Origin of the sequence: Microbacterium halophytorum (genome assembly GCF_002970975.1) — a bacterium.
Lineage (GTDB): Bacteria > Actinomycetota > Actinomycetes > Actinomycetales > Microbacteriaceae > Microbacterium > Microbacterium halophytorum.
Genome location: NZ_KZ672983.1, coordinates 228647 through 286317, shown reverse-complemented (window position 1 = coordinate 286317; position 57671 = coordinate 228647). Strand labels below are relative to the sequence as shown.

The window sequence follows — 57671 nt, the reverse complement described above, 5'->3', positions numbered from 1 at the left end:
GGCGACCTCGGCGCCGACGTGATCAAGGTGGAACCGACCGGAGGCGAGTGGCAGCGCTTCGCCGCGGCGGGCGGCGCGAAGGGGAACCGGATCAACGTCTCGTTCCTCTCGCTGAACCGCAACAAGCGCTCGCTCGCCGTCGACCTGAAGAGCGAGGGCGGCCGTGAGGTCGTGCGCGAGCTGATCGCGGGTGCCGACGTGTTCCTGCAGAACTACCGGCCGGGCGTCGCGGCGCGGCTCGGCCTCGACTACGAATCACTGCGCGAGATCAACCCTGCGATCGTCTACGTGTCGATCTCGGGCTACGGCGAGGACGGCCCGTACCGCGATCGTCCGGGGCAGGACATGCTGCTGCAGGCGATGACCGGCTCGATGCTGTCGGGCGGGCGCGACGGCGAGCCGCCGCGCGCCGCCGGCCTGTTCCTGGCGGACGGCATCACCGCATCGACCGCGTTCGAGGGCGTCCTCGCCGCGCTCCTGCACCGGGAGCGGACAGGTGAAGGGCAGCACGTGTCGGTGAACATGCTCGATGCGCTCACGACGCTGCAGATGCAGGAGCTCAGCGTCTTCACGGCCGGGCACGTGCCGCAGACCCGCGGTGCGGAGCCGAACGCGCACGTCTACATCCGGGCTCCCTACGGCGTCTTCGCGACGAGCGACCACTACATCGCGCTCGCGTTCGCCGACCTCGAGACACTGGGCCGCGTCTTCGACGAGCCCGAGCTGCTCGGCCTCGACCCCGAGGAGCATGGCTGGACGCATCGTGACGAGCTGTTCGCGCTCGTCGAGAAGCACCTGAAGAAGCGCACGACGAAGGAGTGGCTCGAGCTGCTGCTCGCCGAGGGCGTCTGGGTCGGGCCGGTCTACGGCTACGCCCAGTTGGTCGACGACCCTCAGGTGCGCCACAACGGCACCTTCGTCGACTACGACCACCCGACGGAGGGCAGGGTGAAGACCCCTGGCTTCCCGTACCGCTTCGGGCGAACGCCCGCGCGGATCGATCGGGGCGCCCCGCTCGTCGGCGAGCACAGCAGTGAGATCCTGGCCGAGCTCGGCGTCGACGCCGAGCGCACCGCCGAGCTGTTCGCGTCGGGCGCCGTCGCCGAGACGCGCGCATGAGCTGCGCATCCGAGGAGGACGTATGAGCGAGCTGATCGACGCAACACGCGACGGAGCCGTCGCGACCATCCGCCTGAACAGGCCCGAGAAGCTGAACGCCGTCACGCAGGCGATGAGCGACGAGCTCACGGCGGTCGTGCACGGCCTGAACGACGATTCCGCCGTGCGCGCCGTCGTCTACACGGGAACGGGGCGAGCGTTCAGCGCGGGCAGCGACATCGCGACGCTCGATCAGTATGCGAGCCCCTGGGAGTTCCGAAATCGCCGCGACTACTGCGATGCCCTGCGCGAGCTGCGAAAGCCCGTCGTCGCGGCGGTGAACGGCTATGCGTTCGGCGGCGGGCTCGAAGCGGCGCTGACGTGCGACATCCGGATCGCCGCATCGACTGCCGCCTTCGCGGCGCCCGAGATCAAGCTCGGGTGGGTCGGCGGCGGCGGGATGTCGGTGCTGCTGGCGAACTCGATCGGTGCGTCGAACGCCTCTCTGATGCTGATGACGGGCGACCCGATCGACGCCGACCGGGCGCTCGCGTGGGGCCTCATCAGCGAGATCGCCGAACCGGATGCGCTGCTCGCGCGGGCGCAGGCACTCGCGGCGACCATCGCTTCGCGGCCGCCGATCGCCGCCGAGACGGCGAAGGCCAACCTGCGGGCGGCGTGGAACCTGCCGCAGGACCAGGCGATCGCCTACGAGCGCGAGATGCAGGGCATCGCGTTCGCGACCGCGGACGCGGCGGAGGGGCGCGCGGCATTCGCCGAGAAGCGCCAGGGCGTGTTCCGGGGCCGCTGAGCCGATGACGGACGAGGAGAGAGCATGAGCACAGGGAACCGCGGCGCCGAGGGCATCCTCCCCGCCGATGCAGAAGGGGCGCTCCTCGTGGGGCGGGCGCAGACACCGGAAGGGCCGAGCGTCGTCACGCTGCGCGGCGGGCGCCTGATCGACGTGTCGCACACGTTCGCGACGACGCGCGCCGTGACGGAGCATCCGGACCCGGCCGCCGCCGTGCGGGCGGCCGACGGGCCGGACATCGGCGGTTTCGCAGAGGTCTGGGCGAACACCGATCCCGAGGTGCGCGACGTGGAGCGGCCCTGGTTGCTCGCACCGATCGACTTGCAGGTCGTGAAGGCGGCGGGCGTGACGTTCCCCGTGTCGATGCTCGAGCGCGTGATCGAGGAGCGGGCGCGCGGCGAGGCCGAGGCCGCCGCGGGCATCCGCACCGCGGTGCTCGACGCGATCGGCGGCGACATCGCCGACCTCGTGCCCGGTTCGCCGGAGGCCGCCCGGCTGAAGGACGTACTCGTGGAGCAGGGCATGTGGAGCCAGTACCTCGAGGTCGGTATCGGGCCCGACGCCGAGATCTTCTCGAAGGCTCCGGTCCTGGCGGCGGTCGGTGCCGGTGCGGACGTCGGCGTGCTCGCCGAGAGCGCTTGGAACAACCCGGAGCCCGAAGTCGTCATCGCGGTCTCGTCGGTCGGCGCGATCGTCGGGGCGGCGCTCGGCAACGACGTGAACCTCCGCGACATCGAGGGCCGCAGCGCCCTGCTGCTCGGGCGGGCGAAGGACAACAATGCGTCCGCGTCGATCGGGCCGTTCCTGAGGCTGTTCGACGGCGCTTTCTCGCTCGACGATGTGCGGACCGAGACGGTCTCACTGATCGTCGAGGGCGAGGACGGCTTCCGGATGAGCGCCGAGTCGCACATGAGCCGCATCAGCCGAGACCCGGTCGATCTGGCTCGCCAGGCGGCCGGTCGGCACCACCAGTACCCGGACGGATTCGTGCTCTACCTCGGCACGATGTTCGCGCCGACCGACGACCGAGGCGAGCCGGGGCGCGGCTTCACGCACCGCGAGGGCGACGTCGTCACGATCTCGTCGCCGCGGCTCGGTGCGCTCGTCAACCGGGTCAGGCACAGCGAAGACGTCGCGCCGTGGACCTTCGGCATCGCCGATCTGATGGCGAACCTCGCCTCGCGCGGCCTGATCCGAAAAACCTGACCGAGTACGGAAACCCCGCCGGATTTCCCGCGTGACCGCGGATTTCGTACGCCGACAGCGTACGGGGGATTTCCCGCCTGCGCGATGTCTGTGGTTCGTGCCACTCTAGTGAGGTCGGTCGCCGCCGGTGGCGGCCGTTGACTCCGGGGAACATCCGTGCTCATCAAGCTCTTCGCCCGCTACCTCGGGCGCTATTGGCCATTCATCGCAGGCGTGCTGATCTTCCAGTTCGCGTCCGCGCTCGCCGCGCTGTACCTGCCGACGCTCAACGCCGACATCATCGACAAAGGCGTCTCGACGGGCGACATCGGGTACATCATCCGCACGGGCGGCGTCATGCTCGTCGTCGCCCTCGGCCAGATCCTCGCGGCGATCGTCGCAACCTTCTGCGCCGCGCGCGCGGCGATGAGCCTCGGCCGCGACCTGCGCGGCGACATCTTCGAGCGCGTCGCGCAGTTCAGCGAGCGCGAGGTGACGCAGTTCGGCTCGGGCTCGCTCATCACGCGCAACACGAACGACGTGCAGCAGGTTCAGATGTTCGCCATGATGAGCGCGACGATGCTCGTCATGGCGCCGATGATGGCGATCGGCGGCATCATCATGGCGCTGCGGCAGGACGTCGGGCTGAGCTGGATCCTGGGGGTCTCGATCCCCGTCCTGCTGCTCCTCGCGAGCCTCGTCATCATCCGGATGGTGCCGCTGTTCCGCAAGTACCAGACGCGGCTCGACGCCGTGAACCGCGTCATGCGCGAGCAGCTGACCGGCGTGCGCGTCGTGCGCGCGTTCGTCCGTGAGGACATCGAGGAGGAGCGCTTCCGCAAGGCCAACACCGACATCTACGTCGTCGGCCGCAACGTCGGGTCGATGTTCGTGCTCATGTTCCCGATGGTGATGCTCGTGCTGAACCTCACGATCGTCGCGGTCGTCTGGTTCGGCGGCATCGAGGTCAACGAGGGCAACGCCCAGATCGGCACGATCTTCGCCTTCATGCAGTACGTCGGCCAGATCCTCGGCGGCGTCATGATGGCCAGCTTCATGGCGATCATGATCCCGCGCGCCGCCGTCTCGGCCGATCGCATCGGCGAGGTGCTCGACTCCGAGACGACGCTCGTGCCCGCCGAGAACCCGATCAGCGACATGTCGCGGCCGGGCGAGGTCGCCTTCGACCGCGTCGGCTTCACCTATCCGGGCGCCGACCAGCCCATCCTGAGCGACATCTCGTTCCGCGCCGCCCCCGGTGAGACGGTCGCCGTGATCGGGTCGACCGGTGCGGGCAAGACGACGCTCGTCTCGCTGATCCCTCGCCTGTTCGATGCGACGGACGGCACGGTGCGCGTGCAGGGCGTCGACGTGCGTGAGGCCGACCTCGACGCGCTGTGGCGCGGAATCGGCCTCGTGCCGCAGAAGCCGTTCCTGTTCTCCGGCACGATCCGATCGAACCTCGAGTTCGGCCGGGAGGGCGCCACGGACGACGAGATCTGGGCCGCGCTCGAGATCGCCCAGGCGGCCGACTTCGTGCGCGCCAAGCCCGAAGGGCTCGACGCGCCGATCTCGCAGGGCGGCACGAACGTCTCGGGCGGCCAGCGCCAGCGCCTCGCGATCGCGCGGGCGATCGTGAGGCGGCCCGACGTGCTCGTGTTCGACGACTCGTTCTCGGCGCTCGACCTCACGACGGACGCGAGGCTGAGGCAGGCGCTCTGGCGCGAACTCCCCGAGGTCACCAAGATCGTCGTTGCGCAGCGCGTCTCGACGATCACCGATGCCGACCGCATCATCGTGCTCGACGACGGCCGCGCCGTCGGTATCGGCACGCACGACGAGCTGCTCGCCACGTGCGACACGTATCGCGAGATCGTCGAATCCCAGCTGTCCGCGACGGAGGCCGGCGCATGAGCGACAACACGCAGAGCACGATCGCCCTGAGCGACGAGGAGCGCGAAGCGCAGGAGGCGATGATCGCCGCCGGCGCCGCGGAGCCCGGCGCGCTGGGTGGTAAGCCGCAGAACTTCTGGCCGAGCTTCAAGCGGTTCATCGGGCTGCTGAAGCCCCACGCGTGGGTGTTCGGCTTTGCGACTCTGCTCGGCGCCATCGGCGTCGTGCTCTCGGTCGCCGGCCCGAAGATCCTCGGTGAGGCGACCAACGTCGTCTTCGAGGGCGTGATGTCGCTCATGGCGGGCGAGCAGTTCGCCGGCATGAGCCAGGACGAGGTGGTCGCGGCCCTCGAGGCGGCGGGTGAGAACGACTTCGCCAACATGGTCGCCGCCATGGAGACCTTCACACCGGGCGCCGGCATCGACTTCGAGCAGCTGCGCACCGTCGTGATCTGGGCGATCCTCGTCTACGTCGTCGGCGCGCTGCTGCAGTGGGCGCAGGGTTACATCATCAACGTGGTCATGGTCCGCACCATGTGGCGCCTGCGCGAAGACATCGAGCACAAGATCAACCGCCTCCCGCTGAGCTACTTCGACAAGGTGCAGCGCGGCGAGCTGATCAGCCGCGTCACGAACGACGTCGACAACATGACGCAGACCCTGCAGCAGTCGCTCTCCGGGGCGATCACGTCGCTGCTCATGGTCGGCGGCGTCGTCGGCATGATGTTCTCGATCTCGTGGCAGCTCGCGCTCGTCGCGCTCGTGTCGCTGCCGCTGATCGGCATCATCATGGGCGTCATCGGCCCGAAGTCGCAGAAGGCGTTCCAGTCGCAGTGGAAGAAGGTCGGCCGCCTCAACTCGCGCGTCGAGGAGTCGTTCTCGGGCCACGCGCTCGTGAAGGTGTTCGGCCGCGAGAAGGCCGTCGCCGACGCGTTCCGCGAGGAGAACGAGGAGCTCTACCAGGCGTCGTTCAAGGCGCAGTTCCTCTCCGGCGTGATGATGCCGTCGATGCAGTTCGTCGGCTATCTCACCTACGCCGGCATCGCGGTGCTCGGCGGCGTCATGGTCGCCAGCGGCCAGATCCGGATCGGCGACGTGCAGGCCTTCGTGCAGTACTCGCAGCAGTTCACGCAACCCCTGACGGAGCTCGGCGGCATGCTGCCGGTCGTGCAGTCGGGAACGGCGTCGGCCGAGCGCGTCTTCGACCTGCTCGACCAGGATGAGCAGGACCCGGATGCTGAGGACGCCCCCACGGCGCCCGCCGACGGCAAGGGCGTCATCGAGTTCCAGAACGTCTCGTTCTCGTACGCGCCGGAGCAGCCGCTCATCCAGGACCTGTCCTTCCGCGTCGAACCGGGTCAGACGGTCGCGATCGTGGGGCCGACGGGCGCGGGCAAGACGACGCTCGTCAACCTGCTGATGCGGTTCTACGAGCTCGACGGCGGCGCTATCACGATCGACGGGCAGAGCGTCGGCGAGATGACGCGCGCCGACCTGCGCTCGCGCACCGGCATGGTGCTGCAGGACCCGTGGCTGTTCGCCGGGACGATCTTCGACAACATCCGGTACGGCAACGAGAGCGCGACGGACGACGAGGTGCGCGAGGCCGCGGAGGCCACGTACGTCGACCGCTTCGTGCACTCGCTGCCCGACGGCTACGAGACGCAGCTGGAGGAGGACGCGGCGAACGTCTCGGCGGGCGAGCGCCAGCTCATCACGATCGCGCGCGCGTTCCTGCGCCGGCCGCAGGTGCTGATCCTCGACGAGGCGACGAGTTCCGTCGACACCCGCACCGAGCTGCTGCTGCAGCACGCGATGGCGGCGCTGCGCACCGGCCGCACGTCGTTCGTGATCGCTCACCGCCTGTCGACCATCCGCGACGCCGACCTCATCCTCGTGATGGAGCAGGGTGCGATCGTCGAGCAGGGCGACCACGACGAGCTCATCTCGCGCCGCGGTGCGTACTGGCGCCTGTACCAGAGCCAGTTCGAGCACGCCGCCGTCGACATCGATGCCGAGGAGGCCCTCGAGACGGGCGAGATCCCGATCGTCCGGGAGCCGGAGGCGGCCGAGGGAGCGGGCACCGCCGAGGGTGCGGTTGCCGTAGCCGGCAGCGCGGACGCCGCTGTCGCGGCGGATGCCGCGGGCGCCGGAGACGCATCGGCGGAGTCGCCCGCTGACGACCGCGGCTAGCCGCTGATACCGGGCGTCCCGCAGAGCTCAGGCTCTGCGGGACGCCCGGCCAAGTGCCGGGAGCACAGCGCAGTCATCCTTCGCAGGGAGCGGGGCGGGAGCCCCGCGGCCGAGGGCCGCCGCGGCAGCCGCGGCGAGAGCCGACTGCGTTGTGTTCGCTCGAGCTCGAGTCGGATGCTCGGCGTCGTCGGGGGCTCAGTCGAGCCCGAGGAGCGCCAGCGGGTGGCTCAGGCGCCAGCCGAGCGAGGGGCCGGACACCTCGTCGGAGAGCTGCACGGTCGCCGTCGCCTCGGCGAACGAACCGCGCGCTCGCACCTCGCCGACCTCATCGCCTGCTTCGTGCCCGAGCACCTCGTCGAGGGTCGTGCTGATCTCGGCGGTCGCGCCGTCCCAGAGCACGAGCGAGACGTCGTCGGGCGTGATCAGCTCCGCCGTGTCGCCCCATTCCGTCGTGACGGAGCCGACGGTCGTCCCCGCGGGAACCACGACGGTGCTCTGCTGCGCGGCCTCGGCCACCTGGTCGAGGAGGTCGCGCGACACGATGTCGCGGCCCTCCTCATCCGGCTGCCCCGTGACGGAGGAGATGACCGTGATCGTCGCGCCGTCGGATTCGATCTCCTTGGCGGTCACGAGGTTGTAGTACCCGAACTGCGTGCCCGTCTTGACGCCGATCACGCCCTCGTCGCCGATGAGGGGGTTGGAGTTCTCGACTTCGCCCGCGCCGGGGATCTCGGCCGACTTCTGCGCGACGATCTCGGCGACGACGGGGTTCTCGAGCGCGAGCCGGCCGAGGCGCGCCATATCGGCGGCCGAGGCCGTGTTGCCCCAGTCGATGCCGCTCGCGTCGACGACCGAGACGGTCTCGAGGTTGTTCTCCTCCAGCCAGCCGGGAACGGCCGCGAGGAACTCCTCGCGGGAGCCGAACACCTCGTCGACGAGGCGGTCGATGTAGTTGTTCGCCGAACCGAGCAGCACGCCCTGCAGCATCTGGTACTCGGTGAGCGAGCCGTCGATGGGGAACTCGAGCCGCGACTGACCCGTGAAGACGTACGGGTCGTGGTAGACGGGAACGTCGTCGTAGGTCCAGTCGTAGGACGGACCGTCCTCGCCGACCTCGAGCGGCGCGCGTTCGAGCACCATCAGCACGGAGACGAGCTTCGTGATGCTCGCCATCACGACGGCGTCGTCGCCCGACGCGGTGATGTCACTGCCTGCCTCGACGACGCTGACGGCGGCGGTGCCGTCGTTCGGCCAGGCGAGCTCCAGCGCGGCCCCTTCGGGGCTCTCGATCGACGCCTGGTCGACCTGGGGCTCCAGCGCTCCGAGCGGCCAGAGGGCGCAGGCGCCGACGTACACGCCCGCGAGGACCGCGGCGGTGACGATCGGGGCGATGATCGGGAGCGGCGAGCGACGGTGGCGCGGCACGAGCGGCTCCGGGTCTTCATCGGTCTGGGGCTGCGGCGGGCGGTTCCGCAGCGCGATGTCGGCGGCGCTGACCCAGCCGAGTGCCGTCGCGCCCGGGGACTTCCTCGCGGGCTTCGCCGCCTGCTCCTTCTCGGGAACGGGCGCGTCGAGTGCGACGGTCTCCGCCCCCGCGGCGGGCAGGACGGCGGTCCTGTCGGCCGGCTCCTGGGCGTTCATCGCCACGGTCGCCTCGGAGGCGGCGGCCTGCCGCGTCGCGGCCTCGTCGGCACCGGATGCGGCCGCCGCCGCGGGCGCCGCGCCGGCCGCGCCGCGCCCGGTGGGCGTCCGCGTGCTCTGCGAGCCGGCGACGGGGATCTCGCTCGTGCCGTCGCTCAGGGAGTCGAGGGACGTCGTGTCCAGCCCGAGCGCCGCGAGCGGATTCTCGCGGGTGTCCACGCTCAGTTCGCTGGGGCGGCGCGCCTCGCCGGCGGGAGGATCGGCCTTCGCCGCCGAGGAGGCGCCGGCGGCCTGCGCGGGCGGTGTCGCTGCGGCAGGCTTCGTCGGTGCGGGCTCCGCCGTGGCCGCGGCCGAGGCCGCAGCGCCCGCCGCGGCGCGGCGGCCGCGCTTCTTGGCGGGTGCTTCTGCGGGGGCCTGGGCGTCCGGAGCCGCGGGCCCGCCCTGCGACGCCGACGAGCGGAACGCGCCGCCGACCGGGGTCGAGACCGGGAGCTTCGCCGCCTCGCCGCGGGGCGCGGCCTCCTGTTCCGCGCGGGCGGCCTCGCGGCGCGCACGCGCCTCGCGGCGGGAGACGCGGCGCGGGGCCGGTTCGTCTGCGGGTTCCGGCTCGAGGTCGCTCAGCGACATGGCGCGCAGCGGACCCTGCGCGCCCTCGTCGGGCGCGGAGCTGTCGCGCGGCGCGTCGCCGGCGGGAGTGACATCGTCGGTGGGCACGTGCAATACGCTACCGCCCCGCGCCGCGGGATCGCTGGCGGAACCCTGGAACCGCGGGGACAGTGATAGCCTCCCGCGATGGATCCCATCGAGCACAGGCGCAACCTCGACGGCGAGACCCTCGGCTGGATGCGACCCGAGGGCGAAGGCTTCGTCGTCGTCGACCTCCTCGGGCACGAGCGCACGGGCGTCGTGGACTGGTTCGAGGCGGAACGCACGCTCGACGAGCTCGGCCTGTCCTACCTCGCGGAGCCGTACGAGCTCCTGCACGACGACGGCACGTGGCTGCGCGTGCGCATCGCGGAGGTGCACGCGGGGCGCGTGCGGGTGAAGGAGGACGACGGCGGCGCCGTCGGCGCACCGCAGGTCTACTACGAGCTGCCCGTCCCCGTGCCCGCCGACAGGCTGCGCCGGGTGCGCTAGCCTTAGCGGATCACCACGGGAGTCCGGCACGCCGGACTGAGAGGAAGCGACAAGCGCTTCGACCGTCACACCTGATCTGGGTCATGCCAGCGAAGGAAGGAACACGATGAACAAGTCTGCCGTGCCCGCTCGCCGCACATGGCGGGTCGTCGATATCGTCGTCGCCGCGGTCGTCGGCGTCGCATCCGGCGTCGTCTTCTGGCTCTGGGGCCTCGCCTGGCCCGCGTTCGACGCCGCGCTCTCGTTCACGCCGGGCCTGTCGGGACTGACCGCCGGCGGCTGGCTGTTCGCCGGCGTCCTCGGCGGCCTGATCATCCGGAAGCCGGGCGCCGCCTTCTTCACCGAGATCGTCGCCGCAACTGTCTCGATGGCGCTCGGCACGCAGTGGGCTGCCGAGACGTTCCTGTGGGGCGTCGTCGAGGGCATCGGCGCCGAGATCGGGTTCGCGATCCTGCTCTACGGCAACTGGCGCCTGCTCGGCGCGCTCTCGTCGGGCCTGTTCGCCGGCCTGTCGGTCGCGATCCTCGACACGCAGTTCTCGTCGGTCGCCGCCCTCGACGTCGGCCCCCGCACGATCTACTTCTTCGCCGCCGTCGCGAGCGGCATCGTGATCGCCGGCATCGGCTCGTGGGCGCTGCAACGGGCGCTGGCGGCCACCGGCGTGCTCAGCCGCTTCGCGTCGGGCCGCGACCGCCGCCGCGCGGCCGCGTAGCTCCGGATGACCGGGGCGGCGCTCCGAGCCGCCGTCGCGACCGAGAAGGGCCGCGAGGGCGAGCCGGGTGCGAGCGGCGAGCGGCGCTCGGGCGGCCACGGCTCGGCCGCCGGCGTCTCCGCGCGCGGCTGGGGCTGGCGTCACGCGGGCCGCGACGACTGGGCAGCGCGCGGCCTCGACCTCGAGATCTCGCCCGGCGAGCGCGTGCTGCTGCTGGGCGCGAGCGGCTCGGGCAAGTCGACGCTGATGGCGGGCATGGCCGGCGTGCTCGGCGGCGACGAGGACGGCGAGGCCGAGGGCGAGCTGCTCGTCGGTGGCGAGCCGGCGGCGCTCGCGCGGGGCCGCGCGGGCCTGGTGCTTCAGGACCCGGACGCCCAGGTCGTGCTCTCGCGCGTCGGAGACGACGTCGCCTTCGGCTGCGAGAACCTCGGTGTCGAGCGCGATGAGATCTGGCGGAGGGTGCCCGAGGCGCTCACCGCCGTCGGGCTCGGCGCGACCGCGGGGGGCCATGGCCTCGCTCTCGACCGATCGACCTCCGAGCTCTCGGGCGGGCAGAAGCAGAGGCTCGCGCTCGCCGGTGCGATCGCGATGCGCCCCGGGCTCCTCCTGCTCGACGAGCCGACCGCCCAGCTCGACCCCGCCGGCGTCGTCGAGGTGCGCGATGCCGTGCTGTCGGCGGTCGCCGCCACGGGCGCGACGCTCGTCGTCGTCGAGCACCGCCTCGACGCGTGGGCAGACCACATCGACCGCGTGATCGTGCTCGGCGCCGCCGGGCTCATCGCTGACGGCACCCCTGATGCTGTCTTCCGCGGCTTCGCGGCCGAGCTGGCCGACGCCGGGGTGTGGGTGCCGACGGGGTACGCGGCGGGCTCAGAGCCCGCCGCCCGTTCGGAGGACCGGGCGACCCCCGACGCCCCCGACCTCCTGACGGCGACGGACCTCGCCGTCGCGCGCGGCGACCGCGTCGTCGCCGGGGGCCTCGACGTGCCCGTGCGGCCGGGGCGCGCGCTCGCGATCACGGGGCCGAACGGGGCGGGGAAGTCCACGCTCGCGCTCGCCCTCGCGGGTCTCGTGCCCCCGGCATCCGGAGCGTACGCCGCGTCGGAGGGGATCGTCGGCGCGATGCCGACCCGCACCCGGTGGTGGCGGAGACAGCGCAGCACGGCGAGCCCGGCGGAATGGACCTCGCGCGAGCTGCTGACCCGCATCGGCGCCGTGTTCCAGTCGCCCGAGCACCAGCTCATCGCCGCGACGGTGCGCGCCGAGCTCGAGGTCGGGCCGCGCGCGCTGAAGCTCACTGCGGCGGAGACCGCCGCGCGCGTCGACCCGCTGCTCGACCGGCTGCGTCTGCGGCACCTCGAGCACGCGAACCCGTTCACGCTGTCGGGGGGCGAGAAGCGGCGCCTCACGGTCGCGGCGGCGCTCGCCACGAGGCCCCGCGTGCTCGTGCTCGACGAGCCGACATTCGGGCAGGATGCGCGCACGTGGCGCGAACTCGTCGACATGCTCGCCGCGCTCCGCGACGATGGCACGGCCCTCGTGCTCGTCACGCACGACGAGCCCCTCGTCGCGGCACTCGCCGACGACGTGCTGCGGCTGCCCGCGCCGAGTGCCGCGGAATCGGACGGGGGCGGTGCGCGATGAGCCTCGTCACGATCGACGCGCGGCACTCGCCGCTGGCGCGCAACAACGCGCTCGCGAAGTTCGGAGCCGTGCTGCTCATGGGCATCGCGCTGATGCTCTCGATCGACCCCGTCTCGGCCGGCGTCTGCCTCGCGCTGACCCTGGTGCTGCTGCCGTTCGCGCGGCTGAACGCCCGGGAGCTGTGGCGGCGGTCGTGGCCGATCGGGGCGGCGGCGCTCGTCGCGGCGGTCGCGACGGTGCTCTACGGGCAGGAGGCCGGGCAGGTGTACGCCGAGTGGGGCCTGCTGCGCATCAGCGACGGCTCGATCTCGCTCGCCCTGGCCATCCTGCTGCGCGTGATGGCGATCGCGCTGCCCGCGGTCGTGCTGATGTCGACGACTGACCCGACCGACCTCGCCGACGCCTTCGCGCAGATCCTGCGGCTGCCCGCCCGCTTCGTGCTCGGCGCGCTCGCGGGCCTGCGCCTGGTCGGGCTGCTGATCGCCGACTGGCGCGAGCTCGCCCTCGCGCGGCGGGCGAGGGGCGTCGCCGACCGCGGGCGGATGCGGAGGTTCCTCGGCATGGCGTTCTCGCTGTTCGTGCTGGCGATCCGCCGCGGCACGCATCTCGCGACCGCCATGGAGGCCCGCGGCTTCGGCGCGGGCGGCCCCCGCACCTGGGCGCGCCCGTCGCGCCTGCACGGCCGCGATGCCGGCCTGCTCCTGCTGGCCGCGGCGATCGCGGGCGCCAGCATTGCGGCCGCCGTCGCGGCGGGCAGCTGGACGTTCATCCTCAGCCTCTGACGGGCGACCGCCGACACAACGCAGTCGATTCCGCCGTCCGCTGGTCGTCTGCCGCGGAACCGCCCCGCACCTCAGCCGCGGTGACTGCGTTCGGTGTCGCGTCGGCAGTCCGATCGTGCCGCGGAGAACACGCCCGAACCGTGCACAACGCAGTCAGATCTCGCGTGCGCGGGCCGTGAACCGCCGCGGAGCGGCTCACGGCCGATTTCGTGACTGTGTTGTGCGCGGCGTCAGCCGCGCGGCACGTCCACGACCCGCACCTCGCCGGTCTCGGGCGCGACGGATCCGGCCGACCACGCCGCGACGTCGTCCCGCAGCGCGTCGAGCGCGTCGTCGGGGGCCCACACGCTCAGCCGGGCGGTCGCGCCGTACTCCGGGTCGCCGAGCACGGCGTCGTTCGCGTCGGCCCAGGCGCGCAGCTGGTTGTCGAAGCGGCCGGCATCGGCGTGCGGAACGTCGAGCGAGATCCGGGTGAGCGCGCGGCGGTCGACGAGCGCTGCGGCGTCGAGCGCGTCGGAGACCGCCTGCCCGTACGCGCGCACGAGGCCGCCCGCGCCCAGCTTGACGCCCCCGAAGTAGCGCGTCACGACCGCGACGACGTCGGTCACGCCGCGCCGGCGGAGCACCTCGAGCATCGGCACGCCAGCGGTGCCCGACGGTTCGCCGTCATCGGACGAGCGCGCCTGGTCGCCCGTGAGCCCCGTCACCATCGCGACGCAGTTGTGCCGCGCGTCCCAGAACTCCTTGCGGACCGCGGCGATCGCCGTATCGGCGTCCGCGACCGACGCCACGGGGATCAGGTGCGCGATGAACCGCGACTTCTTGATCTCGAGCTCGACGTCGACGCGCGCCGCGATCGTTGCGGGGTACGTCGTACTCATCTCCCGAGCGTATCCGGCCGGTAGCGTGTCGATATGACCGCACCGGATGTCGACGTCGCCGCCCTCGCGCTGAACGTCGCGATCCCCGAGCACCTCCGCTGGACCGGCGAGCGCCGCGGCGAGGAGTTCGAACTGCAGTCGATCACGGTGCGCCTGCTGCCCGACGGTTCGCTCGCCGCCAAGGCCTACGGCCGCCCCGTCGGCGGCGGGCGCGGCGGCTACGTGTCATTCGCGGTGCGGCGCAGCCCCGAGATCGATGCGCTGATCGCCGCGGCCGCCGATGAGGCGGGCCGCCGCTGGGCGGCCCACGGAGGGCTGTAGGCGCGGCCGTCCCGTGCTCTCCCTGACTCCGGACATAGGAGTCGTCGTCCGCCGAGACGATCTGCGGTACAGGAACCGCGCTGCGCCGCTACCCTGGCGCCATGGACAACCTCACGCGCGAAGACGCGCTGCGGCTCCGCCGCGCCTCGCACCTGCTCGGCGGCTCGGAGCTGACGCCCGCCGAAGTCGTCGACAGGGCGATCGCGCTGCAGGGGCAGGACCTGCCGGCCGTGCTCCGCGCGATCGCGATGCGGTCGGCGCCCGGCACGACGGTCGCCGACGTGCGGGCCGCGTTCGACCGCGGCGAGCTCGTGCGCTCCTGGCCCGTGCGCGGCACGCTCTTCGCCACGACGCCCGCGCACCTGCGCGCGCTGCTGTCGCTGACGAGCGAGCGCCTCCACAGAGCGACGGTGAAGCGCCGCGCCGCACTCGAGCTCGACGACGCGACGATCACGGCGGCGCGCGACATCGGGCTCCGGATGATGGCGAGCCCCGGGGAAGGGCCGACGCGCGCCGAACTGCTCGAGGCGTGGGAGGACGCCGGCATCTCGGCGGCGGGCGGCCGCGGCTATCACCTGATCGTCCACAACGCGATCGGCGGGGCCTGGCACTGGGGCCGGTTCCGCGGCGAGGAGCAGGAGCTCGTCGCGACACCGAGCGGCGAGGTGCCGGATGACCCGCTGCCCGGCATCGTGCGCGGCCTCGTCGCGGCGCGCGGGCCCGTGACCGACGCCGATCTCGCGTGGTGGCTGAAGCTCCCGAAGGGCCAGGTGCGCGCCGCGCTCGCCGGGGCCGGCGTCACCGAGGTCGCGGTCGATGGCGCGAAGGCCTTCGTCGTCGCCGACGCGGTCGCCGGCGTGCGCGAACCGGATGGCCCTGACGCCCCCATCGACCTGGTGCCGGGCTTCGACGAGTGGATCCTCGGCTACGAGGACCGCTCGCTGGTCGCCTCACCCGAGATGCAGGCCGCCCTCGTGCCGGGGAACAACGGCGTCTTCAAGCCGGCCGTGCTCCTCGACGGCACGGTCGTCGGCACGTGGCAGGGCCTGTCGAAGACGCGGCGCGAGTCGAGCCACGAGCTGTTCGAGAAGGTTCGAGCGGCCGACCGCCGCCGCATCGACGCGGCGCTCGCCGCCTGGCCGCTGGCGTAGCACCGTTCGGCGTCTCCGAGCCCCCCGTTCCAGCGACGCGGGCCGCCCTCCCCGCATCCGGCGATCGACCTGCGCCAGCGGAGCGGCGCGGCGGCGACCGAGACAGCGCCTGCGTCAGCGCACGCGCGTCATGCGATCGCGGCGAGCTCTTCCTCGGTCGCGGGCGCGTTCACGCACACCGTCGTCGCGAGGCCGCCGAAGCGCTCCTCGAGCCGGTTCCGGATGTCCTCCGGACGGCCGGCAACGCTGAATGCGTCGAGCATGTCGTCCGTCACCTCGGCACCCATCTGCGCCCACTCGCCGCGGCGGCTCGCGGCGTGCAGGCGGTCGGCCGCCTCCTCCCAGCCGTGGTGCTCCATCACGGCGCGGTAGGAAGGTGTCGAGCCGTAGAACGCGATCTGCTCGCGCACGTGGCGCTCCTGCACCGCGCGGGAGGCCTCGTCGGCCGCCGCGATCACGAACGGCTGCAGGACGACATCCGGCCTCTCGCGCCCCGCGGATTCGGCGCCGGCGGCCAGGCGCGGCAGCGACACATCGGAGAGGTAGTCGCGCGTCGTGAACGCGTGCGCGACGAAGCCGTCGGCGGCCTCGCCGGCGAGCTTCGTCATGGCGGGGCCGACGGCCGCCAGCCAGATGTCGGGCGAGCCGAACGGGTTCGGGCCGGGGTCGAAGAACGGCGTCATGAGGGTGTGCGTGTAGTGCTCGCCGCGGAACGCGAGCCTCTCGCCCGTCTCCCATGAACGCCAGATCGCGCGGATGGCCGCGATGAACTCGCGCATGCGGGGCGCCGGCGCCGACCACGGCATCGAGAAGCGCTTCTCGATGTGCGCCTGCACCTGCGAGCCGAGCCCGAGCGCGAAGCGCCCGCGCGTCGCGAGCTGCACGTCGTTCGCGGCCTGCGCCAGCGACATCGGGCTGCGGGCGAAGGCGACCGCGATCGCGGTCGAGAGGCGCACGCGCTCGGTCGCCGCGCCGGCGACGGCACACCCGATGAGCGGGTCGTGCTTGGTCTCGGCGGCCTGCACGCCGTCGTACCCGTACTCCTCGGCGAAGCGGGCGGCGGCCGTCAGGCCCTCGGGAGAGGCGTCGCGGGCGCCGAGTTCGATCCGGAATGTGGTGGCATCTTCGCGCATGCTCACAATCCTTCCCCGGGCACCCCGGATGGCGGGGAATCGTTTGTAGGATCCCCACCGCGATCGCCCCGTTCGAGGGGCCGCGATGAGGAGCCATCGGGCGCGGGCTTGCCCCATGGGCCGGTGCGACTGGCATGCTGTTGCGCAGCGGTGGTTGGGGGACCACCGGACGGGCCGCACCCGAACGCGGCTCGCGGGAGGTGGGCGGCGACGCCCATCCCTTGAAGGATCTGGCGCCGCAGGGCGCGGATGGGGGAGAGATGAACGACATACGGGGCCGCACGACGGCCAGGCTCGCGGGAGCGGGCGACGAACTCAAGGCACGGGGGCCGCTGCAGGTGTCGGCACAGCGGCTCTCCGACGGGGTCTACCGACAACTGATCGACGACATCCGGACGGGGGAGCTGGGGCCGGGCGATGCCGTGCGCGATCGCGACATCGCCGAGCGCCTCGGCGTGTCCCGCACGCCCGTGCGGGAGGCGATCCTGCATCTTGAGCGCTCCGGCCTCCTCGATGTGTGGCCGGGTCGCCAGACGCGGGTGCGCCGCCTGGGCGACGACGAGAGCGAACGCCTGCGCCAGTACTTCGGCGAGGTGTGCGCCCTGCACATCCGCTTCGGCCTGGAGTACGCCCAGGCCGAGCAGGCCGATTTCTCGGCCGTCGATGAGGCCGCCGTCGAGCTCGCTCACGCGCTGAAGGCGGAGTGGCGCCAGCGCTTCGTCGCGCTCATGGACGCCGTCGCGGCGGGCGAGGACGTGGCCCGCGGTCGGCTTCTCGCCGACCAGCTGCCGCTCATGAGCATCGTGCTGCGCTCGCTGCCAGAGCCGGTGGGAGGGTGGACGGACCTGTCCGAACGGCTCAGCATCTCCGTGCAGCAGCGGCGCGGAGCCGAGGCCGCGGCACTCGTGCGCGCGCTGTTCGGGCTCGAGTAGCGGGCGGCGGTCCCGGTCGCCCCGAATGCGGGAATGCCCGGCGGAACCGATGTTCCGCCGGGCATTCCCCGTTGCCGTCCGCTCAGCCGCAGGTGTCGGCGAGCTGGCTCGACGCCGTGGTGAGGTCCTCGCTGGCCGAGGTCATCTTCTCGGTCAGCTCGCCCGCTGCCGTGGTGGCCGCCTCGGGATCCGACATGTCGAGCTCCCCGAACTCGGCGAGCACGTCGGCCAGGCCCTGGTAAGCGGTCGCGAAGTCGCCGAAGGCGCCGCTGACCTCTTCGTTGGTGATGTCCTCGCTGATCGCGGTGATCTCGTCGCTCGTGTCCTGGATCAGGCCGTTGAGCTCCTCGGCGTCGCCCGACACGGCGGCCGTGGTGGCCTCCGTGATGTCGGACTCGATCTGGGTCATGCCGTCCTGGGCGACCTGGCACGCGTCCGCGACGCTCTGGCCGCCGGCGCCGCCGGCGCCGCATGCGGTGAGGGCCGCGGGAACGAGTGCGAGTGCGCCGATCGCGAAGACGGCCCGGCTGCGGCGAAGGGTTGCCATGTGAACTCCTGGGAGTCAGGTGGGGAAGCAGGAAGGATCCGGCCGCGTCCCCCCGTGAACCGCCGCCGGATGCACTCAGCCTACTCATAACCGCACGGAAGACCCCAGGGGAGAACTGCCCGTTCGGCTGAGCGTGTCGGGATCCGGAGCCGCGGTATACCCGTAGGCCTCCCAGGGCCTGCCGCGTACCCTTTTCCTATGACTGATTCCGAGCGCTCCGCGCGCCCCGCCGCCGAGACCGCCGGTGCCGTGCGCCAGGTGCGCCCGAAGGCCGAGGGGTGGAAGCAGGCGAAGGACGCCGAGGGGCGCCCGCTGCTCCAGTTCGCGAGCCCCAAGCGGGGCAAGCCGCCCGTGCACCTCGCCGACCTGACGCCGGATGCGCGGGTCGAGAAGGTCAAGGAGCTCGGCATGCCGGGGTTCCGCGCCAAGCAGCTCGGCACGCACTACTTCCAGCACTGCACGTCCGACCCGGAGCGCATGACCGACCTCCCCGCGGAAGGTCGCGAGGAGCTCGTCGCCGGCCTGCTGCCGAACCTGCTCACCGAGGTCCGGCGCCTGCAGACCGATGACGGCGACACGATCAAGTTCCTGTGGAAGCTGCACGACGGCGCGCTCGTCGAGTCGGTGCTGATGCGCTACCCCGGTCGGATCACGCTGTGCGTGTCGAGCCAGGCCGGCTGCGGCATGAACTGCCCGTTCTGCGCCACTGGTCAGAACGGCCTCACCCGCAACATGTCGGCGGCCGAGATCGTCGAGCAGGTCGTGCGCGCGAACGCGCTCATCCGCGAAGGCCATCTCGGCGAGGCGGAGCACGACGACGAGCGCGTGACGAACATCGTCTTCATGGGAATGGGCGAGCCGCTGGCGAACTACGCCCGCGTCATGCACGCCATTCGGGTGATGACCGACAAGAAGGCGGGCATGGGCATGAGCGCCCGCGGCATCACGGTCTCGACGGTCGGCCTCGCGCCGGCCATCCGGAAGCTCACCGACGAGGAGATCCCCGTCACTTTCGCGCTGTCGCTGCATGCGCCGGACGACGAGCTGCGCGACGAGATGATCCCCGTCAACTCGCGGTGGAAGGTCGACGAGGTGCTCGACGCCGCGCGCGCCTACTTCGACCGCACGGGTCGCCGCGTCTCGATCGAGTACGCGCTGATCCGCGACATGAACGACCACCCGTGGCGCGCGAGCCTCCTGGCCGACAAGCTGAACGAGCGCGGACGCGGCTGGGTGCACGTCAACCCGATTCCGCTGAACCCGACGCCCGGTTCGGTGTGGGACGCCTCGCCGAAGAGCGCGCAGCTGGAGTTCGTGCGGATCCTGAACGACGCGGGCATCCCCACGACGATCCGGGACACGCGCGGCAAGGAGATCGACGGGGCGTGCGGCCAGCTGGTCGTCACGGAAGAGGACGAGCGCGCCGCGACCGCCGCGGCCTGACTCCCCTGCGGAACGCCGCCGCGGTGCCCGTTGACCGGAATGTCAGAGGCCCGTGGGAGCCTGCCGGCATGACGGATCAGGACCTTCGCCGGGCACAGGTCGAGTGGGCCCACGAGTACAACGGGTACGACAGGTTCGTGCACCTCGAGCGCTTCCGCGAGCTGCTCGCGCCCGCCGACGAGGAGTACAGCCGCACGGGCCGGGTGCCCGAGTGGTGCGGCGTCGACTACCTGAAGGCGTGGGCGTTCATCATCGTGCGCGCCGACCGGCACGCGGGCGGGCGCATGTTCGACAGCGAGAACGAAGACCTCGTGCTGTGGGACGCGATCCTGCACGCGATCCACGAGCACCCGGCGGCGACGCCCGCCGATCGTCCGCCGCTCGTGCCGGGCAGCCGCGACGACGCGCGCCTCGCCGACCAGCGCTGCGCGTTCTGAGCGGAGCCCCGTCGCGCGGAGCTGTCGACGCCTGCCCGGCGCACGCCGCGGCATCCCTCACCACGTTCTGCGCAGTCCGCTGACGCCGACCTCCCCCAGGTGGAAGCCGTCGCGACCGTCGGTTGCGGGGGCGTGAAGGGCCAGCGGGATCGGCCCGACGCCGACTCGGCGCAGCCCCACTTCGATCTCGGTGACGGCGTCGACGCCGCTCCAGCCGTCGAGATCCACCGCGACGCGGCTCCAGCTCGCCGGCCATGCCCGCGCGGTGCCGGTCCGCTCGCTGCCATCGGCCGACCGCACGATGAGCAGGAGGTGGCATGTCGTCTCCGGCCGCGCCAAGCACAGATCCAGAGACGCATACGCGAAGCGAGCCCCTCGCAGATCGAGCGGCTGCTCGGGGCGCAGCACGACCGTGGGGGAAGCGGCGGGGGTGCCCGCCCTGACCTCGACCACGGGGCCGGGCGGCTGCGCGTGCGGAACCGGCGTGCAGTCGAGGCGCTCCCGATCCGTGGCGGCGGGTTCGCCCGCGCCCGGCGACAGCGACGCCGCGCTCATGCGGAACGGCGGTCGATCCACGTCCGCGGCGACGGGCGCGAGCGGAGGCGCCTGCCATGGCACGGGCGCGGCGACGGGCGGAGGGCTGCCCGCGCGCTCCGCGGGGTCGGAACCCGCGGAGCGCAGGCGGCACTCGAATCGGTGGGCGCCCGCCGTGAGCCGAACGGAACGGCCGTCGGGGAGGCGGAGCCGCCCCGACGTTCCCCCGGGAACCGTTGTGGACACGGTCATGAGGTCACCGGCTCGGGCGACGGCGATGCTGAGGTCGCCGCGAGGGAGCGGCGTCGTGACGGCGAGCCGCTCCATTCCCCCGATGAGGACCGGTTCGAGGTCGAAGCTCCGGTATCCCGGCGACGTCGGCCGCAGGCCGAGCACGCCCTCCCACACCCAACCGGCGAACGGCCCGCCGAGCCCGACGTGGTCGAGGGAGCCGGTTCCGACGTTCTCCGGATCGATCCACCACGACTCCCAGAACGTGCCGGGGCCGGTCGCGAGCATGGCGCCCACCCCTGGTTCGGCTGGTTGGCTCACGACGTCCAGCAGTGTTCGGTGCTCGCCCGCTGCGCTCAGGGTGCGGACGATCGCCCGGACAGTGGCGAAGCCACCGCTCACGCGGGAGCCTCGGGCGCGAATGTCGCCGACGATGCGCCGCACGGCCAGCGGTGCCTCGGCCTCGGTGAGCACGCCCGCTTCGAGCGCGACCGCATACGAGCCCTGCGAGCCGTTGGCGACGACGCCCCTGTCGGAGTCGACGAACGCGGCTCGCGCCGCCGTGCGCAGCGCGGCCGCTTGGGAGACCCTGCGGCGCGCCTCGGAAGCCGTGCCGAGCGCCGTCTCCAGGGCGGCGAGGGTCTCGAGGCAGTCGATCACCGCCGCGGTGTGCAGCAGCTGCGCGGGGGTCTGCTCCAGTGCCAACCAGTCCTGCCCATGGCTGACGGGAGCCTCGCCGACGATCCCCTGCTCGTCGCGGCCCGACCACTGGAAATCGGCCCAGCGCCTCAGCGCCGGCAGGGCCGAGTCCACGAGCTCCGCGTCGCCGTAGTGCATCCAGTGCCCGTGCAGCAGGCGATGCAGCGCCGCACCCCACACCGGATCCGCGCGGAACTTGTCGGCGCGGACGTCCGGTGCCACCGAGGGGAGCTCCCCCGACGGTCGGATGCTGGTGACGAGGTCCTGGATCCACTTGCGCAGGAACGTCTCGCTGCGGAACGCCGCGAGCGCGTACTCGGCGACCGAAGCCGCGTCCCCCGTCCACGCCGCCTGCTCGCGGGTCGGGCAATCCTCCGGAACGCCGTGCACGTTGTTCAGGAAGGTGCGCTCCGCCCGGGCCAGGAGTTCCGTGATCACACGGGAGTCGGTGTCGATGCGTCCGGCGGCGCGCACGTCGCTGTGCATCAGGTCGGCCTCGGCCACCACCTCGAGGGTCGCGGGGAGCCCCGTCGCTTCGACGTACCGGAACCCGTAGTACGCGAACCACGGCTCGATCGTCGTGGCACGGCCGTCGCTGACCCACTCCAGCACCTGGCGGGGGCGGTCCCGATCCTGCGGCATGCTGAGGTTCGTCGTATCGAGCCGGCGCTCGCGATCGAGGTGCTCGCCGTGCGTCAGACGGACCGTCGTGCCCTCCGGGAGGGGATGAGGAAGGGCTATGCGCGCCCTCCCCGCGATATTCGTACCGGCGTCGAAGACCCGGACGCCGGGGCCGCGCGCGAGCTCGCGGAGCCCGCGCGTCGCGATGCGCCGGATCGGCGGCGCAGGGTCAGGGCCGATGCTGCTCGGCAGCGGGAACGAAGGATGCGGATCCTCGACGAGCCCTGGTGAGCCACCGGTCGCGGAACCGTCCACCCGGGGCTCGTGCCTCTCGAGGTAGAACGGCTCGTCGACCGTGATCGCGCTCCGCAGCAGCGGTGATGCCTCGTCAGGGGCGACGCGGACGAGGCCGTCGGCATCGTCGCGCACGACGAGCTCGACCAGTACGCGCGGCTGTTCCCCCGTGCGCGTCCACTCCCCGGTTCCGACGGTGATGTCGAGGGTCGTCGCCTCTCCGGCGACGAGGTCGGTCACGTCGTAGCAGCGGTACAGGGCGCGCACGGTGTCGGTGCGGCTGGGGTCGAGGTGCGACGCGTTCACCACGCGGCCCCCGATGCTCACGCGGACGAGCCCCTGAGCGGTCAGCATCAGCCAGGCGCGCCGCACTCCGTCGATGCGGGGGACCCGCCGCCTGATCGTCGACCCCGCGGGTGCCGTCAGCCACGACGCCGTCCAGTCCTCGCCGGTGAATGCGGCCGTGTCGAGAAGCGACGTCGTCCGGCGCGCGCCCGCGGTGAGGGGCTGCACGCTCCACTGGTAGCGGGAGAACGGGGCGAGCGGCCGTCGGACTGTCGCCTCGGGGGCGGCCCCGCGGGGCAGGCGGATCTCGTCGTGCAGGTCGCCGGACTCGTCGTGAACGCGCACGATCGTCGCCGGGGTGACGTCGAGCCCCGGTTCGACGGGCCAGGTCAGCCGCGGTGTCGGACTCAGCGCGACGGAGAGCGCTCGCGGCGCGCCGTCGGCGGCACGGGCCTCCGCAGTCTGTCTCGAGGGATGTGGCGACGGCTGCGTCGCCGTGCGTGCTTCGACAAGATCGGTCATGGTCGGTAAATGGTTTCACTTCTGGTGAGCCCGCGCAACTGGCGAGTGAGCTACGCCTCACCAAAGTCAACGGAAATTGCGTCTTGACAGGAGGGCTGGGTCTCGGTCAAGATCGGTAAATCGATTCATTCAACGGGTCGAGCATCATCGATGAGGAGGATGTATGTCCATGACGGACGAGAGGCCAGCGGTCGATCAGGCGGCGATCGTGCCTGGCGCGCCGGCGCCCCCGGTGCGCCGCCGGCGCGGCTCCCGCCGGCTGACCGGCGTCTACATCGCGCTCGTGCCCATCTTCCTGATCCTCGGCGCATTCCAGTACTACCCGGCGCTGAGCGGCATCTTCCACTCGTTCTTCGACTGGAGGCCCGCCGCGGAGTCGACGATGATCGGCTGGGACAACTACGCGAAGATGTTCGCCGACACGATCTGGTGGGACTCGTTCCGCAACCTCGGCCTGATCTTCGTCTTCCAGGTCGTCACCTGGGCGATCCCCCTCTTCGCCGCCGAGCTGCTCGTCTCGCTCCGCGGGCGTCGGGCCGCCTTCGTGTACCGCACACTGCTCATCGTGCCGATGGCGTTCCCCGGCGTGGTGACGGCCCTCGTGTGGCAGTTCTTCTACCACCCGAACAACGGCGTGATCAATCGCACTCTCGAAGCCATGGGGCTGGGTGCGCTCGCGCAGAACTGGGTGGGCGACCCCGACATCGCCATGCTCGCGCTGCTCTTCGTCGGCTTCCCGTTCATCGCGGGGCTCCCGTTCCTGATCTTCTACTCGACGCTGCAGAACATTCCGTCGGAGGTGCTCGAGGCGGCGGCGCTCGACGGCGTCGGTCGCTTCGCGCGGGTGTGGCGGATCGACCTGCCGATGATGGTCAGCCAGATCAAGATCCTGTTCTTCCTCGCGATCGTCGGCACGCTGCAGTACGGCTTCACGGCGTACGTGGTGACGGGCGGCGGGCCGGACAACGCCACCGTCGTCCCGATCCTCCGCATCATCAACGTGGCCTATCAGGGCCAGGACTGGGGCTACGCGGCCGCGCTGTCCACGACCCTCTTCGCGATCACGCTCGTCTTCAGCTGCATCGTCGTCTTCGCCCGCCGCCGCACGCCGGCCGAGGGCTGAGAAAGGACTCAGGATGACCACTCTCACGACTCCGACAGCGGCAGCCGTCCGTGCGGTGCGCAGGCGCCCCCGCCGGCAGTACGGCGTCCACGCCGGCCTGATCGCACTCGTCGCGGTGAGCCTTGCGCCGTACCTGTTCATGGTGGTGACCTCGTTCAAGGACAACGAGCAGTACTACGAGAACTTCTGGGCCCCGGCGCTTCCCTTCCACTGGGAGAACTACGCCACGGCGTGGCATCAGGTGCAGCCGTACCTGATCGCCTCTCTCATCGTGGCCGCGGCCTCCGTCGTGGGCATCGTCGCGGTCTCGCTCGTGGCAGCCTTCGTCTTCGCACGCTTCCGGTTCCCCGGCAGGAACACGCTGTTCGTGCTCATCGCGGCGCTGATGATGGTGCCGTCGATCGCGAGCCTCATCCCGCTGTTCGTGATGATGCGCAACATGGGCATGCTCAACACGTACTGGGTTCTGATCATCCCGCACATCGCGACGGGCGCCGTGCTCGGCACGATCCTGATGCGCACCTTCATCGCGGGGATCCCGCAGACGATGTTCGACGCGGCGCAGCTCGACGGGGCATCCACGCCCCGGATCTTCCTGTCGATCATGATGCCGCTGTCTCTGCCGGTCATCGGCACGGTGGCGCTGGTCACGGTGCAGAGCGTGTGGAACGACTTCTTCTGGCCGCTTCTGACGATCACGGACAACACGCTGCGCACCGTCTCGGTCGGCCTGCTGTTCTTCCAAGGGCAGAGCGGCACGGCGTACGGCCCGCTGTTCGCGGGGTATCTGGTGGCGAGCATTCCGCTGCTGGTGCTGTTCGTCGTCTTCTCCAAGTACTTCCTCGCCGGCATCCAGGGCGGGGTTGCGGGCGCGCACTGACGCGCACCAGGACCCAGAACCCATACCTCACCAGCACACACGACAAAGGAGACGATCGATGAGGACTCGTCACTACCGCTCAGCGGCGGCGATCGCGGCGGCAACGACCATCGCACTGGCCACGGCCGGATGCGGCGGAGGAGGAGGTGCGGGAGCGGAGGGGAAGACCACCATCACGCTCGCCGGACCGAACCAATGGAACAGTCAGGCGGATTCCTTCGGGCCCGCCTGGGAGAGCATGATCGAACGCTTCGAGGAGGCGGAGCCGGGCATCGACGTCGAGACCACGGTCCTTCCGATCTCGAGCTTCGCCGATACGCTGTCGACCCAGCTCGCCGCCGGCACCGCGCCGGAGCTGATCTTCGGCCAGACACCGCACAACCCCGATCAGGTCACGCCGCTCACGGAGTATCTCGAGGCGCCGAACCCGTACGTCGAAGGCAACGAGCGCTGGCTCGACATGTTCGACGAGAACTATTACGGCGACGCGCAGCGCAACGGCAGCGGCGATCTCGAATCGGTACCGCTCAACCTCGTCATCGCCGGAATCTTCTACAACGAGGATGCCTTCGCCGAGGCAGGAGTCGACGGCGACGTCGAGACCTTCGAGGACCTCATCGGCGCCTGCAACAAGCTCTCCGATGCCGGGTACACCCCGATGGCGATGGACAGCGGGTCTCTCGGCGCCGGATGGATCAGCGAGACCATCTACGCGATGCTGCTCGACAAGTACGTGGCCGAATGGGACCAGTACGCGGCCGACGGCACGGAGGGCACGGCCGGATCCGTGACGTGGAAGAGCCTGTCGAAGGCGATCCTCACGGGTGAGCTGGACGCGACCGAGACGCCGGAGGTCGCCGAGTCGCTGCGGCTGACGAAGGAGGTCTACGACGCGTGCGCGACTCCGAACTGGTCGGGCATCCCCCCGACGTCGACGTTCGTCGGCGGTGACGAGTTCCTGGCGGGCGACGCGGCCATGGCCTGGGGCACGAACTTCAACACCGGCACGCTCGCGGACGTGGACTGGGAGTGGTCGAGCTTCGGCTTCCCGACGATCACGACCGAGACCACCCCGCTGTCGAGCGGCGCGACGGCGAAGTTCGGTGCCGCGGCCGGCGGCACGAACTACATGATCCCCGCGACCGTGACGGGCGACCAGCTCGACGCCGCCGTGAAGTTCCTCCAGTTCGCCACGAGCCCGGACGGAGGGCAGGCGTGGCTCGACGAGACGGGCGGCATCCCGGCGACCGTCGACGCGAAGCCCGCCCCGGGTGTCGAGGACCTCATGGCGGGGGACTGGGCGCTTGCGAAGTCGATGAACCTGAGCGGGCGCTCGATGGCGAACGCCGGGAAGAACATCCTCGACGGATACCTCCTGGAGACGAAGACCCTCGACGAACAGCTCGACGCGCTCGAGGGCGAGTGGACGACGTGGGCGCAGGAGACGGCGGAGAAGTCCGGCTGGAGCGAGGACTGGGCCACGCAGTGACCACGGGGCGGGGCCGGCTCCCGCCGGCCCCGACCCTTCCGAACGACGCACGTTGACACTCGAAGAAGAGGACTACGACCATGTCGGAACGACGACGCCGCCTGCTCGGCGCTGCGACCGCGACCGTGACGATCGCGGCGCTCGCCGGCTTCGCCGGTGCGCCGGCGCAAGCGGACGACGGCAGGAACTACTACGTCTCGGGCGCCGGTGACCCGGCCTGCTCCGATGCGGGGCCGGGAACGGACCCTGACCTGCCCTGGTGCGGATTCGGCCCCGTCGCGGGGCTCGAGCTCGGCCCCGGCGACAGCCTGCTGCTGGCCCGCGGCGCCGCATTCGACGAGCAGCTCGTCGTGAATGCCCCACGGGGCGCGGAGGGCGATCCCGCCCGCATCGGGTCGTACGGCGAGGGCGCCGCCCCGACGTTCGTCGACAACGGCAGCAACGCCGCCGTCGTCGTGAAGAACGCCGATCACACCGTCATCTCCGATCTGGACATCGGCGGGACAGATCCTGGCCACGGCCGGGGCGTGTTCCACTACGGGATGCGCCTGGACTACTCGTCGACCGGTCACGAAGGGCTGACGGTCGAGAACGTATCGGTGAGCGACAGCCGCGTCGCCGGGATGTTCATCCGGAACACCGGTGAGCTGACCCTCGCCGACACCGCGGTGTCCGGCGTCACTCTGCGCGACATCGACACGTCCCACAACGCGCACGGGATCGTGTTCGCGAACCAGGGCAAGGTGACCGACGCCAGCGGCGGCGGGACGCTGGAGACCACGGCGAACCGCGTGTTCCGCGACGTGCTGGTCGAGGGCCTGCGGCAGAAGGACGACGACAACAACAACCCGCACCCCGACGACGTCCCTTCGCAGATCGATTCCGGATGCCCCGACAGCCTCGCCATCTCCTCCGCGTCGGATGTGATGGTGCGGGATTCGACGTTCGACGGCTCGGCGGGCTGCCGCACCGACTACGGCACGGCAGCGCTCTACCTGGGCAGCGTTCGCGACGTCGTGGTCGCCAACAACGTCTTCGTGAACACCCCGAACACGCAGAACCCCGACATGGTCGCGATCGACCATGAGGCCCGCACGCACAACGTGCGGATCGCGGGCAACTACTTCGCCGACAACTACGGCGGCGGGATCGAGTACCTCGCCATCCACGGCGCGAACGACTATTCGACGGACAACGAGATCCGGGCGAACACCTTCCTGCGCAACGGGTACCACAGCTACATCCCGTACCCGGGAGGCGGTTCGGTGTCGCAGGTCGGGAGCGGCCCCGCACCCGAGGCCGTGATCGCCGACAACTTCGCGTTCGAGCCGAACGGCTTCCTCACCGCTCACATCGGCGGCACGACGGCGGGCCTGACGAACGAGCGCAATCTCCAGCTCGAACAGGATTGGATCAGCCATTCCTCCGTCGACCTCGGAGCCGACGACAGCGCCTGGTCCCATCAGCGGAGGGTCGCCGGTTCCTGGCGCTCCCTCGCGAACGGTGCGGGCGCGGCATCCGGCGCGGCCACCCCATTCGAGCTCACCGCGGGCAGCGAGGCAGACGTCGCCCTCGGCTGGACGGCGCCGCGCGACGGCGTGATCTCGGTGCGCGGATACCCGATCGCGGCAGAGGGCACGGCGTCGGTGAGCGTCACGATCGACGGCAGGGCGGTCGCGGATGCGACGGTGGACGAGCTCGGGTCCGTGCTGACGGCCGACGACATCGCGGTCGCGGAGGGGGACGTCGTCCGCTTCGAGGTCGCCGCGGGAAGCCCCGAGGTGAGCTGGACGCCCGCGATCGCGTACCTCGGCGGGCCGTCGGAGGACGGGCAGGGGCAGTGGCGCTTCTCCGAAGCCGGCAACGCCCAGGGGTGGACCGCGTCGGCCGATGCGGAAGTGCGGGCGGGGACGCTCACGGCGCCGGTCACGGAGGACGGCCTGGCGCTGACCTCGCCCGACGACCTCGGCCTCGCCCCGGCCGACGTCGTGCGGCTGCAGCTGTGGAACGCCAGCGATGCGGTATCGGGAACGGTGCGATTGCGCGACGCGGGCGGAGAGTTCGACGAGGCCCACTCCGTGGCGTTCCAGGTCAATGCCCATGAGGTGCGCGGCTTGGCTCAGGGCTTCACCGACGTCGTCGTGCCGATCGACGGCATCGATCTCGACCGGATCGACCAGGTCAGGGTGGAGCTCGCTCCCGGGCAGGGCACGCTCACCGTCGGGTCGATCGAGGTCGCCGACACGGCCGGACCGCGCTGGGACTTCACCGACTCGGGGGAGGGGTGGACGATGAATCCGGACGTGTCCTGCCCGAGCCGGGGCGTGCCGGCGGAGGACACCGTCGTCGACGTCGACAACTCGACGGGAGCGTTCCGCCAGGTCGCGGACATCAACTGGAACTTCGAGCGCCGTCAGACCCTGCGCGTGACCACGGGGACGCTCGCCCAGCTCGACCTCTGGGCGTACAAGACGGGCGACCCGGGCGGTTGCCTCCGGGTCTCCATCTCCGACCCGGAGGGCGACGAGCTCTTCGTCGGAGGCGTGCCGGCCGACGAGGTGACGGCGTCGGGCGGGTTCGTCAGCGTGTACCCGGGGCTGAGCGGGCTCGACCCGGATGCCCTGTACTCGGTGGACATCTCGAACCCCTACACGACGCCGGGATCCGGAAGCTACGGCGTCGGCTACAACGACCAGGGGCTGTACCCGGAGGGCGGGGAGTACTACAGCGTCACCGCCGGCGGTCGCTGGCACGGGCCGGAGGCCTCGTCGAAGCGCAGCCTGCGCTTGCGGACGTTCTCGGCGCCGGAGGTCTCGCAGGTGCCGGCCGACGACGGCTACGAGCCCGTCACGGTCTCGCGCGGGAGCGTCAGCGGCACGACGGGGTACGAGCCGACGCTGCTCTCGCCGGCGGGGCTCGGCGTCGACGCGGACACCGTCGACACCGTGCACATCCGGATGTCGAACCCCGACAATCGGCAGACGGCGTACGTGCTGTTCGCCACGGCGGACGATCCGGAGTTCGACCGGCCGCGCAGCGGTACGCCGCCCGGCAACGAGCCGGGGCGTCGGGGCGTGGTCATTCCGCTCGTGCCCGGCGCGGATTTCCACGATTACGAGATCGACATGTCCGCAATCCCGGGCTGGTCGGGCACGATTGACCGGATCATGATCCAGCCGTCCTACCGTTGGAACTACCGGATCGGACCGATGAGCAACAGGTGGCATGGTGCCATCGGCTGGGTCTATCTGGACGAGGGCTCCGAGGCCGACGCGACGTCGGCGCCCGGCGCCGGAGGAGAAGAATGACGACGATGCAACAAGTGGCGCTGCGTGCGAGCGTCTCGCCCGCCACGGTGTCGAAGTTCCTGAACACGCCTCATCGGGTCGCGCCTCCCACGGGCAAGAGGATCGCGGAGGCGATCGAGGAGCTCGGCTACGTGCGCAACGACGCGGCCAGGCAGCTCCGCGCCGGGAGCAGCACCACGATCGGCCTGCTCGCCTTCGACGTGGGGAACCCGTTCTTCGTCGATCTCGCGCGCCGCATGGAGGGCTATGCGGCCGGGCAGGGTCTCTCGGTTCTGCTGGCCAACAGCGACGGGAGCAACGAACGGGAGCGCGGCTACCTCGAGCTGTTCGAACAGCAGCGCGTCGCCGGCGTGCTCGTGTCGCCCGTCGGCGACATCGAACAGCAGCTGGAGCGGCTGCACCGGCGGGACATCCCCGTCGTGATCGTCGACAAACAGGTGCGGCCCGACCTGAACGCCTCGGTGTCGATCGACGATGTCGAAGGCGGATACATGGCGGCGGCCCATCTCATCTCCCGGGGGTGCCAGAGGCTGGCGTTCGTCGGAGGGCCCGCCGGCCTGCGCCAGGCGGACGATCGGCTCGCGGGGGCGCATCGTGCGGCCGAGGCTCACCAGGGCGTCACGATCGAGACGATTCCGGTCAGCGATCGATCCGTCGACGAGGGCCGCTCGGTCGGCGAGCGGCTGCTGCTCCGCCCCGCGGCGGAGCGCCCGGACGGGGTGTTCGCGATGAACGACCGGCTGGCCTTCGGGCTCCTGCAGACTCTTGTCGTCTCCGGCAGGGTCAGGGTGCCGGACGAGATCGCGGTGATCGGCTACGACGACATCGAGTTCGCGTCGGCCGCCGTCGTGCCGCTCAGCACGATCCGCCAGCCGAGGGCCGAGTTCGCCAGGGCGGCGGTCGAACTGCTGTCGGGCGCGGGCGGGGCGCACCGGCAGGTCGTGCTCGAGCCGCAGCTGGTCGTGCGCGAGAGCACCAGGCAGCGATGACGGGCACGACGACGCAGGAGGCCTCGCGGATGGCGGGCTTCTCCGAAGCGGGCGACCCCGCGCGGTGGCGCGCGGCCCGCGGCAACCCCGCTTCGGCCGAGTCCGTCCGCGGCGTCCTCGAACGGGCGGACGACGCGGAGCGGCGGTCGCCGGGCGCGTTCTCCTATTCGGGCTTCGCGGCGTTCGCGCGGACCGGTGACCGCACGGCCTACGTCGAGCGGTATCGCAGTAGCCGCGGTCGGCTCGCGGATCTGGCCATCGCGTCTCTCGTGGATCCGGAGCGCGATACGACCGCGCTCGCCGACCTGATCTGGGCGATCTGCGACGAGTACCAATGGGCGATGCCCGCACATGTCGACGGCCTGCTCGATGCCGCCCCCGAGATCCCGCACGCCGAGCAGATCGACCTCAGCGCGGCCGAGACCGCGGCAGCGCTGAGGGAGATCACGACGCTTCTGGAGGAACGGCTGCCGCCCCTCGTCGTGCACCGGGTGCGTGCCGAGGTGCGCCGGCGCATCCTGAACCCGTTCCTCGCTCGCACGCACTGGTGGGAGACGGCGCAAACGAACTGGGCCAGCGTCTGCGCCACCGGGGTGCTGCTGGCGGGCGTCGGAATCCTGAGCGACGACGAGGCCGAGCGCGTGACGCCGAGGGTGCTGGCCGCCCTCGATTCCTACCTCAGCGGCTTCGACGAGGACGGTGTGTGCTCGGAGGGCGTCGACTACTGGAACTACGGCTTCGGCTACTTCACCGCGGCCGCCGAGGCGCTGCGCGATCTGTCCGGGGGCGAGATCGACCTGTGGCGCGACCCGACGGGCAGGCTCGCGCGGATCGCCGGGTTCGCGCAGGCCATGCGGCTGAGCGGCGACGTCGTCGCGTCGTTCGCGGACACGCGCCCGGAGGCGAGCCTCGACCGGGGCCTGCTGTCGCGCCTGTCCGAGCGCGTGGCGGGCGTCCTCGTGCCGCCGGGGCCGGACGTGCCCCGACCGGGCGATCAGCGGTACCGGCGTTGGGTGCTCGGTGCGCGGGGGATCCTGTGGAACTCCGCCGAGACCGCGGGCGGTGAGCCGACCGCCGGGGCCGCCGGCAGCGCCTGGTTCCCGCACGCCCAGTGGGTGATCGCGAGGGACGCCGACGGGGTCGGCTTCGCCGCGCGCGGCGGGCACAACGACGAGCTGCACAACCACAACGACGTCGGCAGCTTCATCCTGGCCGCTGGCGGCGAGGTCCTGCTGGCCGACCCCGGGCTCGGTGTCTACGACCGAGATTACTTCTCGCCGAGCCGCTACGAGAACCCCGCGACGGGGTCGCAGGGGCACAGCCTGCCGATCATCGACGGCGGGTTCCAGCGGGGGTGGGCGCCGGATGCGGCCGCGCGGGTGCTCGAGATCCGCCACGAGCCGGGCGCGGTGCGATTCGGGATCGAGTACTCGAGCGCGTACGACGCCCCGGAGTTGGAGCTCCTCGTGCGCACCTGGGAGTACCGTTCGGGCGTGCTCACGATCGATGACGCCTACCGCGCGTCGCGGCCGATCGGCGTGACGTTCCGCTACGTGAGCACCGCGCCGATCGAACTGGTCGCACCAGGCAGGGCCGAGATCCGCACGGCGGCGGCGCGCGCGCAGCTCGACTTCGACGAATCGCTCGCCGCCGAGACCGGATCCTTCGGCGTCGAGCACGGCCTTCTCCGCCCGATCCGCTTCCTGGACCTGAGCGGAGCGCCGGCGGAACGGGGCGGCGCATCGGTCACGGTCCGCGTCGAACGAACACCCGCGTCCGGCGCCGCCTGATGCCCCCTCGCTCCTCCCGTACAGAAAGCACGCTCATGCCGGAACTGCCGTCGCCCGCACACCTCGAGTTCGACGTGCGCGTCGAACCGCTCGCGCTGGATCCCCTGGGGCCCGACGAGCGCCCCCTCGCGGGCGGTGCCACCGACCCGTCCGGGCGCGTTCTCGGAGCCAACCGATGGCACCTCACCCTCGACGGGGCACCGTACCCGATCGTGGCGGGGGAGCTCCTGCCGCAGCGCTACCCCGTCGCGGAGTGGGAAGACGCGGTCAGGGCGCTCCGCGACGCGGGCTGCACGACCGTGAGCTCGTACGTGTTCTGGGGGCTGGTCGAGCCCGAGCCCGGCCGCTTCGACTTCTCCGGGGCCAACGACATCCGGCGCTTCGCCCGCATCTGCGCCGACTACGGCATGACGTTCATCCCGAGGATCGGCCCGTTCAACAACTCGGAGTTCCTCGTCGGAGGGCTGCCGCCGTGGCTGTTCGGGATGCCGGTCGTGGAGCGCTCCAACGACGACGCGTACCTCGCCCTCGTGCGGCGGTACTTCGCCGCCGTCGCGGGGGAGCTGCGCGGTCTGTTCTTCTCCGATGGCGGGCCGATCGAGCTCGTCCAACTCGAGAACGAGCTCTCACACGCCCCGAACGACTGGGGCACGCTGTTCGGCTACACGGCCTCCGAGCACAGGGGGCCGACGGGCGAAGCGTTCGCCGCGCACATGATCGCGCTGCGCGACATCGCCGTGGACGTGGGCATCTCCCCCGCGTACTTCACGATGACCGGATGGGGCACGGCGGGGGACCTGCCCGACGGCGACCTGCTGCCGACGTACGGCGGCTACATGGACCTGCACCACAGGCCCGGTCCGAACGCCCGGATGACGACCTTCGCGCCGCGCGGCTACCCGAGCCGCGGTCGGTACCCCGTGGCGTTCTGCGAGCTCGGCACGGGGTCGCCGCATCGTGCGGCGTACCGGTCGCGGACGCCGGCCGATATGACCCTCACGACGGGAGTGACCTCCCTGGGGTCCACGGAGTCGATCTTCCTCGGCTACTACCTGTTCCACGGCGGCACCAACCCCGTTCGCGGCGACGGGTTCGGCTGGACGCCCAAAGAATCGAGCTTCACGCAGAGGTCCTACGACTTCTGGGCACCGGTGAGCGAGTTCGGCGAGAGACGCGAGTCGTATCGTGCACTCGTTCCTTTGAACCACTTCGTCCGGGAGTTCGGTCGCGATCTGGCACGGATGCCCGTCGTCGATCCGGCCGATCCCGTGCACGATCCCGACAGGGACGACCTGCGTTCGGCGATCCGCGGCAGCGGCGACTCCGGGTTCGTCTTCCTCGGCAACTACGGCAACAACTCGGCGCTCTCCGACCGCGACGACGTCCGGCTCCGCATCCGCAGGGGCGCCGACGAGATCTCGATCCCGCGCCACCTCCCGCTCGGGATCCGCTCGGGTGCGAGCCTCATCCTCCCGTTCGGGCTCGACCTCGGCGGCGGTCTGACGCTCGTCTCGTCGACGGCGCAGGCCGTCGCGCGGCTCGGCGGCGGCGCCGACCGGACGCTCGTCCTCGCCTCGTCGCAGGACAGGGCCGAGCACGTCATCGCCGGAGCGGATGCGGCGAACGTGGATGCACCGGATGGCGCGGTCATCCGGCGGGAATCGGACGGCGTCGCCGTCGAGGTGCCCGCCGGGTCCTCCGTCACCGCGACCGGGGCGGCGGGCACGATCCGGATCGTCACGCTCACCTGGGCAGAGGCGGGGCGCGCGCAGGTCGCGGGCGAAGGCGAGGAGAAGATCCTGGTGACCGCCGACCGCGACTTCACGATCGATGGAGACGTCGCCGTGCTGCATGGCCTGCGCGGGCTGGGCGAGACGGGGCCGGCGCCCGCGAGCGCGCGGCTGGTGTCGGCCACGCGCTCGGAGACCGTGGAGGCCGCGCTCCCGGCTCCTTCGATCGACGGGATCGGGATCGAGCAGCTGACGGCGAGCAGGGCCGTGCTCACCGCCGTCGGACCGGTCGAGGAGCTGTGGATCGACATCGCGTACTCGGGAGACCTCTGCCGCGTCTTCGATGCCGGAACGGGGCTCCTCGTGGCCGATGACTTCCGCAGCGGCCCGACGTGGCGTGTGAAGGCCGGCCGGTTCGCCGAGGCACTGCGCGGGCAGGGTCTGCAGCTGCGCGTGGAGCCCGTGGCGACGAAGGAGGCCGTGGACGATCCCGAGGGGATCCTGCTGGACAGCAGGATCCGTGCGGAGGAGCCGGCACGGATCGACGGGATCACGGCGATGCAGCGGGTGAGCACGACGGTCGCGCTGCGCTGACGCCGTGCTCGGGCGATGCGAAGCGCCGCTAGCGCTTCATCATCCGGATGTCGCCGAACGGCTTCGCGAAGACCGCGATCCAGTCGTCGCGGCGGATCGCGAACCAGCCGAAGACCATCAGGACGACGGAGCCGGCGAACAGCCAGAAGCCGAGCCAGCTGACCTCGTCGCGGCCGGCGTACATCGCGTTCAGGTTGCGCAGTGCGCCCGTCGTGAGGACCAGGAAGACGTGCACGACGACGAAGCCGACGAAGAACAGCATGGTCGGGAAGTGCAGCCTCAGCGCGAGGTTGCCCGAGAAGAAGCGGTTCAGCGTCGTCGGCCAGAACGAGCTCAGCCGCCAGCCCGTGAGCGCGGCGATCGGGGCCGCGAGGAACACGATCGCGAAGTACGACAGCTGCTGCAGGGCGTTGTAGTTCGCCCAGCTGTGGTGCGTCGGCCAGTCGAGCGACAGGTACTGCAGGCCCGCCGAGACGGCATGGGGCACGATCTCCCATGTCGTGGGGACGATGCGCACCCAGTGGCCCGACCAGAACAACAGCACGACGAAGACCGCGCCGTTCGCGAGCCACAGCAGGTCGACGCCGATGTGCCCCCACAGCGCCAGCGACATCCGGCGCTTCTTGACGCGGCGCGACGACCAGAGGCCGCCCGCGCGCTTCTCGTACTTCACACGCAGGCCGCTCCGGATGATCAGGACGAGGAAGAACGCGTTCAGGAAGTGCGTCCACGACACGAACGCCGGGATGCCCTCGGCCGTGTCGGCGGGCAGAGGGGCCTCGCCGGGGTAGGCCGCGAGGAACGCCTGCAGCGGATCGGTCGAGAGGGCCGCGCGCACGGCGAAGACGACGCACCACGCGACCACGACGAGCGCCGCGGCGAGGAGCAGCAGGCTCAGGCCGCGCACCCAGGATCGCTCGCGAGCGGCGGCTGGGCGGGCGGAGGTGGGCACGCAGACATTCTTACCGGATCGGCGTGGGAACTCGCCTGCCGGGGCGCGGGATGTTCCGCACCGTTACGCGGAGGCGGACCCGCGGCGGCGGCAGTCCGGCCCGCGAGGGGCCGTGACGGGAACCGCGCCGCCGTGCGCCGCGCGACGGCGCGTCTGATCGCGCAGAGACCACGAGACGGGTCGAGAGCTCGGGGGGATCGGCCGCGCTGGTCCGAGGCCCTGCGCGGGGCGGGCGTCAGCCCGCCTCGCCCAGCGCGGCCGCGAAACCGGCGGCGTACGCCTCGTCCGCACCCGTGTGGAACATGTCCCGCTCGCCGGGCCGCGGGATCGACCGGGCGCCGGGCAGGTCGAGCGGGCCGACGAGGTCGGCGCGGCCCCGGATGACCGCCACGGGCCGGCCGGTCGCCTTGCCCTTGACGAGGTCGGCGGCGGCCGCGAGCTCGTCCGCGACGCAGGGCTTGGTCACCGCCAGCTCGCGGCCCTGCGCGTCGGTCGTGCCCCGCAGGTCGTCGAAGACCCGAACCCCGCCGGCGCCGATCGCGTGGTCGGTCTGACCGTCGCGCCACGCCCGCCCGAGCGTGTCGGAGAGGATCACGCCCGCGCGCGCTCCCGTGCGCTCGCGCAGGCCGGCAGCGATGAGACGGGCCGACGCATCGGGATCCTCCGGCAGCAGCAGCACGGTGCCGTCCGGGGTGTTCGATGCGTCGACGCCGGCGGCGGCCGCGACGACGCCGATGCGGTTCTCGACGATCCGGGTGCGGGTGCCGTCGGGCCACGTGCGGTCGGCGACGACGCGCACCGTCTCGGACGTGATGGCGTCCTCGCGGTCGTCGGCCGCGAGGAAGCGGCCCTCCGCCTTGGAGACGATCTTGCTCGTCACCACCACGATGTCGCCGTCGGCCAGCTGGTCGCCGACGACGCCCGCGATGAGGCCGACGAGGTCGTCGCCCTCGCGCACCTCGCCGATGCCCTCCGGCGCCCAGATCCGCAACCCGTTCATCCGGTCACCCTCCGTTGCTCCGCAGACGATCGTCGCACGCCGCACGCGGGTGCGGCGCGGAGAGCGTGTGCGCGCCGCTCAGCGCGAGAAGCGGACCTCGGTGAGCGTCTCGCCGAGGAAGGTCTCGTCGCGCCGAGCGCCGTCGAACACGAAGTCGCGCTTCGTGTAGAACGCCTCGCCGCCCGGGTAGTTCTCGGCGATCCAGCCGTAGAGCGGCTCGCCGGGGTCGGTCACGGCGTCGAACAGGGCGCGGCCGATGCCCTTGCGGTGCCACGAGTCGAGCAGGAAGACGAAGTAGAGCTCGCGGTCGGCGGGCGCATCGTCGTCGCGCGCAGGGCCGGAGCCGGCGAAGCCCACGATCTCGCCGTCGACGAGGGCGGCCGCGTGGCGGTATTCCTCGCCGCGGGAGGAGTAGTTCGACCACAGGTCGGCCAGGCGCCGGGGTGAGACGGCCTCGAGCGCGGCGGAAGAGATCATGCCGTCGTAGGTCTCGTGCCACACCTGGGCGTGGACACGGCCCATGGCCTCGGCGTCGACATCGCGGATGGGGCGGATCAGCACGTCGTCGGTACTCATGAGGCCGAGCATAGGGGCCCGGATGCACGGGGAGAAATCCGCGTTCGAACGCATGCAGATCAGCAGTTCCCACAACTGCGCTCACTAGTGTGGAGCCATGGGGAGCTTCGAAGACCCGCTGGTGGCGGAGGACCTCGTCGATCGGGCCGCGGCGCTCGCGCGCACCTGGGTCTCGCGGGCCGCGAACGCGTCGGAGGATGCGGGGGCGGAGCGCCTCGCCGGCGTCCTGCGCGATGACAAGGGCCTCGAGTTCACGGTCGGCTTCGTCGACGGCGTGATGCGGCCGGAGAGCCACGCGGCCGCCGCGCGGAGCCTCGCCCGCATCGCTCCGCTCGCGCCGCGATCCCTCCCCGTGTCGACGCGCGCCGCCATCCGGCTCGGCGGCATGGTCGGCACCGCGGCGCCCGCCGCTGTCATCCCCGCCGCGCGACGGGGGCTGCGCTCGATGGTCGGCCACCTCATCGCTGATGCCCGGCCCGAGAAGCTCGACCAGACGATCGGCCGCATCCGCGCACAGGGCCAGCGCGCGAACCTGAACCTCCTGGGCGAGGCCGTCCTCGGCGAGAAGGAGGCCGGCCGCCGGCTCGCGGGCATCCGGCGCCTCGTCGAGCGCGACGACGTCGACTACGTCTCGGTCAAGGTCTCGAGCATCATCAGCCGGGTGTCGATGTGGGCGTTCGACGACACCGTCGACCGCGTCGTCGAGCGCCTCACCCCGCTGTACGAGCTCGCCGCGTCGAACGGCACCTTCGTGGGCCTCGACACCGAGGAGTACCGCGACCTCGACCTCACCATCGCGGTGTTCCGCCGGCTGCTCGACCAGCCGCAGCTGTCCGGCGTGCGCGCCGGGATCGTCCTGCAGACCTACCTCCCGGATGCGCTGCCGGCGCTGCGCGAGCTGACGGTGTGGGCGCGGGGCCGTGTCGACGCCGGCGGCGAGCCGATCAAGGTGCGACTCGTCAAGGGCGCGAACCTGCCGATGGAGCGCGTCGAGGCGGCGATGCACGGCTGGGAGCCCGCGACCTACGACACGAAGCTCGACACCGACGCCGACTACATCCGGTGCCTGAACGAGGCGCTCGCCCCGGATGCCGTGCGCGCCGTGCGCGTCGGCGTCGCGGGGCACAACCTCTTCGACATCGGCTACGCGCACGCGCTCGCCGAGGCGCGCGGCGTCAGCGAGGCCGTCGAGTTCGAGATGCTGCTCGGGATGGCGCAGGGGCAGGCGCAGGCCGTCGCCGAGACCGTCGGCCCCGTGCGGCTGTACGTTCCCGTCGTCGAGCCGGCGGAGTTCGACGTCGCGATCGGCTACCTCGTGCGCCGGCTCGAGGAGAACGCGTCGGGCGAGAACTTCCTGTCGGCGGCCTACGAGCTGGTCACCCACCCCGACCTCTTCGAGCGCGAGCGGGAACGCTTCGCCGACTCGGTGCGCCGCGCGCGGGCGCACGACCTCGGCACGGGCCCCCGCCGCACGGGGCGCCGCGCCGTCTCCGCCGAAGCGCCCGCCGAGGCGCCGGCGGGCGATGAGCCGCTCACCGCGGCCGTCCTCGGCATCAGCCGCGGCAGCTCGGGCGACGACGCGGGCGATGACGCGGCCGACGGCTTCGTCGACACCGCCGAGTTCCACGGCCGCGCCGTCGCCTCCGGCGGGGCGCCCGGCTTCCGGAACACACCGGACACCGATCCGTCCGTTCCCGAGAACCGGGACTGGGCGAAGGCGATCATGGGGCGGGTTCCCGATTCGGACCTGGGTCGGCAGCGCATCGAGCAGGCCCGCGTGACGACCCGCGGCGAGTTGAACTCGCGCGTGCTCGGCGTCCGCTACGCGGCGCAGTCCTGGGCGGCGACGCCCGCGTCGGAGCGCGCCGATATCCTCCGCCGGGCCGCGCGCGAGCTCGAAGCGCGCCGCGCCGACCTCATCGAGGTCGCTGCGTCCGAGACCGGCAAGGTGCTCGCCGAGGCCGACGCCGAGGTGAGCGAGGCGATCGACTTCGCGAACTACTACGCCGCGAACGCCGGCGAGCTCGATCGCGTTCCCGGCGCCCGCTTCGTCCCCTCCGCCGTCACGGTCGTCGCGCCGCCGTGGAACTTCCCGCTCGCGATCCCGGCCGGCGGCGTTCTGGCGGCGCTCGCCGCGGGGTCCGGCGTGGTCCTGAAGCCGGCCCCCCAGGCCCGCCGATGCGCCGCCGTCATCGCGGACGCCCTCTGGTCCGCCGGCGTGCCGGAGACGGCGCTCGACCTGATCGACATCGACGAGGGCGAGCTCGGCCGCGCCCTGATCGAGCACCCGCACGTCGACCGCGTCATCCTGACGGGGTCGTTCGAGACGGCCGAGCTGTTCCGATCGTGGCGACCCGACCTGCCGATCCACGCCGAGACGAGCGGCAAGAACGCGATCGTGATCGCGCCCTCCGCCGACCTCGACCTCGCGGCGCGCGACCTCGTGCAGAGCGCCTTCGGCCACGCCGGGCAGAAGTGCTCGGCCGCCTCGCTCGCGATCCTCATCGGCCCGGTCGGCCGCTCCAAGCGCTTCGCGCGGCAGCTCACCGACGCGACGCGATCGCTCCGCGTCGGCCCGCCCAGCGACCCGCTGAGCGAGATCGGCCCCGTGATCGAGGTGCCGGAGGGCAAGCTCGACTGGGCGCTGACGACCCTCGACGAGGGTGAGGACTGGCTCATCCGGCCCCGTGAGCTCCCTGGGGGCGGCCGACGCTACTGGACTCCCGGCATCCGGATCGGCGTGAAGCACGGCTCGCGCTTCCACCTCGAGGAGTTCTTCGGGCCCGTCCTCGGCGTGATGCACGCCTCCTCGATGGAGCAGGCCATCCGGATGCAGAATGCCGTCGAGTTCGGCCTGACGGCGGGTCTGTTCACGCAGGATCCGCGCGACCTCGAGATGTGGCTCGACGGCGTCGAGGCGGGCAACCTCTACGTCAACCGCGGCATCACCGGCGCGATCGTGCAGCGGCAGCCGTTCGGCGGCTGGAAGCGCTCGTCGGTCGGCACCGGCACGAAGGCCGGCGGCCCGAACTACCTCGTCGGGCTCGGCGAATGGGCCCCCACGCGGGGCGGCCAGGCGTCGCAGTCGGTGCACCTCCGGGGGCTCGACACCCGCATCGCCACGCTCATCGAGGCGGCCCAGCCGACGCTGCCCTACGAGGGCTTCGAATGGCTGCGCCGCGGGGCGCTCTCCGACGCGCTCGCGTGGGACCGCGAGTTCGGCCGCGTGAAGGATGCATCGGGGCTCGGGGTCGAGCGCAACCTGCTGCGCTACCGCCACGTTCCCGTCGCCGTGAGGGCGTCCGCGGACGCCGGGTGGCGCGAGCTGCTGCGCGTCATGGTCGCCGGCGTGCGCACGGGCAGCCACTTCTCGGTGAGCACGCCCGAGCCGCTCCCGACCGCCGTGCGCCTGGCGCTGAACGACCTGCGGGTCAGGGTGCACGTCGAGACCGACGACGAGTGGATCGCGCGCGTCGACCCGCGCCCCGCGGCGGAGCCGGGCGTTGGCGAGCCGGACGGCGCGGACGAGGTCGGCGGAGACAACGCGCCGAACGGCGGGGCCGCGCCCGCGGACGGCGGGGGCGGCACCGAGCAGGATCCGGGCGGCGATGATCGGTCGGCGGACTCCGAGGCCTGGGACGGCATGCTCGGCGGGGCGGGCGCGCCGCCCGCGACGACGTCGGCCCACGCGATCGGGCGCGGGGCGGACCCTGAGCCGGAGCTCATCACGGAAGAGGCCGTGGACGACCTCGAGGCCGTCGACGAAGAGGACGCTCCCGAGCTGCGGCACCCGCCGCGCGTGCGGATCGTCGGCCCGCGCGACCAGGCCGCCGAGCTGCGCACGCGCCTCGCGGAAGCGATCGACGGGCATCCGGACCTCGCGATCTACGCGGGCGAGGTCACGACGGCCGCGCGCCTCGAGCTGCTCCCGTTCCTGCGCGAGCAGTCGATCTCGATCACGGCCCACCGCTACGGCACCCCCGACCGCACCTTCGACGAGGTGATCTGACGGGGCCGCGCACTCGCGGTCGCGGTTGTCGCCCCGCAGACCGCCCATTCGGGGCGGACTGCACTGTTCACCGCGTCGGACCGCCTGGGCCCGTTGCGGTCGCAGTTGTCGACCTCTGGGGCGCCCATTCGGGGCGACACCTGCGCCCTGCGGCGGTGGGGAGATCCTGAGGTCGCGGTTGTTGCCCCCTGGGGCGCCCATTCGGGTGATGATCGCTCTCGTGGCGAGGGCGTCGGGGCACGGGCCGCCGCGCCTCGGCTTCCCCGCGCCTCAGCCGGCTCGCGACATCCGCGTGCCACAATGGCTCTGGCGTGCTCGTGCGTAGGCGTTAGGTTGCTCCGGCGGGCCCCAGGACAGCGTCCGCCATCCGTTTCACGACGAGGAGCGCCATGTCCCCGCAGCTCACCGAACCCACCGCGACCACCGAGGCAGAGGCGCCGCAGCGCACGATGTCGAAGCGTCGCTTCCTGATGTGCGAGCCGAGCCAGTTCACGGTCTCGTACTCGATCAACCCGTGGATGCACCCCGACGAGCCGACCGACACGTCGCTCGCGGTGCGCCAGTGGCGCGCGCTGTACGACACGTACATCGAACTCGGTCACGAGGTCGAGCTGATCGAACCGGGCCAGGGCCTCCCCGACATGGTCTACACGGCCAACGGCGGCTTCGTGCTCGACGGCATCGCCTACGTGCCGAAGTTCCGCTTCGCCGAGCGCCGCGGCGAGGAGGAGCTGTTCGCCGCATGGTTCCGCTCGCAGGGCTTCGACACCCGGATGCCCGAGCTCACGAACGAGGGCGAGGGCGACTTCCTGCTCGCCGGCGACGTGATCCTCGCGGGCCGCGGCTTCCGGTCATCCGGTGACAGCCATGCCGAGCTGGCCGAGGTGTTCGGCCGCGAGGTCGTCTCGCTGACGCTGACGGACCCGCGCTTCTACCACCTCGACACGGCGCTCACGGTGCTCGACCCCGTCGTGGCGCCGGGTGAGCGGGCGACGATCGCGTACCTGCCCGGCGCGTTCGACGACGCCAGCAGGGCCGAGCTCGAACGACGCTTCCCCGACGCGATCCGGGTCGCCGACGCCGATGGCGACGCGTTCGGGCTGAACGCCTCGAGCGACGGCCTGCACGTGTTCTGCTCGCCGCGCGCCGAGGGCTTCCAGCGGCAGCTGCGCGAGCGCGGCTACGAGCCGGAGCCCGTCGACCTGTCCGAGCTGCTGCTGGGCGGCGGCGGCATCAAGTGCTGCACCCTCGAGCTGAGGAAGTGAACCATGACCGCTGAACCCCACGTCGCCCGTAACTACGCGCCGCTCGACGTCACGATCGCCGAGGCCGAAGGCGTCTGGGCGACCGACGTCGACGGCCGCCGGTACCTCGACATGCTCGCGGGCTACTCGGCGCTGAACTTCGGCCACCGGCATCCGGATCTCGTGGCGGCCGCGACCGAGCAGCTCTCGCGCGCGACGCTCACGAGCCGCGCGTTCCGCTCCGACCAGCTCGAGCCGTTCGCCGCGGCGCTCGCCGAGCTGTGCGGCAAAGACCTCGTGCTGCCGATGAACACCGGTGCCGAGGCCGTCGAGACCGGCATCAAGGTCGCCAGGGCGTGGGGGTACCGCGTGAAGGGCGTGGCCCCGGATGCCGCGACGATCGTCGTCGCGCACGGCAACTTCCACGGCCGCACCTCGACGATCGTCGGCTTCAGCGACGACGAGGAGGCGCGCGGCGACTTCGGGCCGTTCGCGCCCGGCTTCGTCTCGGTGCCGTTCGGCGACGCCGACGCGATCGCCGCGGCGATCGACGAGACGACCGTCGCGGTGCTGATCGAGCCGATCCAGGGCGAGGCCGGCGTCGTCGTGCCGCCCGACGGCTACCTGCGCCGCGTGCGCGAGATCACGAGCGAGCAGAACGTGCTGTTCGTCGCCGACGAGATCCAGTCGGGGCTCGGCCGCACCGGCACGACGTTCGCGTGCGACCGCGAGGGCGTCGTCCCCGACTTGTACCTCCTCGGCAAGGCGCTCGGCGGCGGCATCGTGCCGGTCTCCGCCGTCGTCGGCGACGAGGCGGTGCTCGGGGTGCTGCGCCCGGGCGAGCACGGCTCGACCTTCGGCGGCAACCCGCTCGCCTCGGCCGTCGGCCTGCGCGTCGTCCAACTGCTGCAGGGCGGCGAGATCGTCGAGCGCGCCGGGATGCTCGGCGACCACCTCGAGTCCCTGCTCGAGCCGCTCGTGGGCCGCGGCATCACGGGCTTCCGCCGCGTCGGCCTGTGGGCGGGGGTCGACATCGACCCCGCGGCCGGAACGGGCCGCGAGATCACCGAGGCCCTGTTGGGCCGCGGCGTGCTCGCGAAGGACACGCACGGCCAGACCGTGCGGCTTGCGCCGCCCCTCACCATCCGGGCCTCCGAGCTGAGTTGGGGCGTGGAGCAATTGAGGATCGTGTTGGACCGGGATTCTTCCGCCTGAGGGGCGGCGGAATCCCGCTGTTCTATTCGGAGTCCTCGGCTTCGGCACTGCGATCTTCCGCGCTTCGCGCGAAAGATCGTGCCGGAACCTGCGGGGCGGGTCGGGTGGAGCGGGGTGGTCGCTCCGCTCCGAGATCGGCCGCCGAAGCCTGCGGGGGCGCGGCGACTGCACGGTGTTCGGCGGGCGGATGCGGGCTGCCGCTGCTGCGGCTCGGCCGCCCCGCGGTCGGCGTTGAACACAACGCAGTCGATGTTCGTGCGGTCTGGGTCGGGTGCCCGGCGATTCCGCGGATCTGCGTGCGGTGCCGCCTCGGAACGACTGCGTTGTGTTCAGCGGGCCGATGGCGCGCTGCGGTTCCGCCTACGGCGCGAGCTGGCCGAGCGTGCGCGGGCGCACGATCAGCCAGAGCGAAAGGATGCCGACGACCGAGCAGGCGATCATGATCGAGGCCATCGACAGCGGCGTGATCCCGCCCGTCCAGATCGCGATGACGCCGACGAGCGGCGAGACGAGGCCCGCGACGCCGTTGTTGGCGGCGCCCAGCACGCTCGCGGCGGTGCCCGCGGCATCCGGATGCCGGTCGAGCGCGAGCACCTGGGCGCACGGGAACGTGAAGCCGCACGCGCTCATGAAGAAGAACAGCGGCACGATGACGCCCCACGGGCCCTCGACGAGGGCGGCGCAGACGGGGATGGCGGCGGCCGCGACGAGCAGGATCGACGTCGAGAACGCGAGCACCCACTGCGGGCCGAAGCGCGCCGCGAGCCGCGCCGCGATCTGGTTGCCGATCACGAGGCCGATCGAGTTGACCGCGAAGACCGCGCCGTACTGGATCGTCGTCAGCCCGTACGTCTCCTGGAACAGGAACGACGAGCTCGACAGGTACGAGAACAGGCCGGAGAACGTCATCGCGCCGATGATCAGCACGCCGACATAGACGCGATCGCTGAACACGATGCGGTAGCGATGCCGGATGGAGGTGGTCTCCGCCGTCGCCCTGTCGGTCTTCGGCCGCGTCTCCGGCAGAGCGAACAGTGCGCAGGCCAGGATGAGCGCGCCGTAGCAGGCGAGCACGACGAAGATTCCCTGCCAGGGCATGACCTCGAGCAGGCCGGAGCCGATCAGGGGCGCGATCACGGGCGCGACGCCCGTGACGAGCGCGAGCTGGGCGAGCATGGTCACGAGGCGGCGCCCCGCGAACAAGTCGCGCACCATCGCCATCGCGACGACCGCGCCGCCGGCCGCGCCGATGCCCATCAGCACGCGGGCGACGCCCAGGACGGCGAGGTTGGGCGCGAAGATCGCGCACGTGCTCGCGATGACGTGCAGCGTCGTGGCGATCAGCAGAGGGGTCCTGCGGCCGACGACGTCGCTGAGGGGCCCGACGATCAGCTGCCCGACCGCGAAGCCGACCATCGTGCCCGTGAGGGTGAGCTGCACGGCGCTCTCGGTGGCGCCGAAGTCGTCCTGGAGCATCGGGAACGCCGGCAGGTACAGGTCTACCGTGAAGGGCCCGAGCGCCGTGAGCGCGCCCAGGAGCAGGACGTAGGCGAGCCGGCGCGCGGGGGAGAGGCGATCGCCCGGATGCACGTGGGCGGTCTCGGCGGACGCCTCGCGCACGCGCTCGGGCACGTAGATCGAGCCGGTGGGCACGCCGATGAGGCCCGTCGAGGTGGGGATCGCGTGGGTCCCCGTCGGAGGGTTCGCCTCATCGCCGCGGGCCGCGTCGTCGCGATGTGCGCCATCGCCCCCGGGCGCGGCGTGCCGCGCAGCGCCGTTCGGGGTGCCGGGCGTGCCGTCGTCGTGCTGCGCGTCGTCGCGTTCGTACTCGGCCACCTGGCGCTCTCCTCCCGTGCGGTTGTTGCCTCAACGCTACCCGCTGGTGGTCGGCGGAACGCGCCGCAGAGCGGGGCGGCGAGGCGGGCCCTGCACCAACCGCCGAGCTCCCGCAGACCACACGTATGCCGTCGGTGGCATGCACCAGTGACCAAGGCGCGCGTCACACAGTGGAAACGTCGCCGGTTAGGCGTCGGAAACATGGCGGGGCTAGCGTGAAACCCGTTCGACGTCAGACGGAGGAACCCATGACCGCGCCCGCGCTGGTGTGCTGCTCGCACGGAACGGATTCGACGCAGGGCAGGCGCGTGATCCGCACGATCGCCCGCCGCACCGCGACGGCCCTCGACGTCAAGCTCCACGAGGCGTTCGTCGACGTTCAGGAGCCGAAGATCGACGACGTCATCCGGGGCTTCGACGGGCCGGCCGTGATCGTTCCGCTGCTGTTGTCGCCCGGGTTCCACACGAGCGTCGATATCGGCAGGGCGGCCGGCCTGCGCGACGACGTCGATGTGGCCGGCACACTCGGGCCGCATCCGTTCCTCGCCGACATCCTGTCGCAGCGCGTGCGCCGGTGCGGGCCGACGGACGCCGTCGTCCTCGCCGCCGCCGGCTCGTCCCGCCCCGAGGCCGCGGAACGGGTGCGCGCGGTGCAGGCCGCCCTCGCCGAACGGCTGCCGCTGCCCGTCACGGTCGGCTACGCCTATGGCGCGACGCCCCGCGTCGCCGAGGCCGTCGCCGAGGCCCGCGCAGCGGGGGCGGAGCGGGTCACGATCGCCAGCTACGTGCTCGCGCCGGGTCACTTCGCGAACCTGATCGCCGATTCCGGTGCCGACGCCGTCACGGATCCGGTCGGCACCGACCCGCGCGTCGTCGACATCGCGGTGCAGCGCTACCGCGAGGCGCTCCTCGTCCGCGGCTGAGGTGCGCGGCCGGGCCCCCGGCGCAGCGCCGCGTGCGAGACCGCGACCGCACTGATGCTCGGCCGTGCGGATTCCCGCGCCAGAGGTGGACGCCGAACGGGTGGGCCCGCCTGAGCCTCGGCCGGAAGCGCGCGGCGCATCGAGCGGGTTCCGGCCGCGCCCCGCGAACCGGCGCGGCTCGCGCGCCGACCGACTCCGCATGCATCGGCGGCGCCCGATCTGTTCCCTGCACGAAACAATCCGGGCACCCTCGCGGAAACACGTCCTCCCTAGCGTGAAGGCACGAAGGAACGCAGGAGGTTCGGATGAGCGGCGAGCAGGCGCAGCACAGGGTCCTGGTGGTGGGCGGCGGCATGGTCGCGCACCGCTTCGTGGAGGGCGCGCTCGCGCGGTCGGGCGACGCGTGGCGGATCACCGTCGTCGGTGAGGAGCGCCGCTCCCCGTACGACAGGGTCGGCCTCACGGCGTTCTTCTCCGGCTCGACGCCCGACGACCTGACGCTCGACCGCGGGCCGTTCGACGACCCGAGGGTCGAGCTCGTCACGGGCGAGCGCGTCACCGAGGTCGACAAGCGCGCCCGCCGCGCTCGCACCGAGTCGGGGCGCACGTTCGACTACGACACGCTCGTGCTCGCGACCGGCTCGTACGCGGCGCGGCCCGCGATCGACGGCGCGCACCTGCCAGGCACCTTCGTCTACCGCACGATCGACGACCTGGAGGCGCTCACGGCGTTCATCCGGAGCCGTTCCGCCCAATTGGGCCGGCCGCTCGTCGGCCGCGTCGTCGGCGGCGGGCTGCTCGGCCTCGAGGCGGCGGGCGCCCTGCAGGGGCTCGACGTCTCCACCGAGGTCATCCACTCCGGCACGCACCTCATGTCGGCGCAGCTCGACCGCGGTGCGGGCGAGGTGCTCGGCCGGCTCATCGAGGAGCGCGGCATCGCCGTGCGCACCGGCTCGCGCACGACGAGTATCGATCCGGATGCGACGGGCGCCGTCGGCGGGTACGAGCTCACCGACGGCTCGCGCCACGCGGCCGACGTGGTCGTCTTCACGGTCGGCGTGCGCCCCGACGACGCGCTCGCCCGCGAGGCCGGCCTGGAATGCAACCCGCGCGGCGGCGCCGTGATCGACGACGGCTGCCGCACGAGCGACCCGAACATCTACGCGATCGGCGAGGTGGCGGCGTTCGACGGCCGCACCGTCGGGCTGGTCGCGCCCGGCTACCAGATGGCAGAGGTCGCCCTCGACCGCATGCTCGGCGGCGACGCCGCGTTCGACGGCTTCGACGAGTCGACGAAGCTGAAGCTCTCGGGCGTCGACGTCGCCAGCTTCGGCGATGCGATCGGCACGACGCCGGGCGCGCTCGACGTCGTCTACTCCGATCCCGTCGGCGGCGTCTACAAGAAGCTCGTGCTCAGCGACAACGCCGAGACGCTCCTCGGCGGCATCCTCGTCGGCGACGCCGCCGACTACGGCGCGCTCCGCCCGCTCGTCGGCGGGCCGCTCGGCGCCGACCCGGCCGCCTTCCTGGCGGCGCCCGGCGCCGAGCGGCCGACGACCGACCTTCCGGACGAGGCCATCGTCTGCTCCTGCTCGTCGGTCACGGCGGGCACCATCCGGTCGGCAGTCGTCGACGACGGATGCGAGGACGCGGCGGCCGTGAAGGACTGCACCAAGGCCGGCGCCACGTGCGGCAGCTGCATCGCGACGGTCGGCAAGATCGTCGGCCGCCAGCTCACGATGATGGGCAAGCAGGTCAGCACCGCGATGTGCGAGCACTTCGACCTCTCGCGCCGGGAGCTCTACGACGCCGTCGCGGTGTCGGGCCTGTCGACGTTCAGCACCGTGATCGAGCGCTTCGGCCGCGGGCGGGGCTGCGAGATCTGCAAGCCGACCGTCGCGAGCATCCTGCACGGCCTCGTCGGCGAGCACGTGCTCGCGGGCGAGAGCGCGGCGCTGCAGGACACCAACGACCACGTCATGGCGAACATGCAGAAGGACGGCTCGTACTCGGTCGTTCCCCGCATGCCCGGCGGCGAGGTGACACCAGAGGGACTCATCGTGATCGGCGAGATCGCGCGCGACTTCGGCCTGTACACGAAGCTGACGGGCGGCCAGCGCATCGACATGTTCGGCGCCCGCCTCGAGCAGCTGCCCCTGATCTGGGGCCGCCTCGTGGAGGCCGGCTTCGAGTCGGGCCAGGCCTACGGCAAATCGCTGCGCACCGTGAAGTCGTGCGTCGGCTCGACCTGGTGCCGCTTCGGCGTTCTGGACGCCGTGGGCATGGCCATCCGGCTCGAGCTGCGCTACCGCGGCCTGCGCTCGCCGCACAAGCTGAAGGTCGGCGTCTCCGGATGCGCCCGCGAGTGCGCCGAGGCCCGCGGCAAGGACGTCGGCGTGATCGCCACCGAGAAGGGCTGGAACATGTACGTCGGCGGCAACGGCGGCTTCACGCCCCGCCACGCCGAGCTCCTCGTCGAGGGCCTCGACGACGAAGGCCTCATCCGGGCGATCGACCGCTTCTTCATGTACTACATCCGCACGGCCGACCGCCTGCAGCGCACGGCGCCGTGGGTCGCCGACCTCGAGGGCGGCATGGACGGGCTGCGCGCCGTCATCCTCGATGACTCGCTCGGCATCGCGGGCGACCTCGACGCGGCCATGGCGCGCCACGTCGAGGGTTACGAGGACGAGTGGGCCGCGACGCTGAAGGACCCGGAGAAGCTGAAGCGCTTCCAGTCGTTCGTGAACGCCCCGGAGGCGCCGGACCCGTCGCTCGCCTACGTGGCGGAGCGCGGCCAGGTGCGGCCGGCGACGGAGGAGGAACGCGAATCGGGATCGGTCATGATCGCCGGCACGACGCTGGAGGTGCGGCGATGAGGCGCGAGGACCGCGGCTGGGTGCGCGTCTGCTCGCTGGGCGACCTGACGCCGGAGCGCGGCCGAGCCGCCCTCATCGGCGAGGAGCAGATCGCGCTGTTCCTGCTGGCGGACGGCAGGGTGCGCGCGACGCAGAACCTCGACCCGTACAGCGGCGCGCAGGTGCTCTCGCGCGGCATCGTCGGCTCCTCGACCTTCGCCGACGGCACCGAGACACCGACGGTCATCTCGCCTCTGCACAAGCAGGCATGGGACCTGGTCACCGGCACGGTGCTGCGCACGCAGGGCGGCGAGGAGCGGGGCATCCGGGTCTACCCCGTCTCGCTCGACGGCGAGGACGTGCTCGTGAAGGCGGGCGCGCGATGACGACGATGCTCGGGGTCGAGTCGGCGGGCCGCCCGATGCTGCTCGTCGGCGACGAGGGCGGCGTCACGGTGTACCCCGTGGTGCTCGACGAGGACGACGTGATGATGAAGGCGGGTGCGCGATGACGACGATAGCTGGTCGGCGCATCCGGGTCTGTTCCCGTCACTTCGGCACGGGCGATGTGCGGACGAGGGACGGAGCGGCGCGATGACGACGATGCTGGGAGTGGAGCTGAACGGGCGGCGCGTGCTGCTGGCCGGCGGCGGACCCGTCTCGGCCCGAAGGCTGCGGCGCCTGATCGACGACGGCGCGGCGCCCGTCGTGGTCGCCCCCGAGCTGTGCGCCGAGGCGGCCCAGCTCGTCGCCGACCACGGCGTGACGTGGCATCGCCGCGGTGTCGAGGAGGCCGATGTCGACGGGTCGTGGCTCGTGCACACGGCCACGGGCGACCCCGCGATCGACGCGCGCGTGGCGGCGTGGTGCGAGTCGCGCGCGACGCTCTGCGTCAACGCGTCTGACGGCGCGCACGGCACGGCCCGGATGACGGCGTCGTCGCGCGCGGGAGACGTGATGGTGGGCGTCGTCAGCGACGCCGGCGTCGACCCGCGGCGCACGGCCCGCGTCCACGCCGCGATCCGGGAGATGCTCGAATCGGGCGCCGCCCCACTGCGCCGCGTGCGCGCGGGTGCGCCGGGCCGCGTCGCCCTCGTCGGCGGCGGCCCCGGCCCCGTCGACCTCATGACGCTGCGCGCACGGCGCCTCATCGCCGAAGCCGATGTCGTCGTCGCCGACCGCCTCGGCGCGACGGCGGTGCTCGACGAGCTCGATCCGGATGTCGAGGTCATCCACGTGGGCAAGGCGCCCGGCCACCACATCCGGACGCAGGACGAGATCAACGGCATCATCGTCGAGCACGCGCTCGCCGGGCGCCGCGTCGTGCGGCTCAAGGGCGGCGACCCGTTCGTCTACGGCCGCGGCGGCGAGGAGGTCACGGCGTGCCTGCGCGCCGGCGTGCACGTCGAGGTCGTTCCCGGCGTGACGAGCGCCGTGTCGGTGCCCGCGTCGGCCGGCATCCCCGTCACGCACCGCGGCACCGCCTCGAGCGTGCACCTCGTGTGCGGCCCGACGGGCATGACGGGCGCGACGCTCGCGGCGCTCAAGGACCGCACGGTCACGACGGTGATGCTCATGGGCGTCGCGGCGTTCGCCGGCTTCGCCGCCGACGCGCTCGCCGCGGGCGCCCCGGATGACTTGCCCGTCGCGTTCGTCGAGCGCGGCTTCAGCGACGAGCAGCGCACCGTGCACTCGACGCTCCGCGCGGCGGCGGGCGACGCGCTCCGCGCCGAGGTGCGCAACCCCGCCGTGATCGTGCTCGGCGATGTCGCCCGCGCCGAGCTGCTGATGCCCGCCGTGCACGAGGCATCCGCCGCGGCGTGACGGGGCGCGCCGGTGCCGGCCACGGGGCGCGAATTCGTGCCGTCGTCGGGGTATGCGGCGTCTGAGGTCGACAACGGCGCGAATCCGCGACGAGCGGTGGGCGCGCGCGACGTAGGGCGGGCATCCGGTGCCTGTTCGCTGTCCCACGGATTTGTGCCGTTGTCGGGGTATGCCGCCCTCTTTCGTCGACAACGGCGCAGATTCATGTCGCAGACCCGGCGGGGGCGAACTCGTGCATTGAGTCAGCGTCGCGCCCCACGCCCGGCTTCACGAGCCCGAAACGAAGCGGGAGCCGTGCCGAAACACCGCGTCCGTAGCGTCGGGAGCACGAGACACACGGGAGGTGCCATGACAACCACGGCCCGCACGACATCCGCGTCGGCCCTGACGTTCCGGCCCGGCCGCTGGATCGACGGCTGGAACGCCGAGGACACCGCCCAGTGGGAGGCCGAGGGGCGCGCGATCGCCCGCCGCAACCTCGCCTGGAGCGTCTTCGCCGAGTTCCTCGGTTTCGTCGTCTGGCAGCTGTGGAGCATCACGGTCGTCATGCTCCCCGCCGCCGGCTTCGACCTCACCTCGACCGAGCAGTTCTGGCTGATCTCGGTGGCCAGCCTCGTGGGCGCAACCCTGCGCTTCCCGTACACGTTCGCCGTTGCGCGCTTCGGCGGCCGCAACTGGACGATCATCTCGGCCGGCCTGCTGCTGATCCCCGCGATCGGGCTCGGCATCGTGGTGCAGTACCCGGACACGCCGTACCCCGTCCTCCTCCTCGTCGCCGCGCTCGGCGGCCTCGGCGGCGGCAACTTCGCCAGCTCGATGGCGAACATCACGTTCTTCTTCCCGCAGCGCGAGAAGGGCTACGCGCTCGGCCTGAACGCGGCCGGCGGCAACATCGGCGCGGCCATCGCCCAGTTCCTGGTGCCGATCGTCGTCACGATCGGCGCGGCCAGCACGCTGCGCATCGAACTCGCCGGCTGGATGTGGGTGCCGTTCATCCTGCTCGCCATGTGGGGCGCGTGGAAGTTCATGGACAACCTCTCGACGGCCAAGAGCGACTTCGCGGGCGCCGCCGCTGCCCTCCGCGAGCCGCACCTGTGGATCATGGCGCTGCTCTACATCGGCACCTTCGGCTCGTTCATCGGCTTCGCCGGCGTCTTCCCGAAGCTCATCGCCGACCAGTTCCCCGAGTTCTCGACCTTCCAGATCGGCGGCGCGTCGGTGACGCTCGCGTTCACGGGCGCGCTCGTCGGCTCGCTCACCCGCCCCTACGGCGGCAAGCTCGCCGACCGCTTCGGCGGTGCCCGGATGGCCGTGATCTCGTTCGGCGCGATGATCGCGGCGACCGTCACGCTCATCCTGATCCTGCCGTCCGGCAGCTTCTGGTCGTTCCTCGGCTGCTTCCTCGTGCTGTTCTGCGCGACGGGCGTCGGCAACGGGGCGACGTACCGGATGATCCCGGCGATCTTCGCCGCCCGCGGCGCGGCGACGGCGGGCGAGGAGCACGCCGTCGGGGCGCAGCGCAAGGGCGCGGCGGCCCTCGGCCTGATCTCGGCGCTCGGCGCCTACGGCGGCTTCTTCGTCCCGCAGGTGCTGAACTTCTCGCAGCAGGCGACGGGCGGCTACACCGCCGCGTTCTGGGGCTTCGCCGCCGCGTACGCCGCGCTCGGCGCGCTCACCGCGGCCGTGTACCTCGTGCCGCGGGCGTCGTTGGCCGGACGGATCGTATGACGCAGCGCTCGACCACCGGCGTCGGCGAGTACGCCGGCGCCGGTGCGGCGGCTCCGGGTGACGCGTACCGCGTCGGGACGGGCGCCGTCGCGGGCGGGAATGACAGCGCCGGGGCCCGTGCGGGTGCCGCGGCCGGCACCGGAATCGGTGCGAGCGGGGCAGAGGGGTCGCACGTCGGCGAGGCGTGCGCCCCCGGAAGTGAGGAAGAAGTGCGGATGTCGGAGCAGAACAACGAGATCGCGGGCGGCGGGCCGCTGCGCGTCGTGCTCGTCGGGTTCGGGCCGGTCGGCGTGCGATTCGCCGAGGAGCTGCTCCCGGCGATCGAAGCCGGCGACGTCGCGCTCACCGTGATCGGCGCGGAGGATTGCGAACCGTACAACCGCATCATGGTCGCGGAGTACGCAGCGGGGTCGATCGCGCGCGATGAACTCGTGATCGCCGACACGGCCGAGCTCGAGGCCCGCGGGGTGCGCGTTCTGCGCGGGCGCGCGGCGGCGCGGATCGACCGCGACGCGCGAGAGGTCGTGCTCGAGCCGGCTTCGGATGCCGGGACCGGCTCGTCCACGAACGGCAGCGCGGCGCCGGGCGCACGGGAGCCGCAAGGCTCCTCCGCGATCGGCGCTGCCACCGCGGGATCCGCGCTGCCGGGAGGCGAGACCGGTTCGTGGCCGCGCGGCGAGGCGGATTCGGTGCCCGCGGCAGACCGCATCCCGTACGACCGCCTCGTGCTCGCGACCGGCGCCGACGCGACGGTTCCCCGCCTCGACGGCCTCGAGGTCGCCGAGGCGGGCCCCGGCCGCGAGGCCGTGCTCACCGACGGCGTCTGCGCCATGCGCACGGTCGGCGACGCGGAACGCGCGCGCGACGTCATCGCGTCGGGCGGCCGCGTCGCGGTGCTCGGCGCCGGCGTGCTCGGCATCGAGCTCGCGCTGCTGATCGCCGACGCCGGCGCGGGCGTGCAGCTCGCGCACTTCGGCCCCGCACCGATGCCGCGCCAGCTCGACCGCGGCTCGGCCCACGTGCTCGTCGGCGCGCTCGCCGAGGCGGGCGTCGACGTCGTGCCGCACACGCGTGCGGAGGCGATCATCACCCGCGAGGTCGGCGGCCGCCGCCGCTTCGCCGCCCTCGTCTCGGGCGACGGCAAGCGCATCGACGCCGACCTGCTCGTGCTCTCGTGCGGGGTGCGCCCCCGCACCGCGCTCGCGGCCGAAGCCGGCCTGCGGGCCGCGCGCGGCGTGCTCGTCGACGACCGGCTGCGCTCGTGGAGCGACCCCGCGATCTTCGCGATCGGCGATGTGGCGCACGTGGCCGACGCCGAGCGGTACGCGCACGAGAAGGACGTGCCGGGCGGGCCTTCGGGGCTCGTGGGCCCCGGATGGCGCCAGGCCGAGCAGCTCGCCCGCGACCTCGCGCGCGAGGCGGCGGCCATCGCCGGTGCCGCCGACGAGATCGCCGACGACCTGGCGGCCGCCGACGACTCCGCGGGGATCGTGATGCTCAAGTCGCGCAGCATCGACCTCGTGCAGGCGGGCGGCGTCGTGCCCGACCCGTTCGCGCCCGTCGCGCACGGCGAACCGCCGAGCGAGATCGCCGCCTGGGCCGACCCCCAGCACGGCACCTACCTCGCGATGTCGACGCGCGACGGCGTGCTCGAGGCGTTCGTCGCGATCGGCCTGCCGCGCGCCGCCGCCGAGCTGAGCGTGCTGCACCAGCGCCGCGGCGAGCTGCCGAGCGACCGCTCGCTGCTGCTCCGCCTCGACGCGGCCGACGAACCCGCCCCCGCGAGCGGGCCCGACGCGACCGTGTGCGTCTGCAACGCCGTCACGGTCGGCCGGATCGACGAGGCCGTCGCGGGCGGCTGCTCGACCGTCGCCGAGGTCGGAGCCGAGACGCGCGCCGGCACCGGATGCGGCGGCTGCCGCTCCCGCATCGAGGAGATGCTCGCTGACTACGCGGGGGCCGCCGCGTGAGTCGCGCCGCCGCGCGGACCATCGCGTGCCCCGCTGGGGTGAGCATCGCGCTCCCCCGTGCCGCCATGACGCGCGCGGGAACCCGCCGCGCCCGCGGCTTCCTGCCCGCCTTCCGCGCCGTTGCCCCGAGTGCCGGTCCGGCACGAGTGGGCATGGCGCAGTTCTCCGCACCCCGAGGATCGAGCGCCCTCCCACTTGTCCGCCGCCATCGCGCGCTCGCACGGGTCGCGGCCGACTGCGGCACGCCCGGCCTGACCGATGACAACCGAGCGGAGCGCACCGCATGACCGCCGCCGACACCCACTGCCCGTACTGCGCGCTGCAGTGCGCCATGACGCTGACGCCCGCGGGCGACGGCGCCGAGGTCGCCGGGCGCGACTTCCCGACGAACCGCGGCGGGCTCTGCCGCAAGGGCTGGACCTCGGCCGAGCTGCTGCGCCGGCCCGATCGTCTGACGGCACCGCTCATCCGGAACGATGCCGGCGAGCTGGCCGAGGCGACCTGGGAGGCCGCGCTCGACCTCATCGCGGAGCGCGTGCGCGGCATTCAGGAGGAGAGCGGCCCCGACGCGGTCGGTATCTTCGGCGGCGGCGGGCTCACGAACGAGAAGGCCTACCAACTGGGCAAGTTCGCCCGCGTCGGGCTCGGCACGAGCCGCATCGACTACAACGGGCGGTTCTGCATGTCGTCGGCCGCCGCCGCGTCGAACCGTGCGTTCGGCCTCGACCGGGGGTTGCCGTTCCCGCTCGCCGACCTCGACACGGCCGAGGCGATCCTGATGCTCGGCTCGAACGTCGGCGACACCATGCCGCCGTTCGTGCAGCACCTGCAGGGCGCGCGCGGCCGCGGCGGGCTCATCGTCGTCGACCCGCGGCGCTCGACGACCGCGAAGCTCACGGCCGACGGCGCCGGCGTGCACGCGCAGGCCGTGCCGGGCGCCGACATGGCGCTGCTGCTCGGCATCGCGCACGTCGTGATCGCCGAGAACCTGCACGACCGCGAGTACCTCGCCGAGCGCACGGCCGGCTTCGAGGCCGTGAAGCGCTCGGTCGCGCCGTGGTGGCCGGAGCGCACGGCGCAGGCGACGGGCGTGCCCGCGCAGGTCATCCGGGACATCGCGCGCCGGATGGCCGCCGCCCGGAGCGCGTACGTGCTCACCGGCCGCGGCGTCGAGCAGCACGCCGACGGCACCGACACCGCCACGGCCGCGATCAACCTGGCGCTGCTGCTCGGCCTGCCAGGTCGCCCCGGCTCGGGCTACGGCACGCTGACGGGGCAGGGCAACGGCCAGGGCGGGCGCGAGCACGGCCAGAAGTGCGACCAGCTGCCCGGCTACCGCAAGATCGTCGACCCCGCCGCGCGGGCACACGTCGCGGGCGTCTGGGGTGTGTCGCCCGAGGACATCCCCGGGCCGGGCGTGCCCGCCGTCGAGCTGCTGGAGTCGGCGGGGCGGCCCGGCGGCGTCCGGATGCTGATGGTGCACGGATCGAACCCCGCGATCTCCGGCCCCGACGTCGCGCGCGTGCGCGAGGCGCTGGGCCGGCTGGAGCTGCTTGTCGTCAGCGACTTCTTCCGCTCCGAGACGGCGGAGCTCGCCGACGTCGTGCTGCCCGTCCTGCAATGGGCCGAGGAAGAGGGCACGATGACGAACCTCGAGGGGCGCATCATCCGGCGCCGCCGCGCCGTCGCGGCGCCCGAGGGGGCGCGCAGCGAGCTGTGGATGATGCGCGAGCTGGCGCAGCGCCTCGATGCCCCCGGCGAGTGGTCGCTCGACCCCGCCGAGGTGTTCGACGAGCTCGGCCGCGCGAGCGCGGGCGGCATCAGCGACTACTCCGGCATCTCGCACGAGCTCCTCGACGCCGGGGCCGAGGCGTACTGGCCCTACCCGGCCGGCTCATCCGGAACCCCGCGCGTCTTCCTCGACCGCTTCGCCCACGAAGACGGCCGGGCCCGGATGGTGGCCGTTCGCCCGTCGGCGGGCGACGCGGCCTCGGGGCGACCCGTGCGGCGCCGCGGGGGCGCGAGCGGCGAGCGGGGAAGGGCTGGTGCCAGCCCAGGCGGCGCGGAGGCGCGGACGGAGGCCGGCGAGGGCGCGCGCGCGAACCCCGATCCCGAGAGGCGTGAGGCCCCCGGCCGCGCCGTTCCCCGCGGCGGGGAGCTCCACCTCGTCACGGGCCGCCTCCTCGGCCAATACCAGTCGGGCACGCAGACACGCAGGGTGCCGGAACTGGCGGCGACCGACGCCGGGCTGACGGCGCAGCTCCACCCCTCGGCGGCGGCCGACCGAGGCATCGCCGACGGCGCGCGAGTCCGCGTGCGCAACCACCGCGGCGAGGTGGAGGCGACGGCGAAGCTGTCATCCGACATCCGGTACGACACGGTGTTCCTGCCGTTCCACTTCCCCGGCGGCGAGAGCGCGAACCTGCTGACGCCGGCCGAGACAGACCCGATGAGCGCGATGCCCGAGTTCAAGCACGCGGTCGTCGACGTCGTTCCGGCGTGACGCTC

General features: G+C 72.2%; 41 protein-coding genes and 1 riboswitch (1 of these 42 cut by a window edge). Of the genes, 32 read left to right on the top strand and 9 right to left on the bottom strand.

Annotation, left to right across the window (positions count from 1 at the left end):
- The 5 genes from C0010_RS04170 to C0010_RS04150 form a co-directional block, all read left to right on the top strand.
- Window positions 1–1119 carry the 3' portion of a CaiB/BaiF CoA transferase family protein gene (locus tag C0010_RS04170; RefSeq protein ID WP_105565805.1) on the top strand. It extends 87 nt beyond the left edge of the window, so the window shows 1119 of its 1206 coding nt (coding positions 88–1206); its start codon lies off the left edge, out of view; its stop codon occupies window positions 1117–1119.
- 22 nt (window positions 1120–1141) lie between these two features.
- Entirely contained in the window at window positions 1142–1909 is a 768-nt protein-coding gene (locus C0010_RS04165) for an enoyl-CoA hydratase/isomerase family protein (RefSeq protein WP_105565804.1), read from the top strand.
- A gap of 24 nt (window positions 1910–1933) precedes the next feature.
- A complete protein-coding gene (locus C0010_RS04160) occupies window positions 1934–3115 on the top strand; it encodes a fumarylacetoacetate hydrolase family protein (RefSeq protein WP_105565803.1) in 1182 nt (393 codons plus the stop codon).
- A 156-nt stretch (window positions 3116–3271) separates the two neighbouring features.
- A complete protein-coding gene (locus C0010_RS04155; RefSeq protein WP_105565802.1) occupies window positions 3272–5008 on the top strand; it encodes an ABC transporter ATP-binding protein in 1737 nt (578 codons plus the stop codon).
- Window positions 5005–7179: an ABC transporter ATP-binding protein gene (locus C0010_RS04150; RefSeq protein WP_105565801.1), complete on the top strand. Its 2175-nt coding sequence runs from the start codon at window positions 5005–5007 to the stop codon at window positions 7177–7179. Before C0010_RS04155 ends, C0010_RS04150 begins: the two co-directional genes overlap by 4 nt.
- A 195-nt stretch (window positions 7180–7374) precedes the next feature.
- On the opposite strand, the gene C0010_RS04145 is transcribed toward C0010_RS04150, so the two are convergent.
- On the bottom strand, window positions 7375–9534 hold the full coding sequence (locus C0010_RS04145; RefSeq protein WP_105565800.1) for a D-alanyl-D-alanine carboxypeptidase family protein: 2160 nt from the start codon (window positions 9532–9534) through the stop codon (window positions 7375–7377).
- Between the two features lie 78 nt (window positions 9535–9612).
- On the opposite strand from C0010_RS04145, the gene C0010_RS04140 reads away from it, so the two are divergent.
- The 4 genes from C0010_RS04140 to C0010_RS04125 all read left to right on the top strand — a co-directional run bounded on the left by C0010_RS04140 (window position 9613) and on the right by C0010_RS04125 (window position 13095).
- A complete protein-coding gene (locus C0010_RS04140) occupies window positions 9613–9957 on the top strand; it encodes a hypothetical protein (protein WP_105565799.1) in 345 nt (114 codons plus the stop codon).
- A gap of 5 nt (window positions 9958–9962) precedes the next feature.
- Window positions 9963–10072: riboswitch (TPP riboswitch) on the top strand.
- Window positions 10064–10669 (top strand): ECF transporter S component, encoded by a 606-nt coding sequence (locus C0010_RS04135; RefSeq protein ID WP_105565923.1) that lies wholly within the window; start codon window positions 10064–10066, stop codon window positions 10667–10669. It overlaps the preceding riboswitch by 9 nt.
- Window positions 10670–10675: 6 nt before the next feature.
- Window positions 10676–12313 (top strand): ABC transporter ATP-binding protein, encoded by a 1638-nt coding sequence (locus tag C0010_RS04130; protein WP_105565798.1) that lies wholly within the window; start codon window positions 10676–10678, stop codon window positions 12311–12313.
- Entirely contained in the window at window positions 12310–13095 is a 786-nt protein-coding gene (locus C0010_RS04125) for an energy-coupling factor transporter transmembrane component T family protein (RefSeq protein ID WP_105565797.1), read from the top strand. The genes C0010_RS04130 and C0010_RS04125 overlap by 4 nt, the downstream gene beginning before the upstream one ends.
- Window positions 13096–13325: 230 nt before the next feature.
- On the opposite strand, the gene C0010_RS04120 is transcribed toward C0010_RS04125, so the two are convergent.
- Window positions 13326–13976 carry a YigZ family protein gene (locus C0010_RS04120; RefSeq protein WP_105565796.1) on the bottom strand — a complete coding sequence of 217 codons (651 nt, stop codon included), beginning with the start codon at window positions 13974–13976 and terminating at the stop codon, window positions 13326–13328.
- Window positions 13977–14009: 33 nt separating this feature from the next.
- Between C0010_RS04120 and C0010_RS04115 the strand changes: the two genes are divergently transcribed.
- Both C0010_RS04115 and C0010_RS04110 read left to right on the top strand, forming a co-directional pair.
- Window positions 14010–14297: a hypothetical protein gene (locus C0010_RS04115; protein WP_105565795.1), complete on the top strand. Its 288-nt coding sequence runs from the start codon at window positions 14010–14012 to the stop codon at window positions 14295–14297.
- A gap of 101 nt (window positions 14298–14398) precedes the next feature.
- Entirely contained in the window at window positions 14399–15448 is a 1050-nt protein-coding gene (locus C0010_RS04110) for a winged helix DNA-binding domain-containing protein (protein ID WP_105565794.1), read from the top strand.
- A 128-nt stretch (window positions 15449–15576) separates the two neighbouring features.
- On the opposite strand, the gene C0010_RS04105 is transcribed toward C0010_RS04110, so the two are convergent.
- Complete coding sequence (locus C0010_RS04105) at window positions 15577–16581, bottom strand: TIGR03617 family F420-dependent LLM class oxidoreductase (RefSeq protein WP_105565793.1); 1005 nt, start codon at window positions 16579–16581, stop codon at window positions 15577–15579.
- 260 nt (window positions 16582–16841) lie between these two features.
- Between C0010_RS04105 and C0010_RS04100 the strand changes: the two genes are divergently transcribed.
- Window positions 16842–17513 (top strand): GntR family transcriptional regulator, encoded by a 672-nt coding sequence (locus C0010_RS04100; RefSeq protein WP_158685282.1) that lies wholly within the window; start codon window positions 16842–16844, stop codon window positions 17511–17513.
- An 82-nt stretch (window positions 17514–17595) separates the two neighbouring features.
- Here C0010_RS04100 and C0010_RS04095 read toward each other — a convergent pair whose 3' ends face one another.
- A complete protein-coding gene (locus C0010_RS04095; RefSeq protein WP_105565791.1) occupies window positions 17596–18060 on the bottom strand; it encodes a hypothetical protein in 465 nt (154 codons plus the stop codon).
- A 198-nt stretch (window positions 18061–18258) separates the two neighbouring features.
- Here C0010_RS04095 and rlmN point away from each other — a divergent pair, with 198 nt between their 5' ends.
- Both rlmN and C0010_RS04085 read left to right on the top strand, forming a co-directional pair.
- Window positions 18259–19503 carry a dual-specificity RNA methyltransferase RlmN gene (gene rlmN / locus C0010_RS04090; RefSeq protein ID WP_105565790.1) on the top strand — a complete coding sequence of 415 codons (1245 nt, stop codon included), beginning with the start codon at window positions 18259–18261 and terminating at the stop codon, window positions 19501–19503.
- Window positions 19504–19571: 68 nt separating this feature from the next.
- Entirely contained in the window at window positions 19572–19940 is a 369-nt protein-coding gene (locus tag C0010_RS04085; protein ID WP_105565789.1) for a hypothetical protein, read from the top strand.
- Between the two features lie 57 nt (window positions 19941–19997).
- On the opposite strand, the gene C0010_RS04080 is transcribed toward C0010_RS04085, so the two are convergent.
- Window positions 19998–23126, bottom strand: a complete 3129-nt coding sequence (locus C0010_RS04080; protein ID WP_105565788.1) for a family 78 glycoside hydrolase catalytic domain — start codon at window positions 23124–23126, stop codon at window positions 19998–20000.
- A gap of 169 nt (window positions 23127–23295) precedes the next feature.
- Here C0010_RS04080 and C0010_RS04075 point away from each other — a divergent pair, with 169 nt between their 5' ends.
- The 7 genes from C0010_RS04075 to C0010_RS04045 all read left to right on the top strand — a co-directional run bounded on the left by C0010_RS04075 (window position 23296) and on the right by C0010_RS04045 (window position 35029).
- Window positions 23296–24249 (top strand): carbohydrate ABC transporter permease, encoded by a 954-nt coding sequence (locus tag C0010_RS04075; RefSeq protein WP_105565787.1) that lies wholly within the window; start codon window positions 23296–23298, stop codon window positions 24247–24249.
- A gap of 13 nt (window positions 24250–24262) precedes the next feature.
- Complete coding sequence (locus C0010_RS04070) at window positions 24263–25129, top strand: carbohydrate ABC transporter permease (protein WP_105565786.1); 867 nt, start codon at window positions 24263–24265, stop codon at window positions 25127–25129.
- A 58-nt stretch (window positions 25130–25187) separates the two neighbouring features.
- Window positions 25188–26618 carry an ABC transporter substrate-binding protein gene (locus C0010_RS04065; RefSeq protein ID WP_105565785.1) on the top strand — a complete coding sequence of 477 codons (1431 nt, stop codon included), beginning with the start codon at window positions 25188–25190 and terminating at the stop codon, window positions 26616–26618.
- Between the two features lie 80 nt (window positions 26619–26698).
- The gene (locus tag C0010_RS04060) at window positions 26699–29926 is read left to right on the top strand and encodes a right-handed parallel beta-helix repeat-containing protein (RefSeq protein WP_105565784.1); all 3228 of its coding nucleotides are present in this window, start codon (window positions 26699–26701) and stop codon (window positions 29924–29926) included.
- Window positions 29923–30915, top strand: a complete 993-nt coding sequence (locus tag C0010_RS04055) for a LacI family DNA-binding transcriptional regulator (protein WP_105565783.1) — start codon at window positions 29923–29925, stop codon at window positions 30913–30915. Before C0010_RS04060 ends, C0010_RS04055 begins: the two co-directional genes overlap by 4 nt.
- Window positions 30912–32705 (top strand): heparinase II/III domain-containing protein, encoded by a 1794-nt coding sequence (locus C0010_RS04050; RefSeq protein ID WP_105565782.1) that lies wholly within the window; start codon window positions 30912–30914, stop codon window positions 32703–32705. The genes C0010_RS04055 and C0010_RS04050 overlap by 4 nt, the downstream gene beginning before the upstream one ends.
- Before the next feature lie 35 nt (window positions 32706–32740).
- Window positions 32741–35029, top strand: a complete 2289-nt coding sequence (locus tag C0010_RS04045; RefSeq protein ID WP_158685280.1) for a beta-galactosidase — start codon at window positions 32741–32743, stop codon at window positions 35027–35029.
- A 28-nt stretch (window positions 35030–35057) separates the two neighbouring features.
- On the opposite strand, the gene C0010_RS04040 is transcribed toward C0010_RS04045, so the two are convergent.
- The 3 genes from C0010_RS04040 to C0010_RS04030 form a co-directional block, all read right to left on the bottom strand.
- Complete coding sequence (locus C0010_RS04040; RefSeq protein WP_105565780.1) at window positions 35058–35981, bottom strand: cytochrome b/b6 domain-containing protein; 924 nt, start codon at window positions 35979–35981, stop codon at window positions 35058–35060.
- A gap of 235 nt (window positions 35982–36216) precedes the next feature.
- Window positions 36217–36981, bottom strand: a complete 765-nt coding sequence (gene cofE / locus C0010_RS04035; RefSeq protein ID WP_105565779.1) for a coenzyme F420-0:L-glutamate ligase — start codon at window positions 36979–36981, stop codon at window positions 36217–36219.
- 78 nt (window positions 36982–37059) lie between these two features.
- Window positions 37060–37557, bottom strand: a complete 498-nt coding sequence (locus tag C0010_RS04030) for a GNAT family N-acetyltransferase (RefSeq protein ID WP_232531712.1) — start codon at window positions 37555–37557, stop codon at window positions 37060–37062.
- A gap of 97 nt (window positions 37558–37654) precedes the next feature.
- On the opposite strand from C0010_RS04030, the gene C0010_RS04025 reads away from it, so the two are divergent.
- The 3 genes from C0010_RS04025 (at window position 37655) to rocD (ending at window position 44025) form a co-directional block, all read left to right on the top strand.
- Window positions 37655–41566: a proline dehydrogenase family protein gene (locus C0010_RS04025; protein ID WP_198410793.1), complete on the top strand. Its 3912-nt coding sequence runs from the start codon at window positions 37655–37657 to the stop codon at window positions 41564–41566.
- A gap of 389 nt (window positions 41567–41955) precedes the next feature.
- Complete coding sequence (gene ddaH, locus C0010_RS04020) at window positions 41956–42831, top strand: dimethylargininase (RefSeq protein ID WP_105565777.1); 876 nt, start codon at window positions 41956–41958, stop codon at window positions 42829–42831.
- A gap of 3 nt (window positions 42832–42834) precedes the next feature.
- Window positions 42835–44025: an ornithine--oxo-acid transaminase gene (gene rocD, locus C0010_RS04015; protein WP_105565776.1), complete on the top strand. Its 1191-nt coding sequence runs from the start codon at window positions 42835–42837 to the stop codon at window positions 44023–44025.
- Window positions 44026–44385: 360 nt separating this feature from the next.
- On the opposite strand, the gene C0010_RS04010 is transcribed toward rocD, so the two are convergent.
- On the bottom strand, window positions 44386–45684 hold the full coding sequence (locus tag C0010_RS04010; protein WP_408631067.1) for a multidrug effflux MFS transporter: 1299 nt from the start codon (window positions 45682–45684) through the stop codon (window positions 44386–44388).
- Window positions 45685–46109: 425 nt separating this feature from the next.
- Between C0010_RS04010 and C0010_RS04005 the strand changes: the two genes are divergently transcribed.
- From C0010_RS04005 to C0010_RS03975, 8 genes are all read left to right on the top strand, one after another.
- On the top strand, window positions 46110–46784 hold the full coding sequence (locus C0010_RS04005) for a sirohydrochlorin chelatase (protein ID WP_105565774.1): 675 nt from the start codon (window positions 46110–46112) through the stop codon (window positions 46782–46784).
- Window positions 46785–47089: 305 nt separating this feature from the next.
- Window positions 47090–49663: a nitrite reductase large subunit NirB gene (gene nirB, locus C0010_RS04000; RefSeq protein ID WP_105565773.1), complete on the top strand. Its 2574-nt coding sequence runs from the start codon at window positions 47090–47092 to the stop codon at window positions 49661–49663.
- The gene (gene nirD / locus C0010_RS03995) at window positions 49660–50028 is read left to right on the top strand and encodes a nitrite reductase small subunit NirD (RefSeq protein WP_105565772.1); all 369 of its coding nucleotides are present in this window, start codon (window positions 49660–49662) and stop codon (window positions 50026–50028) included. The genes nirB and nirD overlap by 4 nt, the downstream gene beginning before the upstream one ends.
- Window positions 50025–50153: a hypothetical protein gene (locus tag C0010_RS15360; protein WP_267893844.1), complete on the top strand. Its 129-nt coding sequence runs from the start codon at window positions 50025–50027 to the stop codon at window positions 50151–50153. Before nirD ends, C0010_RS15360 begins: the two co-directional genes overlap by 4 nt.
- A gap of 82 nt (window positions 50154–50235) precedes the next feature.
- The gene (cobA, locus tag C0010_RS03990) at window positions 50236–51465 is read left to right on the top strand and encodes a uroporphyrinogen-III C-methyltransferase (protein WP_105565771.1); all 1230 of its coding nucleotides are present in this window, start codon (window positions 50236–50238) and stop codon (window positions 51463–51465) included.
- Window positions 51466–51813: 348 nt separating this feature from the next.
- Entirely contained in the window at window positions 51814–53193 is a 1380-nt protein-coding gene (locus C0010_RS03985) for an MFS transporter (protein WP_105565770.1), read from the top strand.
- Entirely contained in the window at window positions 53190–55163 is a 1974-nt protein-coding gene (locus tag C0010_RS03980) for an FAD-dependent oxidoreductase (RefSeq protein WP_105565769.1), read from the top strand. Before C0010_RS03985 ends, C0010_RS03980 begins: the two co-directional genes overlap by 4 nt.
- A gap of 283 nt (window positions 55164–55446) precedes the next feature.
- Window positions 55447–57666 (top strand): molybdopterin oxidoreductase family protein, encoded by a 2220-nt coding sequence (locus C0010_RS03975; protein ID WP_105565768.1) that lies wholly within the window; start codon window positions 55447–55449, stop codon window positions 57664–57666.
- Window positions 57667–57671 lie beyond the last annotated feature (5 nt).

Coding starts and splice junctions, on each gene's coding strand:
- C0010_RS04165 (WP_105565804.1), top strand. CDS start 1,142: ATGAGCGAGCTGATCGACGCAACACGCGACGGAGCCGTCGCGACCATC.
- C0010_RS04160 (WP_105565803.1), top strand. CDS start 1,934: ATGAGCACAGGGAACCGCGGCGCCGAGGGCATCCTCCCCGCCGATGCA.
- C0010_RS04150 (WP_105565801.1), top strand. CDS start 5,005: ATGAGCGACAACACGCAGAGCACGATCGCCCTGAGCGACGAGGAGCGC.
- C0010_RS04140 (WP_105565799.1), top strand. CDS start 9,613: ATGGATCCCATCGAGCACAGGCGCAACCTCGACGGCGAGACCCTCGGC.
- C0010_RS04135 (WP_105565923.1), top strand. CDS start 10,064: ATGAACAAGTCTGCCGTGCCCGCTCGCCGCACATGGCGGGTCGTCGAT.
- C0010_RS04130 (WP_105565798.1), top strand. CDS start 10,676: ATGACCGGGGCGGCGCTCCGAGCCGCCGTCGCGACCGAGAAGGGCCGC.
- C0010_RS04125 (WP_105565797.1), top strand. CDS start 12,310: ATGAGCCTCGTCACGATCGACGCGCGGCACTCGCCGCTGGCGCGCAAC.
- C0010_RS04120 (WP_105565796.1), bottom strand. CDS start 13,976: ATGAGTACGACGTACCCCGCAACGATCGCGGCGCGCGTCGACGTCGAG.
- C0010_RS04115 (WP_105565795.1), top strand. CDS start 14,010: ATGACCGCACCGGATGTCGACGTCGCCGCCCTCGCGCTGAACGTCGCG.
- C0010_RS04110 (WP_105565794.1), top strand. CDS start 14,399: ATGGACAACCTCACGCGCGAAGACGCGCTGCGGCTCCGCCGCGCCTCG.
- C0010_RS04105 (WP_105565793.1), bottom strand. CDS start 16,581: ATGCGCGAAGATGCCACCACATTCCGGATCGAACTCGGCGCCCGCGAC.
- C0010_RS04100 (WP_158685282.1), top strand. CDS start 16,842: ATGAACGACATACGGGGCCGCACGACGGCCAGGCTCGCGGGAGCGGGC.
- C0010_RS04095 (WP_105565791.1), bottom strand. CDS start 18,060: ATGGCAACCCTTCGCCGCAGCCGGGCCGTCTTCGCGATCGGCGCACTC.
- rlmN (WP_105565790.1), top strand. CDS start 18,259: ATGACTGATTCCGAGCGCTCCGCGCGCCCCGCCGCCGAGACCGCCGGT.
- C0010_RS04085 (WP_105565789.1), top strand. CDS start 19,572: ATGACGGATCAGGACCTTCGCCGGGCACAGGTCGAGTGGGCCCACGAG.
- C0010_RS04080 (WP_105565788.1), bottom strand. CDS start 23,126: ATGACCGATCTTGTCGAAGCACGCACGGCGACGCAGCCGTCGCCACAT.
- C0010_RS04075 (WP_105565787.1), top strand. CDS start 23,296: ATGACGGACGAGAGGCCAGCGGTCGATCAGGCGGCGATCGTGCCTGGC.
- C0010_RS04070 (WP_105565786.1), top strand. CDS start 24,263: ATGACCACTCTCACGACTCCGACAGCGGCAGCCGTCCGTGCGGTGCGC.
- C0010_RS04065 (WP_105565785.1), top strand. CDS start 25,188: ATGAGGACTCGTCACTACCGCTCAGCGGCGGCGATCGCGGCGGCAACG.
- C0010_RS04060 (WP_105565784.1), top strand. CDS start 26,699: ATGTCGGAACGACGACGCCGCCTGCTCGGCGCTGCGACCGCGACCGTG.
- C0010_RS04055 (WP_105565783.1), top strand. CDS start 29,923: ATGACGACGATGCAACAAGTGGCGCTGCGTGCGAGCGTCTCGCCCGCC.
- C0010_RS04050 (WP_105565782.1), top strand. CDS start 30,912: ATGACGGGCACGACGACGCAGGAGGCCTCGCGGATGGCGGGCTTCTCC.
- C0010_RS04045 (WP_158685280.1), top strand. CDS start 32,741: ATGCCGGAACTGCCGTCGCCCGCACACCTCGAGTTCGACGTGCGCGTC.
- cofE (WP_105565779.1), bottom strand. CDS start 36,981: ATGAACGGGTTGCGGATCTGGGCGCCGGAGGGCATCGGCGAGGTGCGC.
- C0010_RS04030 (WP_232531712.1), bottom strand. CDS start 37,557: ATGAGTACCGACGACGTGCTGATCCGCCCCATCCGCGATGTCGACGCC.
- C0010_RS04025 (WP_198410793.1), top strand. CDS start 37,655: ATGGGGAGCTTCGAAGACCCGCTGGTGGCGGAGGACCTCGTCGATCGG.
- ddaH (WP_105565777.1), top strand. CDS start 41,956: ATGTCCCCGCAGCTCACCGAACCCACCGCGACCACCGAGGCAGAGGCG.
- rocD (WP_105565776.1), top strand. CDS start 42,835: ATGACCGCTGAACCCCACGTCGCCCGTAACTACGCGCCGCTCGACGTC.
- C0010_RS04005 (WP_105565774.1), top strand. CDS start 46,110: ATGACCGCGCCCGCGCTGGTGTGCTGCTCGCACGGAACGGATTCGACG.
- nirB (WP_105565773.1), top strand. CDS start 47,090: ATGAGCGGCGAGCAGGCGCAGCACAGGGTCCTGGTGGTGGGCGGCGGC.
- nirD (WP_105565772.1), top strand. CDS start 49,660: ATGAGGCGCGAGGACCGCGGCTGGGTGCGCGTCTGCTCGCTGGGCGAC.
- C0010_RS15360 (WP_267893844.1), top strand. CDS start 50,025: ATGACGACGATGCTCGGGGTCGAGTCGGCGGGCCGCCCGATGCTGCTC.
- cobA (WP_105565771.1), top strand. CDS start 50,236: ATGACGACGATGCTGGGAGTGGAGCTGAACGGGCGGCGCGTGCTGCTG.
- C0010_RS03985 (WP_105565770.1), top strand. CDS start 51,814: ATGACAACCACGGCCCGCACGACATCCGCGTCGGCCCTGACGTTCCGG.
- C0010_RS03980 (WP_105565769.1), top strand. CDS start 53,190: ATGACGCAGCGCTCGACCACCGGCGTCGGCGAGTACGCCGGCGCCGGT.
- C0010_RS03975 (WP_105565768.1), top strand. CDS start 55,447: ATGACCGCCGCCGACACCCACTGCCCGTACTGCGCGCTGCAGTGCGCC.